51 protein-coding genes and 2 tRNA genes (1 of these 53 only partly in view) are annotated in these 56,961 nt (G+C 65.8%); 18 read left to right on the forward strand and 35 right to left on the reverse strand.

Annotated features, from left to right (window positions below; all coding sequences use genetic code 11):
* Positions 1 to 190: 190 nt before the first annotated feature.
* The 3 genes from IHE57_RS14465 to IHE57_RS14475 all read left to right on the forward strand — a co-directional run bounded on the left by IHE57_RS14465 (position 191) and on the right by IHE57_RS14475 (position 2,515).
* Positions 191 to 511, forward strand: a complete 321-nt coding sequence (locus IHE57_RS14465; protein WP_209374225.1) for a 4a-hydroxytetrahydrobiopterin dehydratase — start codon at positions 191 to 193, stop codon at positions 509 to 511.
* A 53-nt stretch (positions 512 to 564) separates the two neighbouring features.
* A complete protein-coding gene (gene mgrA / locus IHE57_RS14470; RefSeq protein WP_209374227.1) occupies positions 565 to 1,605 on the forward strand; it encodes an L-glyceraldehyde 3-phosphate reductase in 1,041 nt (346 codons plus the stop codon).
* A 103-nt stretch (positions 1,606 to 1,708) separates the two neighbouring features.
* The gene (locus IHE57_RS14475; RefSeq protein ID WP_209374229.1) at positions 1,709 to 2,515 is read left to right on the forward strand and encodes a DedA family protein; all 807 of its coding nucleotides are present in this window, start codon (positions 1,709 to 1,711) and stop codon (positions 2,513 to 2,515) included.
* Positions 2,516 to 2,612: 97 nt separating this feature from the next.
* Here IHE57_RS14475 and IHE57_RS14480 read toward each other — a convergent pair whose 3' ends face one another.
* From IHE57_RS14480 to IHE57_RS14490, 3 genes are read right to left on the reverse strand one after another with little or no spacing between them, the layout of a single operon-like run.
* Positions 2,613 to 3,473: a shikimate dehydrogenase gene (locus IHE57_RS14480; RefSeq protein WP_209323946.1), complete on the reverse strand. Its 861-nt coding sequence runs from the start codon at positions 3,471 to 3,473 to the stop codon at positions 2,613 to 2,615.
* Positions 3,470 to 3,916 (reverse strand): type II 3-dehydroquinate dehydratase, encoded by a 447-nt coding sequence (aroQ, locus tag IHE57_RS14485; RefSeq protein ID WP_209323947.1) that lies wholly within the window; start codon positions 3,914 to 3,916, stop codon positions 3,470 to 3,472. The genes IHE57_RS14480 and aroQ overlap by 4 nt, the downstream gene beginning before the upstream one ends.
* 2 nt (positions 3,917 to 3,918) lie before the next feature.
* Positions 3,919 to 4,668 carry an IclR family transcriptional regulator gene (locus tag IHE57_RS14490; RefSeq protein ID WP_209323948.1) on the reverse strand — a complete coding sequence of 250 codons (750 nt, stop codon included), beginning with the start codon at positions 4,666 to 4,668 and terminating at the stop codon, positions 3,919 to 3,921.
* 214 nt (positions 4,669 to 4,882) lie between these two features.
* Between IHE57_RS14490 and IHE57_RS14495 the strand changes: the two genes are divergently transcribed.
* Both IHE57_RS14495 and IHE57_RS14500 read left to right on the forward strand, forming a co-directional pair.
* Positions 4,883 to 6,205, forward strand: a complete 1,323-nt coding sequence (locus tag IHE57_RS14495) for an MFS transporter (protein ID WP_209323949.1) — start codon at positions 4,883 to 4,885, stop codon at positions 6,203 to 6,205.
* On the forward strand, positions 6,202 to 8,142 hold the full coding sequence (locus IHE57_RS14500) for a bifunctional sugar phosphate isomerase/epimerase/4-hydroxyphenylpyruvate dioxygenase family protein (RefSeq protein ID WP_209374231.1): 1,941 nt from the start codon (positions 6,202 to 6,204) through the stop codon (positions 8,140 to 8,142). Before IHE57_RS14495 ends, IHE57_RS14500 begins: the two co-directional genes overlap by 4 nt.
* Before the next feature lie 50 nt (positions 8,143 to 8,192).
* On the opposite strand, the gene IHE57_RS14505 is transcribed toward IHE57_RS14500, so the two are convergent.
* Positions 8,193 to 9,086 (reverse strand): DUF8548 family protein, encoded by an 894-nt coding sequence (locus tag IHE57_RS14505; RefSeq protein ID WP_209374233.1) that lies wholly within the window; start codon positions 9,084 to 9,086, stop codon positions 8,193 to 8,195.
* A 323-nt stretch (positions 9,087 to 9,409) separates the two neighbouring features.
* Here IHE57_RS14505 and IHE57_RS14510 point away from each other — a divergent pair, with 323 nt between their 5' ends.
* A complete protein-coding gene (locus IHE57_RS14510) occupies positions 9,410 to 9,727 on the forward strand; it encodes an XRE family transcriptional regulator (RefSeq protein WP_209374235.1) in 318 nt (105 codons plus the stop codon).
* Positions 9,728 to 9,834: 107 nt separating this feature from the next.
* Here the strand turns inward: IHE57_RS14510 and gap are convergent, their stop codons facing one another.
* From gap to IHE57_RS16615, 13 genes are all read right to left on the reverse strand, one after another.
* Complete coding sequence (gene gap, locus IHE57_RS14515) at positions 9,835 to 10,830, reverse strand: type I glyceraldehyde-3-phosphate dehydrogenase (RefSeq protein WP_209374237.1); 996 nt, start codon at positions 10,828 to 10,830, stop codon at positions 9,835 to 9,837.
* 202 nt (positions 10,831 to 11,032) lie between these two features.
* Complete coding sequence (locus IHE57_RS14520; RefSeq protein WP_253720347.1) at positions 11,033 to 12,196, reverse strand: GlxA family transcriptional regulator; 1,164 nt, start codon at positions 12,194 to 12,196, stop codon at positions 11,033 to 11,035.
* 42 nt (positions 12,197 to 12,238) lie between these two features.
* Positions 12,239 to 12,580, reverse strand: coding sequence for a carboxymuconolactone decarboxylase family protein (locus IHE57_RS14525; RefSeq protein ID WP_209323954.1), 342 nt, complete (start codon positions 12,578 to 12,580; stop codon positions 12,239 to 12,241).
* Positions 12,581 to 12,846: 266 nt separating this feature from the next.
* Complete coding sequence (locus IHE57_RS14530) at positions 12,847 to 14,520, reverse strand: serine hydrolase domain-containing protein (RefSeq protein WP_253720349.1); 1,674 nt, start codon at positions 14,518 to 14,520, stop codon at positions 12,847 to 12,849.
* A gap of 403 nt (positions 14,521 to 14,923) precedes the next feature.
* Positions 14,924 to 16,402 (reverse strand): outer membrane protein assembly factor BamB family protein, encoded by a 1,479-nt coding sequence (locus tag IHE57_RS14535; RefSeq protein WP_209374318.1) that lies wholly within the window; start codon positions 16,400 to 16,402, stop codon positions 14,924 to 14,926.
* 451 nt (positions 16,403 to 16,853) lie between these two features.
* Positions 16,854 to 17,474, reverse strand: a complete 621-nt coding sequence (locus tag IHE57_RS14540; protein ID WP_209323955.1) for a response regulator — start codon at positions 17,472 to 17,474, stop codon at positions 16,854 to 16,856.
* A complete protein-coding gene (locus tag IHE57_RS14545) occupies positions 17,471 to 18,796 on the reverse strand; it encodes a sensor histidine kinase (RefSeq protein WP_366933980.1) in 1,326 nt (441 codons plus the stop codon). Before IHE57_RS14545 ends, IHE57_RS14540 begins: the two co-directional genes overlap by 4 nt.
* Before the next feature lie 76 nt (positions 18,797 to 18,872).
* On the reverse strand, positions 18,873 to 21,002 hold the full coding sequence (locus tag IHE57_RS14550; RefSeq protein WP_209374239.1) for an MMPL family transporter: 2,130 nt from the start codon (positions 21,000 to 21,002) through the stop codon (positions 18,873 to 18,875).
* A gap of 137 nt (positions 21,003 to 21,139) precedes the next feature.
* Positions 21,140 to 21,706: an isochorismatase family protein gene (locus IHE57_RS14555; protein WP_209323957.1), complete on the reverse strand. Its 567-nt coding sequence runs from the start codon at positions 21,704 to 21,706 to the stop codon at positions 21,140 to 21,142.
* A 120-nt stretch (positions 21,707 to 21,826) separates the two neighbouring features.
* Positions 21,827 to 22,627, reverse strand: coding sequence for a siderophore-interacting protein (locus tag IHE57_RS14560; protein ID WP_209374241.1), 801 nt, complete (start codon positions 22,625 to 22,627; stop codon positions 21,827 to 21,829).
* Positions 22,628 to 22,764: 137 nt separating this feature from the next.
* On the reverse strand, positions 22,765 to 23,241 hold the full coding sequence (locus tag IHE57_RS14565; RefSeq protein WP_209374243.1) for a DoxX family protein: 477 nt from the start codon (positions 23,239 to 23,241) through the stop codon (positions 22,765 to 22,767).
* Between the two features lie 62 nt (positions 23,242 to 23,303).
* Entirely contained in the window at positions 23,304 to 24,332 is a 1,029-nt protein-coding gene (locus IHE57_RS16800; RefSeq protein WP_366933981.1) for a CPBP family intramembrane glutamic endopeptidase, read from the reverse strand.
* Positions 24,333 to 24,436: 104 nt separating this feature from the next.
* Entirely contained in the window at positions 24,437 to 24,565 is a 129-nt protein-coding gene (locus tag IHE57_RS16615) for a hypothetical protein (protein WP_281389049.1), read from the reverse strand.
* Between IHE57_RS16615 and IHE57_RS14575 the strand changes: the two genes are divergently transcribed.
* Both IHE57_RS14575 and IHE57_RS16470 read left to right on the forward strand, forming a co-directional pair.
* The gene (locus tag IHE57_RS14575) at positions 24,564 to 26,081 is read left to right on the forward strand and encodes an APC family permease (protein ID WP_209374247.1); all 1,518 of its coding nucleotides are present in this window, start codon (positions 24,564 to 24,566) and stop codon (positions 26,079 to 26,081) included. The two genes, IHE57_RS16615 and IHE57_RS14575, sit on opposite strands and share 2 nt — an antisense overlap.
* A gap of 488 nt (positions 26,082 to 26,569) precedes the next feature.
* Complete coding sequence (locus tag IHE57_RS16470) at positions 26,570 to 27,493, forward strand: putative endonuclease domain-containing protein (protein WP_253720351.1); 924 nt, start codon at positions 26,570 to 26,572, stop codon at positions 27,491 to 27,493.
* 162 nt (positions 27,494 to 27,655) lie between these two features.
* On the opposite strand, the gene IHE57_RS14585 is transcribed toward IHE57_RS16470, so the two are convergent.
* Entirely contained in the window at positions 27,656 to 28,168 is a 513-nt protein-coding gene (locus IHE57_RS14585) for a GNAT family N-acetyltransferase (protein WP_209374249.1), read from the reverse strand.
* 176 nt (positions 28,169 to 28,344) lie between these two features.
* Between IHE57_RS14585 and argG the strand changes: the two genes are divergently transcribed.
* Complete coding sequence (gene argG / locus IHE57_RS14590) at positions 28,345 to 29,766, forward strand: argininosuccinate synthase (protein WP_209374251.1); 1,422 nt, start codon at positions 28,345 to 28,347, stop codon at positions 29,764 to 29,766.
* A 302-nt stretch (positions 29,767 to 30,068) separates the two neighbouring features.
* Positions 30,069 to 30,869, forward strand: a complete 801-nt coding sequence (locus tag IHE57_RS14595) for a DNA alkylation repair protein (RefSeq protein ID WP_209374259.1) — start codon at positions 30,069 to 30,071, stop codon at positions 30,867 to 30,869.
* Between the two features lie 26 nt (positions 30,870 to 30,895).
* On the opposite strand, the gene IHE57_RS14600 is transcribed toward IHE57_RS14595, so the two are convergent.
* Both IHE57_RS14600 and IHE57_RS14605 read right to left on the reverse strand, forming a co-directional pair.
* Positions 30,896 to 31,591, reverse strand: a complete 696-nt coding sequence (locus tag IHE57_RS14600) for a hypothetical protein (RefSeq protein WP_209374261.1) — start codon at positions 31,589 to 31,591, stop codon at positions 30,896 to 30,898.
* A gap of 97 nt (positions 31,592 to 31,688) precedes the next feature.
* A tRNA-Arg gene (locus tag IHE57_RS14605) sits at positions 31,689 to 31,761 on the reverse strand.
* A gap of 378 nt (positions 31,762 to 32,139) precedes the next feature.
* Here IHE57_RS14605 and IHE57_RS14610 point away from each other — a divergent pair.
* The gene (locus IHE57_RS14610) at positions 32,140 to 33,972 is read left to right on the forward strand and encodes a phosphoenolpyruvate carboxykinase (GTP) (protein ID WP_209374263.1); all 1,833 of its coding nucleotides are present in this window, start codon (positions 32,140 to 32,142) and stop codon (positions 33,970 to 33,972) included.
* A gap of 431 nt (positions 33,973 to 34,403) precedes the next feature.
* Here IHE57_RS14610 and IHE57_RS14615 read toward each other — a convergent pair whose 3' ends face one another.
* From IHE57_RS14615 to IHE57_RS14630, 4 genes are all read right to left on the reverse strand, one after another.
* Positions 34,404 to 34,637 carry a hypothetical protein gene (locus IHE57_RS14615; protein WP_209323967.1) on the reverse strand — a complete coding sequence of 78 codons (234 nt, stop codon included), beginning with the start codon at positions 34,635 to 34,637 and terminating at the stop codon, positions 34,404 to 34,406.
* Positions 34,634 to 36,121, reverse strand: a complete 1,488-nt coding sequence (locus IHE57_RS14620; protein WP_209374265.1) for an inorganic phosphate transporter — start codon at positions 36,119 to 36,121, stop codon at positions 34,634 to 34,636. The genes IHE57_RS14615 and IHE57_RS14620 overlap by 4 nt, the downstream gene beginning before the upstream one ends.
* Before the next feature lie 257 nt (positions 36,122 to 36,378).
* Entirely contained in the window at positions 36,379 to 37,752 is a 1,374-nt protein-coding gene (locus tag IHE57_RS14625; RefSeq protein ID WP_436627491.1) for an aspartate aminotransferase family protein, read from the reverse strand.
* Positions 37,753 to 37,816: 64 nt separating this feature from the next.
* Positions 37,817 to 39,301: a CoA-acylating methylmalonate-semialdehyde dehydrogenase gene (locus IHE57_RS14630; protein ID WP_209374269.1), complete on the reverse strand. Its 1,485-nt coding sequence runs from the start codon at positions 39,299 to 39,301 to the stop codon at positions 37,817 to 37,819.
* 115 nt (positions 39,302 to 39,416) lie between these two features.
* On the opposite strand from IHE57_RS14630, the gene IHE57_RS14635 reads away from it, so the two are divergent.
* Positions 39,417 to 41,192: a PucR family transcriptional regulator gene (locus tag IHE57_RS14635; RefSeq protein ID WP_209374272.1), complete on the forward strand. Its 1,776-nt coding sequence runs from the start codon at positions 39,417 to 39,419 to the stop codon at positions 41,190 to 41,192.
* Between the two features lie 34 nt (positions 41,193 to 41,226).
* On the opposite strand, the gene IHE57_RS14640 is transcribed toward IHE57_RS14635, so the two are convergent.
* Positions 41,227 to 42,264 (reverse strand): Ldh family oxidoreductase, encoded by a 1,038-nt coding sequence (locus tag IHE57_RS14640; RefSeq protein ID WP_209374274.1) that lies wholly within the window; start codon positions 42,262 to 42,264, stop codon positions 41,227 to 41,229.
* A gap of 248 nt (positions 42,265 to 42,512) precedes the next feature.
* Between IHE57_RS14640 and IHE57_RS14645 the strand changes: the two genes are divergently transcribed.
* The 3 genes from IHE57_RS14645 to IHE57_RS14655 are packed head-to-tail and all read left to right on the forward strand — an operon-like array spanning position 42,513 to position 44,957.
* The gene (locus tag IHE57_RS14645; RefSeq protein ID WP_209374276.1) at positions 42,513 to 43,355 is read left to right on the forward strand and encodes a substrate-binding periplasmic protein; all 843 of its coding nucleotides are present in this window, start codon (positions 42,513 to 42,515) and stop codon (positions 43,353 to 43,355) included.
* A 25-nt stretch (positions 43,356 to 43,380) separates the two neighbouring features.
* The gene (locus tag IHE57_RS14650; protein ID WP_209323973.1) at positions 43,381 to 44,112 is read left to right on the forward strand and encodes an amino acid ABC transporter permease; all 732 of its coding nucleotides are present in this window, start codon (positions 43,381 to 43,383) and stop codon (positions 44,110 to 44,112) included.
* Positions 44,109 to 44,957: an amino acid ABC transporter ATP-binding protein gene (locus tag IHE57_RS14655; RefSeq protein ID WP_209374278.1), complete on the forward strand. Its 849-nt coding sequence runs from the start codon at positions 44,109 to 44,111 to the stop codon at positions 44,955 to 44,957. Before IHE57_RS14650 ends, IHE57_RS14655 begins: the two co-directional genes overlap by 4 nt.
* Before the next feature lie 57 nt (positions 44,958 to 45,014).
* On the opposite strand, the gene IHE57_RS14660 is transcribed toward IHE57_RS14655, so the two are convergent.
* The 7 genes from IHE57_RS14660 to IHE57_RS14690 form a co-directional block, all read right to left on the reverse strand.
* Complete coding sequence (locus IHE57_RS14660; RefSeq protein WP_209374280.1) at positions 45,015 to 45,770, reverse strand: SDR family NAD(P)-dependent oxidoreductase; 756 nt, start codon at positions 45,768 to 45,770, stop codon at positions 45,015 to 45,017.
* Between the two features lie 76 nt (positions 45,771 to 45,846).
* Entirely contained in the window at positions 45,847 to 46,590 is a 744-nt protein-coding gene (locus tag IHE57_RS14665; RefSeq protein WP_209374283.1) for an SDR family NAD(P)-dependent oxidoreductase, read from the reverse strand.
* 6 nt (positions 46,591 to 46,596) lie between these two features.
* On the reverse strand, positions 46,597 to 47,688 hold the full coding sequence (locus IHE57_RS14670; protein ID WP_209374285.1) for a proline racemase family protein: 1,092 nt from the start codon (positions 47,686 to 47,688) through the stop codon (positions 46,597 to 46,599).
* A gap of 23 nt (positions 47,689 to 47,711) precedes the next feature.
* Entirely contained in the window at positions 47,712 to 48,611 is a 900-nt protein-coding gene (locus IHE57_RS14675; protein ID WP_209374287.1) for a dihydrodipicolinate synthase family protein, read from the reverse strand.
* Positions 48,612 to 48,734: 123 nt separating this feature from the next.
* On the reverse strand, positions 48,735 to 49,982 hold the full coding sequence (locus tag IHE57_RS14680; protein ID WP_209374289.1) for an NAD(P)/FAD-dependent oxidoreductase: 1,248 nt from the start codon (positions 49,980 to 49,982) through the stop codon (positions 48,735 to 48,737).
* Between the two features lie 265 nt (positions 49,983 to 50,247).
* A complete protein-coding gene (locus tag IHE57_RS14685; protein ID WP_343071789.1) occupies positions 50,248 to 50,952 on the reverse strand; it encodes a GntR family transcriptional regulator in 705 nt (234 codons plus the stop codon).
* A gap of 166 nt (positions 50,953 to 51,118) precedes the next feature.
* Positions 51,119 to 51,712 carry a short chain dehydrogenase gene (locus tag IHE57_RS14690; RefSeq protein ID WP_209374291.1) on the reverse strand — a complete coding sequence of 198 codons (594 nt, stop codon included), beginning with the start codon at positions 51,710 to 51,712 and terminating at the stop codon, positions 51,119 to 51,121.
* Positions 51,713 to 52,449: 737 nt separating this feature from the next.
* On the opposite strand from IHE57_RS14690, the gene IHE57_RS14695 reads away from it, so the two are divergent.
* Positions 52,450 to 53,169, forward strand: coding sequence for a hypothetical protein (locus IHE57_RS14695; RefSeq protein ID WP_209374293.1), 720 nt, complete (start codon positions 52,450 to 52,452; stop codon positions 53,167 to 53,169).
* Between the two features lie 211 nt (positions 53,170 to 53,380).
* On the opposite strand, the gene IHE57_RS14700 is transcribed toward IHE57_RS14695, so the two are convergent.
* Positions 53,381 to 54,121 carry a hypothetical protein gene (locus tag IHE57_RS14700; protein ID WP_209374295.1) on the reverse strand — a complete coding sequence of 247 codons (741 nt, stop codon included), beginning with the start codon at positions 54,119 to 54,121 and terminating at the stop codon, positions 53,381 to 53,383.
* On the reverse strand, positions 54,111 to 54,311 hold the full coding sequence (locus tag IHE57_RS14705; RefSeq protein WP_209374297.1) for a hypothetical protein: 201 nt from the start codon (positions 54,309 to 54,311) through the stop codon (positions 54,111 to 54,113). The genes IHE57_RS14700 and IHE57_RS14705 overlap by 11 nt, the downstream gene beginning before the upstream one ends.
* A 410-nt stretch (positions 54,312 to 54,721) precedes the next feature.
* Between IHE57_RS14705 and IHE57_RS14710 the strand changes: the two genes are divergently transcribed.
* Positions 54,722 to 54,871 carry a hypothetical protein gene (locus tag IHE57_RS14710; RefSeq protein WP_209374299.1) on the forward strand — a complete coding sequence of 50 codons (150 nt, stop codon included), beginning with the start codon at positions 54,722 to 54,724 and terminating at the stop codon, positions 54,869 to 54,871.
* Positions 54,872 to 54,927: 56 nt separating this feature from the next.
* Here IHE57_RS14710 and IHE57_RS14715 read toward each other — a convergent pair.
* Positions 54,928 to 55,016 (reverse strand) — tRNA-Ser (locus IHE57_RS14715).
* An 842-nt stretch (positions 55,017 to 55,858) separates the two neighbouring features.
* Between IHE57_RS14715 and IHE57_RS14720 the strand changes: the two genes are divergently transcribed.
* Positions 55,859 to 56,961 carry the 5' portion of an LCP family glycopolymer transferase gene (locus tag IHE57_RS14720; protein ID WP_209374301.1) on the forward strand. The gene runs 889 nt beyond the window's last position, so the window shows 1,103 of its 1,992 coding nt (coding positions 1-1,103); it begins with the start codon at positions 55,859 to 55,861; its stop codon lies beyond the right edge, outside the window.

The following is a 56,961-nucleotide window of genomic DNA, read 5'->3' on the forward strand; positions in this document are numbered from 1 at the left end:
TGTAGATCTTTGGCATGACTTCTATCCTTCCTGGAATTTATCCAGTCGTGAAGTCAACCAAACCTTCAGCAGTCCCGGTCCACCATTTCGCGGGCAAAAGTATATGAGGCAGCGAGGGTGGCTCGCGGGCTGTTTATCTGAGTCTGGTCGAGGGGTTCACGCCGGACTTCCGAGTCCCTAGCATGAAGTCATGACTGCATACACCGGACAGGAACTGCTCGACGCCCTCACGGAGAAGGGGCTGAAGGACTGGCAGGGTCGGACGGACTCGATCGGCACCCGACTGCTCACCGGCGACTTCGCCACCGGCCTCGAGCTCGTCAACCGGATCGGCGCCGCCGCCGAGGAGGCCGGCCATCACCCCGACATCACCCTGACGTTCCCTCACGTCGACGTCCAGCTGACCAGTCACGACACAGGAGCCGTGACCGAACGCGATTTCGACCTCGCGGGAAGGATCAGCGAACTGGCCGCCTCGGCGGGGGTGAAGGCGGACTCCGCGGCCGACTGAACGGCTCGTACTAGGCTGTGACCACAGCCGTCCGCGAGCACCCAGGAGAACGTGTGTACCACGCCGCCGAGAACCGCTATGATTCGATGACCTACCGCCCGGTCGGCCGTTCCGGGCTCGTCCTGCCGGCCCTGTCGCTGGGGCTGTGGCACAATTTCGGCGACGACGTCGCCTTCCAGAACCAGCGCGCCATCGTCCGTCGGGCTTTCGACCTCGGCATCACGCACTTCGATCTCGCGAACAACTACGGGCCGCCGCCCGGTTCGGCCGAAACCAACTTCGGCAGGCTGCTGCGCGAGGATCTGCATCCCTACCGCGATGAGCTCATCATCTCCACGAAGGCCGGCTGGGTCATGCACCCCGGCCCCTACGGCGGGCCCGGCGGCAGCCGCAAATACCTTTTGGCCAGCCTCGACGCCTCACTGCGCCGGCTCGGCCTCGACTACGTCGACATCTTCTACTCGCACCGTCCCGATGCCACGACTCCGCTCGAGGAGACCATCGGGGCACTCGACACCGCGGTGCGATCCGGTCGGGCCCTCTATGCGGGCATCTCGTCCTACTCTGCGGCCGACACGGCCAGGGCTGCACAGATCGCGCGCGATCTCGGCACCCCGCTGCTCATCCACCAGCCCTCCTATTCGATGGTCAACCGGTGGATCGAGGACGACGGCCTGCTCGAAACCACCGACGTCGAGGGCCTCGGCGTCATCGGCTTCTCCCCGTTGGCGCAGGGCCTGCTCACCGACAAGTACCTCGGCGGGGTTCCTGCGGATTCCCGAGCAGGCAAGTCCACGCCATCGTTCAAGGACGGATTCCTCAATGAGGACAATCTCGTCCGCATCCGCTCGCTCAACGACATCGCCGCCGCCCGGGGTCAGTCCCTGGCGCAGATGGCGCTGGCATGGGCCCTGCGCGACGAGCGCGTGTCCTCATTGGTCATCGGTGCCAGCCGGGTCGAGCAGCTCGAGCACAATGTCGCCGCTCTCGAGGCGGCCCCGCTGAGCGAGGAGGAGCTGAGCGAGATCGACCGCTTCGCCGTCGACTCCGGCGTCGATATCTGGGGAGACGCTCGCCGCAGCACCGCCGAGTGAGCCGCGCGGAGGGTGCCGCGCATTGTGAACGGCTCGGGCCGAAGCGATCATTCTGCTGTGATACCGTAAGCGCCGACCTCCCAGACGAGCGGCAGGAGCCCCGATGAGCGATGACCGTGCGGACCGCGACGAAGCCGAGCCCGGTCCGGTCGACGATGGTCACGCCGAATACGAACCCGGTCACGCGGACGCCGAGCCCGGTCACACGGACGCCAAGGAGAACCCCTGGTCCGCGATCAAACCCTGGCGGGGCAAGGCGGCCGGGCTCGACAAGCTGCTGCTGTTCATCATCATCGGCGTACCGCTCGTCTACCTCGCGCTCATGCCGCTGCGGCCCTGGATGCTCGTCCACGCCCCGGTCGTCCAGGAGTTCATCAACGGCGCGAAGACCTCGATCGTCGCGGCCGCAGCCTATGCCCGCGTCGGTGAGATCCCGCTCTGGCTCGTCATCGTGGCCGGATTCGTCGGCATGGCGAAGCTCGATTGGGCGTTCTGGCTGGCCGGACGCCGGTGGGGTGACGGAGTGCTGCGGCTCTTCGCTCAGAACGAGCGGCAGCTCAAGCGCATCAATCAGCTCAAGAGGATCCCGAACTGGGCCCTGTTCCTCATGACTCTGGTCTCCCGCTGTCCCGGCATCCCCGGCACTCTCGTCTACCTCGTGGCCGGGTGGACGAGGATGCGGCTCTCGCTCTTCCTCATCGCCGACCTCCTCGGCTGTCTGATCTTCACTCTCATCTGGACCGTCCTCGGCTTCCAGCTCGGCGAGACAGCCGTCGACGTGCTCAAGGTCATCGACAAGTACGCCATGTGGCTGACCCTGGCGCTCATCGCCGGCATCTTCGTCCTCAGCTTCGGCAAGGAGTATCGGAAGCAGAGGCAGGCCGAGGCGAAGAAGACGTCGGAGGACTGACCAGCCCGGGCGCCGTCTCAGCCCCTGAAAGTCGGTTGCGTCCCGACGGGCCCGGTTCAGTCCCGAAAGGCCGGACTCAGACCCCGAAGATTTGGGCTCAGGCCCCGAAAGAGAGGAAGGTCTCGCGCATCCGGGCCGGGTCCGCCTTCTGCCCGCTGAAGAGCTCGAAGGCGTCGATGGCCTGGTTGACGGCCATCCCCGAGCCGTCGAGCGTGCGGCAGCCCTTGGCTCTGGCCTCGGCGAGCAGCTGGGTCTCGAGCGGGAAGTACACGACATCGGCCACCCAGGTATCCGCACCGAAGACCGCGGTGTCGACGGGAGTGCCCGGATAGGCCTTCATCCCGACGGGGGTGGCGTTGACGATCCCGTTCGCCGAGGCGGCCGCCGCCTCGAGTTCGTCCAGTCCGATCGCCCGCGCTCGCGTCCCGACCGCCGCGACCGCGCCGATGTCCGCGGCCAGGCCCCGTGCACGATCGACATCGGTGTCGGCGATGACGAGTTCGGCCACGCCGAGTTCGGCCAGGGCGAACCCGACCGCACGGCCGGCCCCGCCCGCGCCGATCTGCACGACCGCCTCGGTGGCGGCGCCTCGCAGTCCGGCGCGGAACCCGGCTGCGAATCCTGTGACGTCGGTGTTGTGGCCGGTGGTGTGCCCCTGGCCGTCGATGACGACGGTGTTGACCGAGCCGATGCGCTGGGCGACCGGGTCGACGGCGTCGAGGAATCCGATGACCTGCTGTTTGAACGGGTGGGTGATGTTGAGTCCGTCGAAGCCGAGGCGGATCGCAGCATTCAGCAGCTCTTCCAGACGCGCCCCTGCAAGCCGCGGTTCGGCGATGTCCACGGTGCGGTAGATCGTGGGGATGGAATGGGCCGCGCCTTCGTTCTCGTGCATGCGCGGGGTCCGGGAGGCGGAGATGCCGTCGCCGATGAGTCCGAGGAGGAGGGATGGGGTCATGGTCTCGCTTTCGGTAGCAGGTCGATGAGGATCTCCATCGCGTGGACGTAGCCTTTCGCGCCGGCTCCGGCGATGACGGCCGCGGCCACGGGCGAGAGGTAGGAGTGGTGTCTCACGGCCTCCCGCGCATGGGGATTGCTCAGGTGCACCTCGATGATCGGATGGTCATAGGACTTCAGCGCATCGTGCAGGGCCAGCGAGGTGTGCGTATAGGCCCCGGCATTGATGATCGCCCCGACTGTGGTGTTCCTGGCCTCGTGGACGGCGTCGATGAGTCCGCCCTCGTGGTTGCTCTGGATGCACCGGGCGGTCAGGCCCGCTTCGGCGGCGGCCTCGGCGCACATCGCTTCGATGTCGGCCAGGGTCGTGCGGCCGTAGATCTCGGGCTCACGCTCGCCGAGGAGGTTGAGGTTGGGGCCGTTGAGGACGAGGACGTGCGGCATGATCACCTCGGGAATCGTGCGGCGATGGCCGCGGCGGTCTCGGTCAGTTGGGGGACGAGCGCGATGAGTTCGTCGAGGCTGCGTCGGAAGACGGGAGCGGCGAGAGCCAGTGAGGCCAGCAGCCTCCCGTCGAGGTCGAAGACCGGCACGGCGAGGGCATTCATTCCGATGTCGTTCTCCTCGGACTGGCCGGCCCACCCGCATTCGCGGATCTCTTCGAGCCGGCGGCGCATCCGGTCGGGTTCGGTGATCGAGTTCGGGGTCCGCGCTTCGAGTTCGAGGGCGTCGACTGTGGCTTCGGCATCCGGGTCATGCGCGAGCAGGGCCTGCCCGATCGCCGAGGTGTGCAGCGGAGATTCGTCACCGGGATCGGTCGTCGTCCGAAACTGGGGACCGTCGACCGTGAGCACGGTCAGCGCGGAGTTGCCGCGCCGCACGGCGAGGATGCTCGACTCCCCGGTGGTCGCCGTGAGGTCCTCGAGGAGGTCCCTCGTCGCCCCGGTGAGACCTCGGCGGTGGGCGACCTTCTGCGCCAGGCGGAAGACCTCCATGCCGAGGGTGTAGATCTTCGTGCGCGGGTCGAAGCTCGCGTAGCCGGACTCCACGAGTCCGCCGAGGAGGCGGTAGGACGTCGAGAACGGGTAGCCGGTCGCCTCGGCGGCTTCGCCTGCACTGATGCCCTCCGGGGATGCACCGAGCAGATCGAGCATCTCGAAGGTCTTCGTCACCGAGTTCGACCCCTTGGGCGGCATCTCCGGCCTCCTTGCGCTAGTGCGGCTGTGCGGTGGGCTGTCATCTGTCCGCGGACGCAGATCCTCTGCGGGCGGCGTTGACAGACTATGTCATCTCAATCACACTGTAAACCACAATGTAACAATCATTGCCACACTATGGCAATGCGGAGTCCAGTTCAGTCCGGTTCCATGGGCCGCCGACGGACCGTGAGAGTGAGAGATGCGAGGAAGCATGAGCAACGCGATCGAGGAAGCTCGCCCGACGAAGACGCCGCTGCGTGCGGCCCTGTCGAGCTGGACCGGCTCGGCTCTCGAGTACTACGACTTCGCCGTCTATGGAACTGCGGCGGCGCTGGTGCTCAACACCCTGTTCTTCCCCGAGACCACGGCCCCGGGGATCTCGATCCTCCTGGCCATGGGCACAGTCGGAGTCGCGTACGTCGTCCGGCCCCTGGGCGCACTCATCATGGGTCCGCTCGGCGACCGCTTCGGGCGGAAGTTCGTCCTCATGCTCACCCTGTTCATGATGGGCATCTCGACCTTCCTCGTCGGCTGCCTGCCGACCTATGATCAGGTCGGCATGCTCGCGCCGGTCCTCCTCGTGCTCTGCCGCGTCATCCAGGGGCTCTCGGCCTCCGGTGAGCAGGCGAGCGCGATCTCGGTCTCGCTCGAGCACTCGGGCGAGAACAAACGCGCCTGGACGACGAGCTGGACCCTGCACGGCACCCAGGCGGGCACTCTGCTGGCCACCGCGGTCTTCATCCCCTTCACCGCCTTCCTGCCCGACGAGGCCCTGTTCAGCTGGGGCTGGCGAGTGCCGTTCTGGCTCTCCGCGCTCGTCGTGCTCACAGCGTGGCTCATCCGCCGCGGCCTCGAGGAGCCGCCGGCGTTCAAGGAAGCACGCGTGGACAACCCTCCCCTCATGCAGGTCTTCCGGTGGCACAAGGCCGCGGTGCTGCGGGTGGCCGCCTGCGCCATGGTCAACACCGTGAACATGGTCTTCACCGTCTGGTCGCTGTCGTTCGCCACCTCGATCGTCGGACTCGAACGATCGACCATGCTGCTGGTCTCGGTCATCGCCAATGCCGTGGCCCTGCTCGCGATTCCGGCCGCCGCGCTGCTGTCCGACCGGCTCGGACGCAAACCCGTCTTTGTCACCGGTGCCGTGGGCGCCGGACTGATGATGTTCCCGTACCTGGCCGCGGTCTCGGCCGGGAGCTGGCCGCTCATCTTCGTCTTCGGCGCCCTCATGTCGGGCTGCGCCTATTCGCTGGCGAACTCGATCTGGCCGTCGTTCTACGCCGAGATGTTCCCCACCACGGCGCGGGTGACAGGATTGGCCCTGGGCACCCAGATCGGCTTCGCCGTCTCCGGCGGTCTGGCCCCGGTGCTCGCCTCCGCCGTGGCCGGAGCCGGCGGAGAGAATTGGGTCTCCGTCGCAGGCTTCACCGCGGGAGTCTGCATCGCCGTCGGGCTGGTCGCGATGACGGCTCGCGAGACGAAGGGGCTGAGCTTGGAAGAGATCGACACCGTCCATGAGGAAAGGGCACGATGAGAACCTCGATTGCCACGGTGTGCCTGTCCGGCACACTCGAAGAGAAGCTGCACGCGGCCGCCCGGGCCGGTTTCGACGGAGTGGAGATCTTCGAACAGGATCTCCTCGTCTCCCCCGACTCCCCGGAGACCATCGCCGGACTGGCCCGCGATCTGGGTCTCAGCCTCGACCTGTATCAGCCCTTCCGCGATTTCGAAGGCGTCGAGGAGGACCGGTTCCAGCAGAACCTCGTCCGTGCGCAGAAGAAATTCGAGCTCATGACCCGGCTCGGCATGAACACCATGCTGCTGTGCTCCAATGTCGGCACGGCGACGATCTCCGACGACGGCATCGTCGTCGAGCAGCTGCGACGCCTCGGCGATCTGGCTCAGGGCTACGGCATCGACGTCGCCTATGAGGCACTTGCCTGGGGCCGGTTCGTCTCCGAATACGATCATGCCTGGGACCTCGTGCGCTCCGCAGACCATCCGCGCATCGGCACCTGTCTCGACAGCTTCCACATCCTCTCGCGCGAAACGGACCTGTCTCGCATCTCCGAGATCCCGGGTGAGAAGATCTTCTTCCTCCAGCTTGCCGACGCCCCTGCGCTGTCGATGGATGTCCTCAGCTGGTCCCGTCACCACCGGGTCTTCCCCGGCGAGGGCGCATGGGACCTCACCGACTTCCTCACCCGCGCAGCTCTGACCGGGTACGCCGGTCCGGTATCGCTCGAGGTCTTCAACGACTCCTTCCGACAGGCCGACACTCAGCGCACCGCCGTCGACGGCCTGCGCTCACTGCGCTGGCTGGAGGCGAGCGTGGCCGCCGATGTCGACATCCGCGACGTCGCTGCACGCGGCGATGACGCGGGTGGCGGGGCACGTGCAGGCGGAGGCGATGCTGCACGCGACGATGACGCGGGTGCTGCCGGTGCCGGCTCCGGCATCGCTCTCGATCTGCAGCCGTTGCCCCGAGTCGCCGCCCCCTCGGGCATCGACTATGTGGAACTGAGCACCGACGACCTCGGCACGCTGACCCGACAGCTGCACCAGCTCGGATTCCGGTTCATCGGCTTCCACCGCTCGAAGCAGCACGTGCAGCTGTGGCGGCGCGGCAGCGCGCGCATCATCATCACCGAGGTGGAACCGGACTCCGCACGTGGGACCTTCCTCCGCGGGATCGGCTTCGAGGTCGCGGACGCCTCGGCGAGCATGGACCGGGCCTCTCTGCTCCATGCGATCGAGGTTCCGCGCGAGCAGACCCACAACGACGAGGTGCTGCGCGGCGTCTTCGCCCCCGACGGCTCGGAGGTCTTCTTCCACCAGACGACCGGCGACGACCCCGTCTGGATCGCGGAGTTCGGCGCCGGCGGCGTCGAACGGTCCTCGCACATCGATCACATCAACCTCGCGCAGCCCGCGCATCATTACGACGAGGCAGTGCTGTTCTACACCTCCCTGCTGGCCCTTGAAGCCCAGCCGTCACAGGACGTACCGAGCCCTGCCGGTCTCGTCCGGTCCCAGGTGATGTCGAGCCCCGACGGTGCGGTGCGGATCCCGCTCAACGTCTCCCCCACGCGGACCGCCGAGGTCACCGACCGCGGCACGGGCGCGGTTGGTGAGTCCTATCCCGAGCATGTGGCCGTCGCCTGCGAAGACATCTTCGCCGCCGCTGCGACGGCCCTGGCCCGTGGTCTCGATTTCCTCGAGGTGCCGCAGAACTACTACGAGGACCTCGAAGCCCGTTTCGCTCTCGACCCGCAGCTGCTTGAGCGGCTGCGCGAGCACAACATCCTCTACGACCGCGACGAGGGCGGAGAGTTCCTGCATTTCTACACGGCCACGATCGGTTCGGTGTTCTTCGAGATGGTCGAGCGACGGGACGGCTACCGCGGCTACGGTGCTCCCGATGCGCCGGTGCGGCTAGCCGCCCAGCATCGGCGCAACGCGGGCCGCTGAGTCGACAGGAACCAGCGACTCGGCCCAGCCCACTGGATCCCAGCGGGCACTCAGAACGGTGCCGCGCCGGTCGTCCCCGGTCTCGAGTAGGGCGTCATCCAGTCGGATCCGAGATCTTCCTCAGGCCCCAAGGTCGAATTCCGATCCACGGCTTCGGCACAGGGCTCACGATCGAATACCGAATCCCACCCTTCGGCTTCAGGCTCGAGTTCGTCTTCCAGACCATACGGGAAGACGAAACTCTCACGCTTCGGATCCGGCCGGAGCCGCCGGTGCGAGACCTGCCAGATGATCTGCTTGACCACCCGGCCCTCGACGCCGAGGAAATCAGCAGTCGCGTCGATCAGTTCGAGCACGTAGTCGTCAGTGGTGACGACGAAGAAGCCTGCCACCTCGCCGATGTAGCCCTGCACCCTGTGGTCGATCTCGAAGTGGTCGGACCCGGCCAGCATGAGCAGGTTCCGCCAGGAGATCCCCGACTTCTGACTGGGCAGAGCCCGCCACCCGCGAGCCACCTCATTGGCATGCCGGCCGGTCGACGGTTCGTCACCGACTGCGGCGAGGAGGTCGTCGACGGTGTCGATGTCGTGGTCGGCCATCAACCGGGTCGCACGGTCGACGACCTCGGCCCTGAGCATCGCCCCGGGCTGCACGTTTGCGGGCTTGAGATTGCGGATCACCTTCCGGGCCCACACTTCCGCCCCACCTGACGCGGCGATCGAGTAGCGCAGCGATTTCGCGCCGTCGGCACGGCCATGCCGAGCGATGTACCTGTCGGCGACATTGTCGACCGCGGTCGGATGAGATCCCGTCGAATAGATCGCGTCGAGGATGCACAGTGCGAGGCTCCCGGAGTAGCCGATCGACAACGGCTCCCCGCGGTCGCCGAGGAATTCTTCGCAGCGATACGCCAAACTGCGGATGCTTCTGGTCGTGATCTCCATTGTTCTGACCTTCCGTCATGCGCCGCACCCTGCGACGCGCTGCCGCCGACTCCGATGTCGGAAGCATGACTGAAACATTAGACGTCGGCACTGACACGGCATGCTCGCCCGACAATAGAACACATCTTTCACATGGGTTCATCTGCAGAGACGTCGAACGCGTCGGCATGACCGGCTCCTCGACTGCACCGATTGCCATACAGACGCATCCAACCCGCACGTCAACCGGGGCTGACAGCAGATCACAGAGGGCATTCCGCGACTAAAAGCACAGGAACACCCCCAGCCTTGGCAGGCATGGTGGGCTCTGGCATGGTTAAGGCATGAGTACAGACGAGATCATCATCGACGGGCCGCTGGCCCGCGCAGCCCGCGCCCTCTGCCGAGTCTCGGCGAAGGAAGTCGCGTCCAAGGCCCGCCTCGACAAGTCCGAGCTCAAACGGTTCGAAAAGGGTCTCGAGGACCTCACCGAACAGCAGGAGAACCGGCTTCACGAGGCGCTGCAGGAGTTCGGCGCCCAGATCATTCCCGACGACAAGGTCGCAGGCTATGGAGTGCGCCTCAAGTTCAATCGGGCCAAGGTCCGTGCCATCGAACGCTGGGAAGGCGAAGGCGGCACCGCGGCCGACGACGACGTCTGAGTTGGCACGACTGTGGCCCCGGACCTGCCATGGGCAGTTCCGGGGCCACAGGTGCATTCACAGGCGTCGGCGGACCATTCGGCGAGCCGCCTCGGCGCCGGTGATCGTCAGCTCCGTCCGATGAACTCGAGATTGTCGACGACGCGGTTGGAGAAGCCCCATTCGTTGTCGTACCACGCGACGACCTTCACATGCTTGCCCTGCACGCGGGTGAGCGCCGAGTCGAAGATCGACGAGGCAGACTGACCGGTGATGTCGCTGGAGACGACCGGTTCGGTCTCGTACTCGAGGATGCCCTTGAGCTCGCCGTCGGCTGCGGTCCGGTAGGCGTCGAGCACCTCGTCGCGGGTGACCTCACGGGACACCGTCGTGTTGATTTCGACGATCGAGCCGACCGGCACCGGCACACGGATGGCGTCGCCGCTGAGCTTGCCGTCGAGCTGCGGGAGGACGAGGCCGATGGCCTTGGCCGCGCCCGTCGAGGTGGGAATGATGTTCTCGGCCGCTGCGCGGGCACGACGGGGATCCTTGTGCGGGCCGTCCTGGACCATCTGGTCACCGGTGTAGGCGTGGACCGTGGTCATGAAGCCCTGCTCGATGCCGGCGAGGTCGTCGAGCACCTTCGCCAGCGGAGCCAGCGCATTCGTCGTGCACGAGGCGTTGGAGATGACGGTGTGCTCGGGCTTGTAGGCCTCGCTGTTGACACCGTAGGCGAGAGTGACATCGGCACCCTTCGAGGGAGCGCTGACGAGCACCTTCTTGGCCCCGGCGGTGAGATGAGCGCGTGCCTTCTCGGCCTTTGTGAAGCGGCCGGTCGATTCGAGGGCGATGTCGATGTCGAGCTCGCCCCAGGGCAGCTTCGCGGGGTCCTTCTCGGCGAAGACCTTGATCGACGTGCCGTCGATGACGATCTCATCGTCCTTCGCTTCGACGGTGTGGTTGAAGCGGCCGAGGGTCGTGTCGAACTTCAGCAGCCGGGCGAGATCCTCGATCGGGCCGAGGTCATTGATGGCCACGACCTCGAGCTCGCTGCGGCGCTCGATGAGGGCGCGCAGGGTGCTGCGTCCGATGCGACCGAAACCATTGATGGCGATACGAGTCAATGTCACTCCTTGAACACGGGATTCGTCTTGATATCTCCATCATGGGCGCTTGAACGTCTCGGCAACAGTGGCCAGTCAGACAATCTACGCAAGCTTTTCGCCAGTCCTATTGCCAGATGCCGAAAGTTTCCGGCCAATGTGATCGTGGCCTCGAATACGGCTCTGAAATCCGCTGTCGAGACCGTTCCGACAGCGCGCCGGCTCACCCCTGAAAGGAGTGCCGGTAGTCGTTCGGTGACGTCGAGAGGATGCGCTGGAAGTGCATCCGCAGGTTCGCACCAGTGCCCAGACCGACCTGGTCAGCGATCTGCTCGATGCCGAGATCGCTGTTCTCCAGCAGTTCCCTGGCGAGATCGACTCGGGCCCGGAGCACCCACTGCATGGGGGTGTAGCCCGTGTCTTCGACGAAGCGGCGGGAGAAGGTGCGCACGGAGACTCCGGCATTGGCGGCGAGGTCCCGCAGTGTCAGTTTCTCGCCGATGTGCTGCAGCGCCCATTCGCGAGTGTCGGCGAAGTCGTCGCCGAGCGGATCGGGCACGCTGCGGGGCACGTACTGCGCCTGGCCGGCACTGCGATAGGCGGCGGCCACGAGCCGTCGCGCAACCTGGTTCGACAGGCCGACACCGTGGTCGTTGCGGATGAGATGGAGGCAGAGATCGATCGCCGAGGCGGCTCCTGCAGAAGTGAGCAGCCGTCCTTCATCGATGAAGAGGACGTTCTCGTCGACTCTGATGGACGGATAACGTCGCACCAGCTCTTTCGCGGTCGACCAGTGCGTCGTGGCGCGGCGTCCGGCCAGGAGGCCGGTGCGGGCGAGGGCGAAGGTGCCGGTCGAGATCGCCGCGATCCTCGCCCCGCGCTCGAAAGCCGAGAGCAGTGCGCCGACGACGGCCGCCGACGGTTCGTCATCGACCACCGAGGTGGCTCCGGGAATGATGATCGTCTCCGCCGCTTCGAGGGCTTCGAGTCCGGAGCCGACGGTATAGGAGAGGCCGTCGGCCCCGGAGATCGTGCCGGGTCGGACTCCGCAGACCTCGACCGTATAGGGCCAGGTTCCGCTGGGCAGCACTCCCCCGCTGGTGGCTGCGGCATACACCGTGTCCGGTGCCGCTGTGGGCGCAGGGGTCAGCGCAGCGGAATCGTGGGCGACGGAGGGGTTCGGGACGGGCGGGCCCTGGACAGTGGGATGGGGGCCCGGCTGGTTCGCAGCGGTGAGGTGCGTGCCGGACGGGTTCGATGCAGCCGTGGTGCGCACCGGTGTGGCATTGGATTCGGCACCGAAGACCTGCACCGGAACCCCGAGATCCATCGCAGACACCCCGTCGAGGGCCAGCACCAGGATGCGGTGCGGGCTCGAACGGGGCATTCTGCGATGGGAGGTTCGAGACTCGTCACTCATGGTCGGGGCTCAGTGGTCGTGGGCTCCGCTGAGCTTGAAACCGAGACGACCATGGGTGAAGGCGCCGCCGGCCCGGATCGCCGCGGCGGTCCATGCGGTCTCGGCCAGCTCTCCCTCGGTGGCGCCGGCCTTGACTGCGGCGTTCGAGTGAGCGTCGATGCAGTACGCGCACTGAGTGGTCAGTCCCACGGCGTAGGCCATGAGCTCTCGGTACTTCAGGGGGATCTCACGGCCTTCGGGTGCGAAGACAGCGTTGTTGAACTCGCCGAATGCCTTGAGGATGTCCGGCGTCGTCTCCTTGTAGGCCCGGTCGTACTCGGCGTCGCCTTCGCGATCCTGGAAATCACTCATTGCTGCTCCTTCTGAGGTCGGTGTCCTTCCGCTCGTCACGCTACCGCCTCACAGCAGGGCATGTCGCCCATTCGGGTGGTGGTTCTGAGCGGTTCACCTGCTGGGTGGTCGTTTTGGGCGGAATTTTCCCAAGGGCAGTCCGCCCACAATGACCACTCAAGCGGTCTACACCGTCGTCGTGGACAGACCGGTTCGGCGCCACTGAGCGGCGCTCGGCCGCCGCTAGACCGGTTCGGCGCCACTGGGCGGCGCTCGTCCGCAGGCTGTCAGCAGAGGGTGTTCTGCGCCGCGAGCGGAGCTCCGGCGACGCCTGGGACGGCGAGGTTCGGTGCAGCGAGTCTCGGGAGCTTCGCCGGGTCCTCGTTCTCCTGTGCCTGCGCTTGCGTCCCCTCGCCTGGCGCGCGCTCGGTCTGGGAGGTCGGCACTGCCTCGGCGATGGCTTCGAACATGGCCAGGGTGCCGTGCTGGGCGGCCAGACTCACCGGCTCGGGGTCGCTCGAGAGCTTGACGCCGACAGTCTGCGTGGCGCGGTCGATGTAGAGCATCTGGCCATGGATGCCGATGCCGATGACGACATCGCGGTTGGCCGAGGGCACCCAGAACTGGCTGCGGTACATACCTCCCGGGTACGAGCAGCCGGAGGGCGAGGCGGCGAAGACCTCCGCCGAGTCCACGGCTCCGGTGAAGATGTCATCGACCCAAGCCGCGGAGAGGACTCGTTCGCCGTTCGCGGTCGTGCCGCCGCGGGCGATCATCTCGCCGAACCGGGTCAGGTCGCGCAGGGTCGTGCTGATGGCCCCATCGGCGATCGCTCCTCCCCATCGGTCCTGGCAGACCTGGGCCGCGTGGGCGGCGCCGATCTTCGACCAGACGAATTCGCTGGCGACGTTGGAGAACGGCTGGCCGGTGGCCGCCTCGGCGATCCATGCGAGCACGTCGGTCTCGCAGCTGCGGTAGACGAAGGCCGAACCGTGTTCGCGTTCGCTGCTCAGCCCGGTGAGGAAGTCCTTGATCCCATTCGCCGAGGCGGCCGTCCGGGGCGCGAAATCGACGGCTTCGAACAGGGCCCGGATCTCGGAGCCCTCCTCGAGGTACTCTTCGGAGAACCTGATGCCCGATCGCATGTCGAGCAGGTCGCGGATGGTGGCTCCGGCGTAACCGGACTCGGCCAGGGTCGGCACGTGTGTGGTCACCAAGTCGGTCGGTGCAAGTCTCCCGGCGTCGGCGAGTGCGCCGATGACCGTGGAGACGATGGACTTGCTGACGGAGAAGAGCATGTGCTGGCGGGCGGGCTTCATCGGCCACGCATATTCTTCGGCCAGCGCCACGCCGTCGCGGGCGACCAACCAGGCGTCGGTGAAGGTGTTCGTCAGGACATCGCCGACGGTGGACCAGCTCTCGTCGGCGGCGGACCACTTCTCACGGTCGATGCGCAGAGGCCGGAAGTCGTGCTCCTCGGTGACCAGCTCACGGACGGGTCCGATTCCGCGTGGAATGCCGCCGACGGGGAAGATCTCCTCCATCCGGGTCAGCGAGAAGGCGAAGTACTCCGGCCATTTCCAGGAGTCGAGGTCGATGCGTTCGAGGACCGCCTCGGAGGGGTCGACGATGGAGTCCTCGCTTGCCGAGGTCAGTTCCCCTGCACGAGGGAGAGTGATATCCGGCGCCGAGGCGGGAAAGTCGGATCCGTCGGGCGTGCCGGGCTCGTCGAGCGCAGCTGCTGCAGTGACGTCCGGCATACGAGAGCCCGTTGTGTCGCTCGTGTCGGGGGCAGTCTCTGCCGCGGCGGACCCGGCGTTGCCCCGAGTGGACTTCCCAGGTCGCTTAGCACCGACATCCGGGCCTGTGTCGATGCCCCTCGTGTTGCCGGACAGCGCACCGATGCGACGGTTCGACGAGGTCACAGGGCCGGGCAGAAACGTTTCGTCTTCGCTTGCCATGTCACCTCCACTGTCTCGATCCGAACGGCTCCGCGAACGCGCGGGACTGTCCCGTTGCGCAGGGAACAGACTACCCGGAGGAGGTGAAACTCCGTAGTCGAAACGGGCTTCCCGGGAGTCACGTGGGCATACTGAAACGCTCACCAGGTGCGACGCAACGATTCATTACCAATCAGTTATTCACCTGAAGACTGGGCAGATCGACTGGTCAGATCCGGGCCGTCGAGGTGGCAGGGCCCCAGCCGGCCCACCTTCTACCCGCGACTATAGGTCACTATCGGATACTTTCTGCGCTCAGAAGTATCCGATAGTGACCTATGTTTGCCGCTGGCCCGGGGCCAACTCCGCTTCAGCACAGTTCAGCCTGCCTTCAGCTCCGCTGACGTCAGGTGCCTGACGACTCTCAGGTGTCGACGACGGCCCACATCGTGCTCGTGTCCTCATTCGTTGCGATCACGAAACGCCCGCTCGAGCTCTGGTCGGAATAGTCCCCGGCCGGATGGTCGCTGACCGGTTTGCCCGTCTTCGCGTCGAAGAACGTCGTCTTCTTGTTGTCGGTGACGACGATCAGCCCGAGGTCCGGTAGAACTCTCTGCCCGCCCCAGCTTCCCGTTTCGCCTTCTTCTTTCAGCCTGGGCCCGTCGGTCGTCCACACTGTTTTGCCGCTGGCCGCGTCGAGTGCGACGATTCCGTCCCGTGGGGCCGGCACGATGAGGAGTGTCTGATCGCCGTGATCGACCGGTTCCCACTGCGGACCGCCGAGACCGCCGATCCGTGCGACCGCGGCCTCGGGAGCGTCGGCATACCACCCGTCGATGGCGCCGTCCGATCCTTGGTACTTCACCGCTGACGCAAACAGCTGGGTCTGCAGGCACGCCGGCTTCCCTTCGGCCGTGAAGCGCAGTTCGGTGCTGCACACGGCGTCGAAGGTGTCTTCCATGCTCACGTCGGCAGACTGTTCGGTGGCTGCCAGTGTGGCCGAGTCGGATGCCTGCAGATCTGCGGGGACGCTCAGTTTCGCCGCCCGCGTCACTGCTGAGCTCATCGGTTCGTCGGGTTCCGTGGACCCGTAGACGTAGGTCAGGCTGCTGGGATCGGCCGTCGGGTACACGATGAAGTAGTCGGCTCCGGTGTCGTCGGTCTCGCGCGCCTCGGTGATGGGGAGCGACACGTGCGTGCCGTCGTCGAAGGAGATCCGCGTGACCATCGACTCGTCCCCGTCCATCCAGGACATGATCCCGGACTTCCGGTCGGGCGCCAGTTCGAGGAGGCGACCGCCGAAGGTCTGTCCGTCCTCACCGACCGACAGCGCCGGCCAGGCTTCCTTCCCCGTCTCCGGGTCGAGCGCATAGAGGACGGTGTCCCCTTCCGCTGAGGGTTCGCAGTTCTCCTCGGAGTCCATCCAGATATTCTCGAGAAGGATGAGGTCACCCTCGCCGAGGCGGCTGCCCCCGCTCGTCGACTGTGTTCCGAAGGATTGGGCCGGGCGACAGGAACCAGCGGTGTCGGGGAGGCCGAAGGACCAAACTTCCTGCCCATCGGCCCACGAGTAGGCCGTGGTCGTACCCGAGTAGTCGTGGACGATGACGTTCTCGCCTGCCGAGTAGGCTTCAGTGCCGCCGTCGTCTTCGTTGGTGTTGGAGTCGATGTTCCACTTCTCGTCGCCCTCGGCGTCGACGACTCGCAGCTTCTGGCTCATCCAGTCTCCGACGAGCGCCAGATCCGCTCCGTTGTCGGTGATCACCGAGGCATAGTAATCGAGCTCGACCGGTTCGGCCAGGGTAGGGCTCGGCGTCGGCGACGGTGTCCCCTCCGGCTGGCCGGCTCCGTCACTGCAGCCGCTCAATGCCACCAAAGCCGCCAATGCGACCGCTGCCCACATCCGCTTCACGATGCGTTTCTCCTGCTCATACCCCGATTCATAGCTCGATCATATGCGTCGGCCCATCCGTCATACTCCACGGGTAGTCCGATCAGGCACCGCCCGCTCATCTGACAGCGGGCTTCTCCTGCAAACATAGGTCACTATCGGATACTTTCTGCGCTCAGAAGTATCCGATAGTGACCTATGTTTGCCGGCCGAGGTCCGAACGCGACCAATATTCGGCGCCGAAGTGCTCGCCGGTCGCCCCGACCTGCTCCATGCTCGGCTTGCGTCTCGGCGCAGGCCAAGAGACAGGCGCAGCCCCGGGGACAGGCGCAGGCCAAGAGTCAATTCCGTTCTCTCAACCGGCCGTCGTCCCTGAGCCAGACCCGCGTGCAGCCGTCGGCCCCTGGGCCAGCTCCTCGCGCAGCCGCGGCCGTCCGGGGCATCAAGGCCCCAGACCGGCCCCCTACACCAGTCCCTTGTCCTCGGCGACGCGGATGGCACGGGCTCGCGAGTCCACGCCGAGCTTCGTGAAGACGTTGACGAGGTGGCTCTTCACGGTCGCCTCGGTGACGAAGAGCTCCTGAGCGATCTGCGCGTTCGAGGCTCCTGTGGCCAGGAGCTTGACGACCTCACGCTCCCTCCGGGTCAGCTTCGGACCGGGATTGCGCATGGCGGCGATGACCTTCGACGAGATCTCCGGAGGCAGATACGTCTCCCCACGTGAGGCCTTCTCGATGGCCGTCGAGATGTCGCTGGGGTCGATGTCCTTGAGCAGATACCCTGCGGCACCCGCGTTGAGCGCGCCCACGATCTCGGAATCGTTGTCGAAGGTGGTGAGGATGAGCACCGCCGGCGGCTTCGGTCGCGCTCGCAGTCGTCTGGTCACTTCTATGCCGTCGATGCCCTCCCCCAGTCGCAGGTCGCACAGGACGACATCAGGGTCGAGTTCGTCGACGCGCACCAGCGCCTCCTCGCCGCTGCCGACCTCGCCGACGACAGCGATGTGCTCGGGCGCATCGATGACTGACTTCAGACCGGCCCTGACCACCGGGTGATCGTCGACAAGAACCACTCGGATCGTCATATGCCCGCTCCTTCGTCTTCCGCGCCGCTCGTGCGCTCATCCCTCACGTCACCGCCGGCATCCTTCTCGCCGAGGTGGCCCGTCGTCACGCTCCCACCCGACCGAGTCACGCTCCCACCCGAGCGAGGCGACAGGCCCGATGGCGTCGGCAGGATCGCTGAGATCGCGAAGCCCGAACCCTGTGCCGACTCGATCACGAGCTCCCCGCCCAGTTCCCGCATGCGTGCAGCGATGAAGTCGAGACCGAAGCCGGACTCCGAACTCCGCGACCGCTCCTGCGGCTCTGCCATGCCCACCCCGTCATCGACGATGTCCATGCGGATGGAGCCTTCGGCATCCATGAGGCTGACCATCACTCGACTCGCCTGCGAATGCTGGCGGACGTTGGCCAAAGCCGACTGAGCGGTCCGCAGCAGCGCCACTTCCGCCTCGGCGGGCAGAGGAGGGAAGGTCTCATCGACCTCGACACGGCCGCGGATCGAACTGTCCTCCTCGAGGCGGGTGAGCAGTCTGCGGATCGCGGCGGTCAGCGCCCCGTCCTCGAGCTCGGCCGGGGCCAGGGCCGCGATGATGCGGCGGACGTCACGAGAGCTCTGGGCGGCGAGGTCCTCGACTTGGACGAGCACCTGGCCGGCGTGGTCATCGGCGGTCCGCTCCGCCTCGGCGTGGGCGATGAGCCTGATCGACGAGATCGACTGCGCGATCGTGTCGTGGATGTCGCGGGAGACGCGGGTCCGCTCCTGGATCTCACCGGCATGGCGCTGGGTCAGAGCGAGCTCGTCCTGGAGGTCGAGCAGATTCCGATGGGCCAGTTCGAGGGAGCGCAGCAGCTCCTCGCGGCGGCGTCCTTCACGGAGCAGTTCGATGTAGCCCCGGGAGAGGCCGAGGGCGAAGACGGCGCCGATGAGGGATCCGATGATGCTCGGTGCGAGCACCTGCCCGTAGTGCGCCAATGGGGCGGCAACGGTCGCGATGTAGGTCAGCGCGGTGAAGACGACGGCGATCCGGAGTGAGAACAGGTGCCCGGCCAGCAGCCAGAGGAGAAACGCGATCCAGATGAATTCGGCGGAGACGAGCAGGGTGCACAGCCAGGCAAGTGCGAGGACGATCAGCCACCATTTCGCGAGCACGAGCGCGCCTGTACGGGCGGCACGGACGGCGCCGAGGGCGTACCAGACGAGGAAGACCACGCTGACCGCGATGGCGGCGAGAAGCGGCGCTCCGCTGGAGACGGCGCGGATGCAGGCGATGACGGTCAGGGCGAGCGCGATCGCGTGCTGGCCGATCTCCATCGTCCGCTCTGTCCATCTGCGTGCGCTCACGTCGCCGCCTTCCCAGCCTCGGCGGTGATGGCGCCGGGACGATCCTCTTTCTGCTCTCTCGGTTCTTCCTGTCCACTCAACCACAACTGCCGCCGGTCGTGCGCGGATGGCGGGTGAACGACCGGTTCGGCCACCACATCCGGTTGCCCACGAGACCGAAGATCGAGGGCACGATGACGGTGCGCACGATGATCGTGTCGACGAGCACGCCGACTCCGACGATGAGGCCGAGCTGGCCGAGCACCATGAGCGGCAGCATGCCGAGTGCCGCGAACACTCCGGCCAGGACGATGCCGGCGCTGGTGATGACCCCACCGGTGTGGGCGACGGCCTCGATCATGCCCTGGCGGCCGCCGTGGAGGGCCGATTCCTTCTTCGCGCGGTGAGCGAGGAAGATCGAGTAGTCGATGCCCAGCGCCACGAGGAAGAGGAACGCGAGGATCGGCACCTGCGCATCGAGTGCGGCCTGACCGAAGATCGTCCGCGACAGGAACGCGCCGAGCCCGATCGCCGCTGCCGAGGACACCACGTTGACGAGCAGCAGGGTGAACGCCGCGATGGGGGCCCGGAGGATGCCGAGCAGAATGATGAAGCTGATCGCCAGGACCATCGGGACGATGGTGAGGAAATCGGCCCGGTTGCCGTCTCGGGCGTCGAGCTCCGTGGCTGCGGCACCGCCGACCTGAGCATCGGCCCCGTCGATGGCGTGGACCTCGTCGCGAATCTCCCCGACGAGGTCGAGCCCCTTCGCGCTGTCGGGTTCATATTCGCCGGTGACCATGATCTTCGTGACCGAAGCGCCGTCGATGTCCGTGTCCTCGATCGCGGAGGCGCGCACGACGCCGTCCATGTCGGACACCGAATCGACGACATGGTCGGCGTGGTCGGTGTCGGCGACGACCCAGATCGGCTGCGATTCCCCGGGCGGGAAGTGGTCGGCGAGGATGTCGAGGCCCTGGGCCGATTCGGACTGGACCCGGAATTTCTCGGTCTGGTCGAGCCCGATCGAGGACCCGATGAAACCGGTGGCCATGACGCCGAGGATGACGATTCCCGCACCGAGGTGCAGCCACGGTTTCCGTACTACGCGAGTGGCGATTCTCCGCCAGATCGAGGGCTTCGCCGAGGCGGCCCCGCCCGCCGCGCGGTCGCTGACAGCGTCTTCGACCTGGGGTACGAACGGCCAGAACATCTTCTTTCCGCAGATCGCGAGCACGGGCGGCAGGGCGATCAGCACCGCGGCAGCAGAGATGATGAGGCCGACGGCGGCGGTGATGCCGAGGCCACGGGTGCCGGGGATGACGGCGAAGACGAGGCTGAGCAGGGACAGGACGACTGTGAGGTTCGAAGCGAGGATCGTCGTCGCCGTGTGGGTCCACGCTTCGGCGAGCGCCGCGCGGTGGTCGGCTTCGCGGCGCAGCTCCTCGCGGTAGCGGGAGATGAGCAGGAGGGCATAGTTCGCGCCCGCGCCGAAGACGAGGACGCTGATGATGCCCGCATCGAACTGCAGGTCGAGAGCGTCGCCGACGGCGGCAGTCACGGTCGAGGCCAGTCCGTCGGCCGTGCCGATGACGATGAGCGGCAGCAGCCACAGGACGGGCGAGCGGTAGGTGATGATGAGCAGCAGCGCCACGATGACTATGGTGACGATGAGCAGGGTGAAGTCGGCTCCGTCGAACGCCGAGGCGATATCGGCGCCGATCGCAGGACCGCCGGTGACCAGCAGGGACATGCCCGAATCGGCCAGTCCGGCCGCGGTCGGGTCGGCAGCGATCGTGGCGCGCAGCTCGTCGACGGTCTCGGCCGTGTCGGAGTTCGTCAGACCCACCTCGATGGGCACCATGAGCAGAGCCGCCTGCTCGTCATCGCTGAGGATGGGGCCGGTCACCTTCTCCGATGACGCCTTGGTCAGGGAGCCGGCGAGGCTCTCGAGCTCGGACCGGTCACCGGCGCTCAGCGTGCTGCCGTCGGTGTTCGAGGCCACGATCATGACGGACTGCTTGTCCGCCTCGGGGAACTTGTCGAGGATCCGCTGGGCCTGAGCGGATTCGGAATCCGCCGGAGCGGTCTCGTTGGGCCGGTCCTCGCCCGCGCCGGACAGCAGTCCGAAGATCAGGGCGACGAGGACGACCACCCCGCCGAGGACGAACCACGAACCGCGCTTCGATGTCAGCGTGTGGGCGGTTTTGATCAATGATGAGGTCATGCCTCAAGTCCATCAATCGCCGGGCGCGGGCACATCGCCTATGAGTTCGGATTCGCCCTGCGACTTTCGATGGAGAAAACGCCCTGACCTGGGATGATGATCGCGCTGCCGGTTGAGGACCGGACAGCGCCGCCGCCTCACATGATCGAAGCGCCCGCCGCTTCCACCTCGGACAGCGCAGCCGCGCTCGATTCGGCCCCGACTCCGGCGACGAGGTCGGTGAGCACCCGGACCTCCACGCCCATGCTCAGCGCGTCGAGGGTGGAGGCGCGTACGCAGTGATCGGTGGCGATTCCGACGATGTCCAGTTCGTTAACGGACAGGTGCTGCAGGAGCTCGCCGAGGCTGCTCCCCGTGTCCGTGGCCCCCTGGAAGGCCGAATAGTCAGGGCGGCCCTGTCCCTTGCGCACCTCGTGCGTGATCGCCTCAGTGGACAGCAGCGGGTCGTATTCGGCGCCTTCGGTCTCGGCGACGCAGTGGACGGGCCAGCTGTCGACGAAGTCCGGAGTCGCGCTGAAGTGCCCGCCGTTGTCGCTGTCGCGATCGTGCCAGTCGCGGGAGGCGATGACAGCGGAGTAGTCACCTGCATGGGTCTCGAGGTGGCGAGTGATGCCCTCGGCCACGCTGTCGCCGCCGGTCACGCCGAGCGCGCCGCCTTCGGTGAAATCGTTCTGGACGTCGACGATGAGGAGTGCCTTGACCATGCTTCGAGCATAGGCGCTTCTGCGCCGTTTTCCAGGGCTGCGGGCAATCACTGACCTGACTTCCCAAGCCGATCCTGCAGCTGACGCCTCAGTTTGCGTTCCTGCAGCTGACGCTTCAGCTCATCCGGTGGGTTTGTCGGCGAACCAGTAGAACTGGGTGAACTGCTGCGAACGGCCCAGACCCAGCTCGCTCTTCACGACGTGGCGCACGTCTTTGACCAGCCCCCGCTCCCCTGCGGCCCAGACGTAGAGACCTTGCACGTCGAGATCGAGTCCGCGCAGGTGTGCGGCCAGGGAACGACCCGGATGATGCTTCGACTCCACCTCGGCGTTGGATTCCGGCGTCACCCATCTCCACGTCGAATTCGAGTGCGCGGAGACCGGCAGGCCGGGGACTTCCTCGGGCTCGGCGGCGATCGCCACGGTGACGGCAACCTCGGCGGGGACGGCTTCACACCAGGAGTTGATGGCGGGCAGCGCGGTGAGGTCGCCGGCGAGGAGGAGGTGAGAGGTATCGTCGGGCAGGTCGAGGCGAGCCGGGGTGAGGGCGGCCTCGATGGTCGTGCCGGGACGGGCCCGGCTCGCCCACCGCGCGCCGGGTCCGATGTCAGCGCCACTGGCGGCCGAGTCGTCGGTGATGTCACCGTGGAGGACGAAGTCGAGGCTGAAGGTTCCGGCTTCGAGGTCGATGGCGGCGAAGGTGTAGCCGCGTTGGCTCAGATGGCCTTCGCCTTTCTCGGGGTGAGGGAACCACAGCCGGGTCCACAGTGTCGGAAAGACCTCGTCGAGCTGAGCGAGCAGCTCTGGGCCGGAGAAGTGGATCCGACGGTAGGTCGCGGTGAAGTCCTCGACTCCGGTGACGACCACCTCGTGGTTGCTCACCCGGAAGAGCCGCATCACGCCGCGCTGCCAATTGACCATTCGCCCCACCCTCTCGCTTTTACCTTTGCTTAGCCTACCCTAAGCAAAAATCTCGCGAGCGTTGGTGGACGGTCGGCCGCCTCGGCGAACATCGGCTCCGAGGACTCGTCGACGGGCGGCCGTGGTATGCCGGGATATCAGGCCTGTTTGAGAGCGCGCTTCTCGGCCTTCTTCGCAGCCTTGGCGGCGGCCTTCTCGACGGCCTTTCTGCTGTCTCCGGAGCCGGCGATCAGCAGCAGTCCGCCGAGCGCGGCGAGGTTCTTCGAGAACTGGGTCTGATGGGCCTTCGCCTCTCCGCCTTCCATCTCCCAGAAGGAGTGCCCGGCCACGGTGGTCGGGACGAGGGAGCCGGCGAGAGCAAGGGCGGACAGGCGCGGCTTGATGCCCAGCAGCAGGGTGGTGCCGGCGAGGATCTGAACCCCGCCGTTGATGCGCACGAGCAGTTCGTTGTCATCGGGCAGCGCGGGGACGTAATCGCGGAGCGCATCGAGTGTCGACTCGGCCATCGCCGCCTTGCCGGCCGGATCCTTCACGGCCGAGTACCCGCCGCTGATGAAGATCGGGGCGGTGAGCATGCGTCCTGCCGCCTGCAGCAGCGATGGTCCAAAAGTCATAGAGCACTCCTTCAGTCGATGGGGTTTTGAGCCTAACCGACGCCGGGGGCGAGCCTCAAAAATCAGGCACGGGCGACGGGCTTCGTCCGATCCCCCAGTTCCGGCCGCTTGCGGAACTGGCCGGTGACCACGAGCACCGCGATGACGACGGCGGAGACTATCCATCCCGAGGCCCCGAGGAAGGTGACGAGGGCGGTGTCCGGAGTCGGCGCATCGGCGTCGATGAGCAGAACGAGCAGCATGGTGGTGGATCCGTTGAGTGCTGCGTGGGCGAAGACCGCCGGCCAGACCGAGCCGGTGCGCAGACGCAGCCAGCCGAAGAGGATGCCGAGCATGACACAGCCGGCAACCATGAGCCCCAGTCCCGAGATGCCGGGACGATCGAAGTTGTAGCCGAGCAGGATGAGCGGCGCATGCCACAGGCCCCAGAGGACGCCGACGGTGAGCAGCGCCGGCCAGGTGCCCAAGGGCCGGAGGCTGGTGAGCAGCCAGCCTCGCCACCCGAACTCCTCACCGATGGTGACGAAGACGTTGCTCAGCGAGCCGACGAACATGAGGAGCAGGTAAATGGCGACGGCGGCTGCTGTCGGCAGCGCGCTCGCACCCGGAATCGTCTCCAACTGCGTCCTGAATCCCGACAGCCCGGTCAGATCGAGGTCGAGCCAGCCGAACGCGGCGCTGAGGAGGTAGCCGAGGACGACGAGCACGCAGACGCCGAAGAAGGCGACCACGGTCGTCCAGATGATCCGCCCGGCTGGTCGCAGCGGCCAGAATCCGAAGTAGCGAGGGGCGCTGGACAGCGGCTCTCCCCTGCGGCGCGCCTGTCTGCGCTGCACGAGGAAGGCAATTATGCCGGCGATCAGCGGCGTGAACATCATCGCTCCGCCGTAGAGCTGGACGGACAGGGGATCACTGATGCCCTTGCCTGTGATCCACAGGGGCAGGCATACGAGCCAGGCGAGGCCGAAGGCGGTGACGACGAATACGCCGAGCTCGAGCCAGGGGACCCGAGCCGGCACGACCGCGAGCGGACGTCCCTTCACATCGACCGCCTCGGCGAATCCGGAGTGCCCTTCCGTCTGCGTATTCACGTCTCCTCCTCGGTCCTGTGTACCTCCGCCGGTCGATCGGCGGCGGTTCCCATGTCTGTGCCTGTGGCTGTGGCTGTGGCTGTGCCTGTGGCTGTGATTCCACACTACGGCTCGAGGCGGTCGGGCACTTCCGCCGCGAGGAGGAAACCGGCATCGTCCGCGCGGACGAGAATCGGCGCTACGATGACGAACAGCAACAGAATCAACGTCGATTCGAATGAAGGTCCAACCATGTCCGATCATCTCTCAGACGCCCGCCGCCCCGCGGGCGATCACCTCTCCGACAGCGACCACCTGGCCGTCCTCGGCTACGGCGACTCCTTCGAGCGGTCGATGAGCCCCTGGGCCAACTTCGCCCTCGGCTTCACCTACCTGTCCCCGCTCGTCGGCGTCTATTCGCTGCTCGCCGTGGCCCTGTCGACCGGCGGGCCGCCGTCGATCTGGTGGATCGTCATCGTCGCCTGCGGCCAGCTCCTCGTCGCACTCGTCTTCGGCGAAGTCGTCTCCCAGTTCCCGATCGCCGGAGGGATCTACCCCTGGGCCCGACGCCTGTGGAGCAAGCGGTATGCCTGGATGGCGGCCTGGGTCTACATCTGCGCGCTCATCGTCACCATCACCTCGGTGGCGGAGTTCGGAGCAGGATTCCTCGCCAGCCTCTTCGGTCTCGAGCTCAACCGAAACACCACCCTCGTCCTCGCGCTGGCACTGCTCGTGCTGGCGTTGGCGATCAACTTCTCCGGAACGAAATGGCTGGCCCGCATCGCCCGCATCGGCCTCTTCGCCGAACTCATCGGCGTCATCGGACTCGGCCTGTTCCTGCTCATCTTCGAACGCAAACACAGCTTCTCGATCTTCTTCGACACCATGGGCACTGCCGGGGACGGAAGCTACCTGCCGGTGTTCCTGGGCGCGGCAGTCGCCGGCCTGTTCCTGTTCTACGGCTTCGAGGCCTGCGGCGACGTCGCCGAGGAGGTCTCGAACCCTGCCCGAGGCATCCCCAAGGCCATGCTCATGACGATCTTCGTCGGCGCGGTCTCGGCCCTGTTCTCCTTCGGCGGCTATGTGCTGGCAGCGCCGAACCTCGAGCAGATCGTCGCGGGAGAGGTCGAGGACCCGATCCCCGCGATCCTGGCAGGCAGCCTCGGCGACGTCGGGGCGAAGATCTTCCTGCTCGTGGCGATCACGGCCTTCATCTCCTGTGTGCTCAGCCTGCAGGCCGCCGCGTCCCGCCTGATCTTCAGCTTCGCTCGGGACGGGATGATGCCCGGACATCGCTGGCTGTCGAAGGTCACTGACGGGACGAAGATCCCGCACAACGCCCTCATCGTCGCATGCACGGCACCTGCTCTCATCTGCGTGCTCATCTGGTTCAACGACGGAATCCTCGTGGCCGTGACATCGTTCGCGATCCTCGGCATCTACCTGGCCTTCCAGATGGTCGTCCTCGGCGCGCTCCGGCAGCGGTTCAAAGGCTGGAAGCCCGCAGGGCCCTGGTCGCTGCGGGGCTGGGGCGTCATCGTCAACGCCGCCGCACTGGCCTACGGAATCTTCGCGATGATCCTGCTGTCGCTGCCCGGTGATTCCGGGTCGTTCTTCGCCGACTGGATCGTGCTCATCGGCCTCGTGGTGGTGCTGGCCGTCGGGTTCGTCTACCTCTTCACAGCGCGCCCGGACCGCAAGTCCGACGCCCCGGAGGACGATGCCATCGCCGTCGCCGAGGCGATCCGCACCCACCGCGCCCGGGAGTAGGGGCGTCGGCACTTCCCCGAATAGTGGTCGCAATCGGACACAGCCCCCCGAATGTAGGTCGTAATCGGACATTTTCTGACCTCAGAAGTGTCCGATTGCGACCTATGTTTTGGCCCGAATATCCAATTGCGACCACTGTTTCGCCAACAGCATCCGAGGGTGGACGCTTTTCAGATCGCCTCGCATTGCCGTGATGACCTCCATCGCTGAATCCACTTGCACACTCACACCTGTGCAGAAATTCGCCACTGTTCTCACAGCCACACTCGAAAGTCCTACTTCATTGTTCGGTGGGGGCAGCCGCGAATCACCCGCATACTGCTCGCGAATCATCCATGGTCTGGTCGAAGCAGCCACCCGACTCGCCCCCGGTCAGCTGTGGACAACGATCTGACTGGGGCGTGCACAGCCTGTGGATGCGCAATCGCTGACCACAGCCGCATCGGGCAGCTCTTCCCTCACCCCGAATCCAAGTGAATCATCTGGGCATGAAGCATCCTCTGAGCTATGCACACTACCCAGCAGTCCTCTCGGTCTCGGAAGCACGAGCACGGGGTGCCTCCGACTACGACATACGTTCCGGGCGCGGCTTTCCTCCAGCCACTTGGGGAATCCGCTTCGACAACTCTGTCTCCACCGAATTTCCGGTGCCTATCTGGGCAGATGAGGCGTGGATCGCTGAAGCGAAGCTGTTGATGGCCATAGCCCACAGGCACCCGGGAGTCGTCGCGTGCAGAGAAACCGCTGCACGACTGTACGGATGGCCGTTGCCTCACTCTGTCGGAAGGGACATTCTTCATCTGGGAACTTCGGATACCAACAAGCGCATTCGCAGAAGAGGCATCACGCTGCATCGAATGAGAATGCTCAGATCAATCGAGTGGTTGAAGCTGCCGGTCCTGAGCCCGCTGCAGGTCTTCAGCCAGCTCGCCTCTGTCTGTTCGGTGGAGTCGCTGGTGAAGATCGGAGACGCGGCGATCGGTGACTGGAAGAGCCCACCTCAGTTCGCGTTGGCGACTTTGGCCGCGCACATCTCTGAAACGAAACACCTCAGGGCCAAGCCGAAGCTCGAGGCCGCTGTCGACCTCATTCGGGAAGGCGTCGACTCGCCGATGGAGACCGACCTCCGCCTTTGGGCCGTCTCCCGAAACCTCCCTGAACCAGCAGTCCACCCCGCTGTGTACTGTCCGACGATCGATCGGACTCTGCATCCCGACCTCGGCTACCCGAGGGAAAAGCTCGCTCTGGAATACGAGGGAGATCACCACCGGACTTCCGAATACCAATGGGCAGCCGACATCGATCGAGTCAACGCGCTGAGAGCAGCCGGCTGGACAGTCATCCGAGTGACGAAGTCGACCAACCGCCACCAACTCGAGCGCGACATCCGCCAACATCTCGGGCTGCAGTGAAAAACATAGGTCACCATCGGACATTTCTGACGCCGAAAAGTATCCGATAGCGACCTATGCTTCGGCCCGAATATCCGAAAGTGACCAATATTCGCGCGAAGCCACCGGGCGGCCGCGGGAGGTAGGGCGTGAAGCCAGGGGCGGCCGCAAGGCAGTTCCGGTTCAGACCCCGAATTCGGGAGCGAAGGCCAGGGCGCCCGCCGGCACCTCGCCGGCCAGCGGCATCGCCATGAGCGCTTCGTCGGGAACGTCGACGTGCAAGGTGATCCCGAATCCGGAAGCCGGACTGAACCCGAAGCGCGGATAGTACTCGGGATGCCCGAGGACGACGGCGAAGACCTCACCGCTGCGGGCCGCCTCGGCGAGGAGCGCTTCGATGACGGCGGTGCCGACACCGGTACGCTGATGCTCGGGCCGTACGGAACAGGGGGCAAGGCAGACTCCGGGAGCTTCGCCGACGAAGCACCGGGAGAGCAAGGCATGGGCGACGATCTCACCGTCGAGGACTCCGACGAACGACAGCCCTTTGATCCCATTACCGGATGCGCGGAGGGCGTCGACGAGCTCTGCCTCGTCAACCTGGCCGAACGCGGCGGCTGTCAGGGCGCGGATGGCGTCGATGTCGCCGGAAGTCTCGTGGCGAACAGTGAACTCAGGCGCGGAAGGATTCGTCACCTCTTCACGGTAGCAATCGGCAACGCCGCCTCGGCGAGGTCGTACGGCACGGGGGTCGCGGCACTCTCCTCGTTCAGCAGCACCGCCGGCTGTCGCCAACGGCTTCCATCACATAAAAATACAATCCTATGCATAACAATTCGACAGACGGAGGGGAATGACGTTACGCTGGTGCCATGTCGAAAGTTCTCTCTTCGCTCCCAGTCGGTGAGCACGTTGGAATCGCCTTCTCCGGCGGCCTGGACACCTCCTGCGCAGTCGCATGGATGCGCCACAAGGGCGCCGTCCCCTGCACGTACACGGCCGACATCGGCCAGTACGACGAGCCCGACCTCGACGGCGTCACGGCCCGCGCGAAAGAGTACGGCGCGGAGATCGCGCGCTTCGTCGACGCCAAGCGCCTGCTCGTCGAGGAGGGCTTCGTCGCCCTGCAGTGCGGTGCATTCAACGTCCGTTCCGGCGGCAAGACCTACTTCAACACCACTCCCCTCGGCCGCGCGGTCACCGGCACCATGCTCGTGCGGGCCATGAAGGAAGACGGCGTCGACATCTGGGGCGACGGCTCGACGTACAAGGGCAACGACATCGAGCGCTTCTACCGCTACGGTCTCATGGCCAACCCGAAGCTGCGCATCTACAAGCCCTGGCTCGACTCGGAGTTCGTCGATGAGCTCGGCGGCCGGCAGGAGATGAGCGAATGGCTCGTCGAGCACGGCTACCCCTACCGCGACTCGGCCGAGAAAGCCTACTCGACAGACGCGAACATCTGGGGCGCCACCCACGAGGCGAAGACCCTGGAGTTCCTCGACGCCGGACTCGACATCGTCGAACCGATCATGGGTGTGGCCGCCTGGCGCGATGACGTCGAGGTCGTCACCGAAGAGGTCTCCGTCCGCTTCGAGGCCGGACGGCCGGTCGCGATCAACGGCGAAGAGTTCGACGACCCCGTAGCGTTGGTCTACAAGGCCAACGAGATCGGCGGCCGCCACGGACTCGGTGTGTCCGACCAGATCGAGAACCGCATCATTGAGGCGAAGTCCCGTGGAATCTACGAGGCTCCGGGCATGGCGCTGCTGCACGTGACCTACGAACGCCTGCTCAACGCCATCCACAACGAGGACACCATCGCCCTCTACCACGAAGAGGGCCGCCGCCTCGGCCGCCGGATGTACGAGGGACGCTGGCTCGACCCGCAGTCGCTCATGCTGCGGGAATCCATGCAGCGGTGGGTCGCCTCGGCGATCACCGGCGAGGTCACCCTGCGCCTGCGCCGCGGCGACGACTACACGATCGTCAACACCGAGGGCCCGAACCTGTCCTACCACCCGGAGAAGCTGTCGATGGAGCGCGTGGGCGACTCCGCTTTCGGCCCCGAGGACCGCATCGGCCAGATGACCATGCGCAACCTCGACATCGCCGATTCACGTGCCCGCCTCGAGCAGTACGCGGCCATGGGCATCGTTTCGGGTCCGACCTCAGAGCTCGTCGGCTCGCTCGAGGCCGGCGGCGCCGAGGAGATCGCGAACTCCGGCGCCGAGGTGGACGAAGCCGGCGACCTCGCCGGCCTGTCCGCCGCATTCGACGCCGGCACGGACTGAGGTCCTGACCCGGCGCATGTCCGAGTCTGGCTGAGGTCCGTCCTCGCCCGAGGTCCCCAGAGCTTCCGGAGACACCGCGCAGCATGAGACTCGCGGCCTCCGGTTGAGAACAGAGAACGGCCGGCAGGTACGCTCCACGATCTGTTTGATCGCAGGGCTCATCTGCCGGCCGTTTCTTCTATTCATTGGCTGGACCCGGGGACCACTGAAGCTGGTCTGCTGCGAAGGCTTGCCGGCACTGCGAATAGCGGCCGACGCGGTCCGAACGGTTCACGACGCTTCCACGTGAAATGATGATCGCCATGAAGCCCGATTCCGCGACCACCGCAGCCACCCTCGCCGAGGTGGTCGACCGGCAGCTGCGTGAGCGCGGCAGTGCCGCACGCGCCGAGAAGGAGAAGGCCTACCTCAAGAGCGGACTCATCCACTACGGGGTGAGCGTGCCCGAGACCCGGGCCGTCGTCCGGTCAGCCCTGCGCGGGAAGGACCTGAGCCACGACGAGGTCCTCGAACTCGCGCGGCTCCTCTGGGCCGCACCGACGCCCTCAGTCAGCTCGGCCCGCAGCACCGAACCGACAGACGGAGGGTCGGCCGGGCACCTCCCACCGGTCCACGAACGTCGCGCCGCGGCCACGATGGTGCTCATCCAATCGAAGGACCGCCTCGGTGCCTCTGATGCGGACTTCGTCGAGGGCCTGCTTCGCGAGGCGAAGACCTGGGCCCTGGTCGATCCTCTCGCCGGGGATCTGGTCGGTCCGCTGAGCGAGAAGGATGCCGGCTTCGACCCGGTGCTCGAGCGCTGGGCGATCGACGAAGACTTCTGGATCCGTCGCTCGGCTCTGCTCGCGCATCTCGTTCCGCTGCGAAAGGGCCGCGGTGACTTCGAGCGGTTCTCCCGCTTCGCCGACACGATGCTCGAGGAGAAGGAGTTCTTCATCCGCAAGGCCATCGGCTGGGTCCTGCGTGACACCTCACGCAAACGCCCGGATATCGTCTTCGAATGGATCCTGCCGCGCGCTCACCGCGCCTCCGGTGTGACGATCCGCGAGGCGGTCAAGCGCCTGTCATCCGAACAGCGGGAGGCTGTGCTCGACGCCAGGTGAGCGGAACGCCCTACCTGACCCCGCGACTATCCGGCGGATGGCCGGGCAGCTGACGGTGCGCATCCGCGGGGTTGCCCGTCAGCTCGACTATTCCGCGGTCGAGTGCGGCCCGGGCCAACTGAGGAAATCCCGCCGCCGAGGCGGCCCGGGCGATGGCCTCGACCGCGCCGCCTCGGGGACTGCCTCCCCGTGCCCGCGAACCAGATCCACCGGCCGTCGACCGACCGCGGAAGCGGATCGAGCGCAAGCGTGAGGCGCATGCGCCCGCGCCTGGCGTCCTCGGCCGAACAGGCGACGAAATGGACGCCGTTCTTCGTCCACCACGACGCCCGCAGGGTCGACTGCGACATCTGCCCCTTCAGCCCTGCCTCTTTGAGGTACCTGTTCGCGCCGGTGATCCCGGCGATGCTTCCAAGTGTGATCTGCGAATACGGGATCACGTAGGAGTGCAGTCCCGGCGCAATGGAACCGACGAGGATTCCGCGCTCACAGACGACGAGACGCTCCCCCGAAAGACAGAGCAGAATCAGACCGAACAGCACTGCGAACATGGCACCCGGAGCGGTCGCCAGCAGCGGCGCCTCCCCCGGCTTGATGAATGTCAGACCGGTGAAGAGCGCCCAGCCGAGGACGAACGCCGTCACGGTCTTCAACCCCGGACGATCAGCGAAGACTTCGATGACCTCGCCGAGCTCCTCACGATGACGACGAGCTTTTCTCATCACAGAACCCAACCTTCTGATCGTTAGCTCGGCGTTTCGTTCGCACACGAAAAAGTTCCTCACCAGCTATCCTGCCTGGTGAGGGACTTACTCTCGGTGCGCCACGAGGGATTCGAACCCCCAACCTTCTGATCCGTAGTCAGATGCTCTATCCGTTGAGCTAGTGGCGCATGTTACCCGGGCTGACGCCCTGCAACTCGAACAACTATACACACCGGATTCACTCAAGCTCAAATCGCCCAGATGTGCGCTTCACCACATCCGCGCGAAAGGCGTGAGCCGTCTGGGCGAACGAGAGGTGAAACGGCCACGCGCGAAGAGGCTGCCTTGGTGCAATAACAGGTCATTAATCTGAAACGACACGTCATTTGATTGACTTCTTCACGTCATTGACGCTCTTCTTGTGACCCAATGCACATCTTCAAGTGACCCATTCGCGAGTTTCTCACGACTGTCCCCATCCTACGGTGGAGGTGTACCAACCGCTCGACGGAACTCGCAGCCGCCTGAGACGAAACCCCGCACTCGAACCCAACAGGAGACCACTCATGACTGTCCTCGACCATGATGTCGTCGCTGACCAGCTGAAGAACGCACCGACCGACAACGAGTCGGTCCTCTCATTCGTCGGCCGGATCGCCTCCCTCACCACCCCGGATGACATCGTCTGGGTCGATGGCTCCGACGAGCAGAAGAACGAGATCGCTGAGAAGCTCGTCGAGGCCGGCACCATCGTACGCCTGACCGGCACCAAGGACTCCTACTACGCGGCATCCGACCCCGAGGACGTCGCCCGCGTCGAGGGCCGGACCTACATCTGCTCCGTCGACGAGAAGGACGCCGGCCCGCTCAACAACTGGGTCGCCCCGGACGAAATGAAGCAGACGCTGAACGGCCTGTTCGACGGCGCGATGCGCGGACGCACCATGTACGTCATCCCCTTCGTCATGGGACACGCCGAGGCCGACCAGCCGATGTTCGGCATCGAGGTCACGGATTCGCCCTACGTCGTGCTCTCCATGCTCGTCATGGCTCGCTCGGGCAAGTACGCCCTCGACGCGATCGACGCTCAGAACGCGAAGTTCGTCGAATGCGTGCATTCTGTCGGCGCTCCGCTGGACGAGGGACAGGAAGACGTCGCCTGGCCCTGCAACACCACGAAGTACATCACCCACTTCCCCGAAGAGCGATCGATCTGGTCCTTCGGCTCCGGCTACGGCGGCAACGCGCTGCTGGGCAAGAAGTGCTACGCCCTGCGCATCGCCTCCGCGGTCGCCCGCGACGAGGGCTGGCTGGCCGAGCACATGCTCATCCTCAAGCTGACCAGCCCGGAAGGCGAGGTCAAGTACATCGCCGCCGCATTCCCCTCGGCCTGCGGCAAGACCAACCTCGCCATGATCGAGCCCACCATCCCGGGATGGAAGGCCGAGACCCTCGGTGACGACATCGCCTGGATGCGCTTCGGCGACGACGGCCAGCTCTACGCCGTCAACCCCGAGTTCGGGCTCTTCGGCGTCGCTCCGGGCACCGGATACACCACGAACCCGACCGCGATGCGTGCCATCGAGGCCGGCGGGAACATCTTCACCAACGTCGCCCTGACCGACGACGGCGATGTGTGGTGGGAGGGCAAGACCGACGAGAAGCCCGCTCACCTCACCGACTGGAGGGGCAACGACTGGACCCCGGAGTCCGAGACCCCGGCCGCTCATCCGAACTCGCGCTTCTGCACCCCGATCGCCAACGTTCCCACCCTGGCACCAGAGTGGACGAACCCGAACGGCGTGCCGATCTCGGCGATCCTCTTCGGCGGGCGCCGCAAGACCACGATGCCGCTCGTGACCGAGACCAAGGACTGGAACCACGGCGTGTTCATGGGTTCGGTGCTGTCCTCGGAGACCACCGCTGCCGCCACCGGAGCCGTCGGCGTCGTCCGCCGCGATCCCATGGCCATGCGTCCGTTCATCGGCTACAACGTCGGGGACTACCTGCAGCACTGGCTCGACATCGGCAACACCGAGGGTGCCCAGCTGCCGAAGATCTTCTACGTCAACTGGTTCCGCCGCGATGACGACAATTCGTTCCTGTGGCCCGGATTCTCCGAGAACTCCCGCGTTCTCAAGTGGGTCTTCGAGCGTGTGGCCGGCACCGCCGAGGCCGTTGAGTCCCCGCTGGGCCTCACCCCGGTCGAAGGCGGCCTGGACACCGAGGGCCTCGACTTCACCGATGAGCAGCTGCGCAAGGCCCTGGCCATCAAGCCCGAGGAGTGGGAGACCGAACTCGGACTCATCGAGGAATGGTACGCCGAGCTCGGCGATTCGGTTCCGGCCGAGCTGCGCGCCGAGGTCGACAAGCTTCGCGAACGCCTCGGCCTCGTCTGAGTCGCTTGCCTGAGTCTCTGAAGGACTGAGACGTCCGACCATTGAAGATCCCCCAACCGCCGCCGAGGTGGCTGGGGGATCTTCGTGTCCCGTTGAGACTGGGCGGACTCAATTCTGCTCCTGGGAGGCCCCTCCCCTGACACGACCAGCTGCGGTCGCACTATGGGAACGATAACTGTCCACACCACTGCGCCCCGAGTGATCGGACCCGGCGATTTCCTTGAGCAGATCGGCAGACAGCCCAGCACTGTTCTGTGGATGGTCACGGGTCGCGTCTTGACGCCGAGCCCTCGACGAGTTCGGGCTTGCAGCCCGCACCGCTGGCGGCACCTCAGTCTATGAGCCGCAGAACACCTCCGCAGCGGCATTATGCACCGGTGCGACGGGAGGAATTGCAGCTGACGGTGGGTGATGTGCCCCTGCCCGAAGCGTCAGGCTCCGTGCAGCGCGGGAACGATGAGGTAGACGCCGAGGAGGACGACGACTCCGCAGACGCCGAAGACCGACCAGTAGGCGAATCGGAGCGCAGAACCGCCCCGTCCCTCCTCGACGCGGTCGAGATGAGAGGCGCGCATCCGCACCGCCGCGGAGAAGAGCGTGATGACGATGACAGCCGAGATCCAGGTCGCGGCCGCGACGATGAGGAACGAACTCCATTCGATCATTTCGCGTCTCCCTTATCCCTCGCATCGGCCCCGGTCGATGACGTGCCCGCGGCAGTCGACCGTGCCTTCGTGCCCTCAGCGGCCTCCGACTCGGCGTTCGACTCAGCCTTCGGCTCGGCGTTCACGCCTGTCGCCCCTTCGGCGGCGTTCGTGCGCTCGGCGTTGCCGGTGCCGGTCGCACCCTCAACGGGTGCGGCGGGGGCGGCGGCTCCGTGCTTCTTCGCCCTCCGGGCGGCGCGACGCTTCTCCTTGGCCGCCTGCTTCTCCTCCCATGCCTCACGGCGGGCTTTCCGCTTCGCGATGGCACGCTTGCGGTTGCGGTCCTTGCGCAGCTTGCGCTTGCGGCCGCGGATGTTGACGGCTTCGCCGACGGTGTCGAAGTTCGAGATGTCGGTCTCTTCGATCCGACGAGAGCTCACGAAGATCCACAGCACCACGATGACGGCGACGACTGTGTCGACGAGGACGCCGATCGTTCCCAGGTGAGCGATGCCCGCGGCGATCGCACCGACGATCGCGGCGGCGGGAATCGTCAGCAGCCAGCCCGAAGCGATCCGCCCGGCCGTCGACCACTGCACGTCGGCACCCTTGCGGCCCAGGCCCGAACCGAGCACCGAACCGGAGGCCACCTGCGTCGTCGACAGCGCGAATCCGAGATGAGACGAAGCGAGGATCGCCGCGGCGGTCGAGGTCTCGGCCGACAGCCCCTGAGCGGCCTTCACCGTCGTCAGCTTCGTTCCGAGAGTGTCGATGATGCGCCAGCCGCCGACGTAGGTGCCGAGCGCGATCGCCAGAGCACACGCGGTGATCACCCAGATGTGCGGGCCGGTCCCATGCTCCTGCAGGTTCGCCGAGACGAGCACCAGGGTGATGACGCCCATCGTCTTCTGCGCGTCGTTCGTGCCGTGCGCCAGCGCCACCAGCGAGGAGGAGAAGATCTGTCCGTACTTGAAGGGCGCCCGCCGGGCGGTCTTGCCCTCCGCGTTGCGGCGGGTGATGGCGTAGGCGATGCGGGTGCAAATATAGGCGCTGACGCCCGCGATGATCGGGGCGGCCAGCGCCGGGATGACGACCTTGGACAGGAACACTCCGTAGTCGACGGAGTTGAGTCCCGCACCGACGATGGCCGCGCCGATGAGTCCGCCGAAGAGCGCATGGGAGGACGAGGATGGAAGGCCGAACCGCCAGGTCGCCATGTTCCAGATGATCGCGCCGATGAGTCCGGCGAGGATGAAGTCCGGGGTGATCTGGACTCCCCCGTTGCCTTCTTTGATGATGCCGCCGGAGATGGTCTTGGCCACCTCGGTGGAGAGGAAGGCGCCGACAAGGTTGAGGATCGCGGCGAGAGTCACCGCCGTCTTCGGCTTGATCGCCCCGGTCGCGATCGGGGTGGCCATGGCATTGGCCGTATCGTGAAAGCCGTTGGTGAAGTCGAAGAACAGTGCCAGTGCTATGACGAGCACGACGACGAAGATGATTTCCACTAATCGACCTTGGGTGTAGACACTATTCGGACCGTGGATGATGCAGCTGGCGGCCAGCGATCACTATCCCGCAGAAGTCTACCCCCCAGTTCTGCTGATCTTCATCCGCAGTTCGACCATACTCCACCTCGTTCACCGGATGTTCACCTCCGACATGCGCAAACGGGCCCCATCGGGCAGACAAGTGCAAGAACTGTCACATCCGAATGGGGCCCGTAGGCGCGAATGTCCCGCCGCGAAGCAGGTTCGAAGCTGGCTTACTCCGTGACGAAGCGATCGGCGACGTCGAGCGCTCGGTCGAGCGCTGCGAGTCCGAACCGGAGGTCGTCGTCAGGCGTATTCAGCGGCGGGACGACGTGGATTCGGTTGAAGTTCGCGAACGGCAGCACTCCATCGGCTTTGAGAGCGGCGATGACTTCGTTCATCTCCGGTGAGCTGCCGCCGTAAGCGGCCAGCGGTTCCTTCGTCGTCCGGTCCTTGACGAGTTCGACGGCCCAGAAGCAGCCCATGCCCCGCACATCGCCGACCGAGGGGTGACACCCAGCGATCTCCCGCAGCGCCGGCCCGATGATCTCCGCGCCGAGGCGGTCGGAGTTCTCGACCATCCCTTCGGACTCCATCGCGGAAATCGTCGCCACCGCTGCCGCACAGGCCAGCGGGTGTCCCGAATACGTCAGCCCGCCCGGGTAGGCGCGATCGCGGAAGGTCTCGAAGATCGCATCGGAGATCGCGACGCCGCCGAGCGGGACATACCCGGAGTTCACGCCCTTGGCGAAGGTGATGAGATCGGGCGTCACATCCCAGTGGTCGACGGCGAACCAGCGTCCGGTGCGGCCGAAGCCGGCCATCACCTCGTCGGCGATGAAGACGATCCCGTACCGGGCCGTCAGCTCGCGCACGCCTTCGAGGTAGCCGGCAGGCGGAGCGTAGATCCCCGCGGTGCCCGGGACGGTCTCGAGGATGAGCGCGGCGATGCTGTCGGGACCTTCGAGAGTGATCATGTCCTCGAGGTGGGCCAGCGCCCGCTGCGTCTCCTCCGCCTCCGAGGTCGAATTGAAGTAGGAGCGGTACTGGTAGGAGGGCATGAAGTGGACGATGCCCTCGGCCGAGTAGTCGTTGGCGAACCGGCGGGGGTCACCCGTGACATTGACCGCCAGCTGCGTGCCGCCGTGGTAGCTGCGGTAGGCCGACAGCACCTTCGTCCGCCCCGTGTGCAGACGGGCCATGCGAATCGCGTGTTCGTTCGCATCGGCTCCGCCGTTGGTGAAGAACACGTGGTCGAGGTCGCCCGGGGTGCGTTCGGCGATGAGCCTGGCCGCCTCGGAGCGGGCGTCGTTGACGTGCTGCGGAGCGATCGTGCACAGCTTGCCCGCTTGGGCCTGGATGGCCGCGACGACGGCCGGGTGCTGGTGTCCGATATTCGTGTTGACCAGCTGCGAGGACATGTCGAGCAGCTTCCGGCCCTCACCGTCCCAGACGTAGGGCCCTTCGGCGTCGACGATCGTCATCGGCTGGAACGGCCCCTGGGCCTGCCAGGAGTGGAAGACATGGGCGCGGTCGAGCTCATGGGCCCGCCGCCCGGCCGCGAGGAGGTCCTCACCGATTCCCGGGGCGTCGTTCGCTGACTGCATGTGTTCTGTGGTGATCGTTGTCATGGCTGCTCCTTCGCCGAGGTGGGGCCGATTTCGGTCGGCATCAGTCGTTGGTGGGGAATCCGAGGTTGAGACCTCCGTGGCTGGGATCGAGCCAGCGTGAGGTCACGACCTTGCCGCGGGTGAAGAAGTGGACCCCTTCCTCGCCGTAGGCGTGTGTGTCGCCGAACAGGGAGTTCTTCCATCCTCCGAAGGAGTAGTGGCCCACGGGGACGGGGATCGGCACGTTGATGCCGACCATCCCGACCTCGACTTCGTTCTCGTAGCGCCGGGCCGCTCCACCGTCGTTGGTGAAGATCGCGGTGCCGTTGCCGTAGGGGTTCGCGTTGATGAGGTCGAGGCCTTCGTCGTAGCCGGCGACCCGGACGACGCAGAGCACGGGCCCGAAGATCTCGTCGGTGTAGATCGACATATCGGTCGTGACCTCGTGGAACAGGGTCGGGTTGAGGAAGAAGCCGTCCGCGTGATCGTGCTCGCGTCCGTCGAGGACGAGTTCGGCGCCGGACTCGACTCCCGCGTCGATGTAGCCGGCGACCTTGTCGCGGTGAGCGGCGGTGACGAGCGGTCCCATGTCCGGCTCCTCCGTCCCGTCGCCGACGCGCAGGGTGCGGGTGCGCTCGGCGATCTTGCTCACGAGCTCATCGGCGATCGATTCGACGGCGACGACCACGGAGATCGCCATGCACCGCTCCCCTGCCGCACCGTAGCCGGCGTTGACCGCGGCGTCGGCGGCGAGATCGAGGTCGGCATCGGGCAGGACGAGCATGTGGTTCTTCGCCCCGCCGAGGGCCTGGACCCGCTTGCCGGCCGCCGTGCCGTTCTCATAGACGTACTTCGCGATCGGGGTCGATCCGACGAAGGACACCGAGGCCACCTCGGGGCTTTCGAGGATCGTATCGACGGCTTCCTTGTCACCGTGGACGACGTTGAAGACGCCGTCGGGCAGACCCGCTTCCTTCCACAGTTCGGCGATCCAGTTCGCGGCCGAGGGATCCTTCTCCGAGGGCTTGAGCACGACGGTGTTGCCGGCTGCGATGGCGACGGGGAAGAACCACATCGGCACCATGGCCGGGAAGTTGAAGGGCGAGATGATCGCGGCGACGCCGAGGGGCTGGCGCAGCGAGTGGACATCGACGTTCGTCGAGGCGTTCTCGGTGTGGCCGCCCTTGAGGTGGCCGGCGATGCCGCAGGCGAATTCGACAACCTCCTGGCCGCGGGCGACCTCGCCGAGGGCGTCGGAGACGACCTTGCCGTGTTCGGCGGTGATGATCTCCGCCAGCTCCTGCTTGCGCGCATTGAGCAGCTCGCGGAAGGAGAAGAGGACGGAGGTCCGCTTCGCCAGCGAGGTGTCTCGCCATGCGGGGAACGCCTCGGCGGCCGCGGAGATCGCCGACTCCACGGTCTCCTTCGAACCGAGCGCCACCTGGCCGCGCACGACTCCGGTGGCGGGGTTCGTGATATCGCCGAGGCGGGTGTCGGTGCTCGCAGCGACGGTCTGTCCGTTGATCCAATGGGAGAGGGTGGGCATAGGGCGTCCTTCTTCGTCGTCGATGATGGTCGGTTGAGTCCATCCTCCGCCCGCGCGCCCGCCCAGAACAGCGCCAGACTGTCAGGATCGGAGCCACCGGTTTTACACTGTGTCAATGGAGACTTCGAGGCAATCGTTCACTCGGCGAGCCGGCGCACCCACGGACGACGCAAATCCGCCCGGTGCGGCCGAACAGGAGGCCGGCGGAGGATCACTGAGCATCGCCGATCTGCTCGGGTTCGCAGAGGTCAGCAGCGCCGATCCCGAGGTCCTCGCGGACGCACAGGAGCTGCGCCGAACGATCCGCTGGGTGCACATCGCCGACTCCGAGCACGTCGAACGCTTCCTCGAGGGCGGGGAGCTCGTCCTCACCACGGCCACCACTTTCCGTCGTTCGCCCGCGGCCGTCTCGGAATTCCTCGATCAGCTCGAACGTGCGGGCGCCGCCGGAACGATCGTCGAACTCGTCGATGCGGATTCGGCCCCCGACGAGGAGGCGAGCGCGATAGTGCGCGCGGCCGCCTCGGGACGCGAGCTGCCGGTCATCCTGCTGCCGCATCGGGTCAAGTTCGTCAGGATCACCGAGCTCGCTCATCGGCGGATCCTCGCCCAGCAGATCTCCCGGCTCGAGCACGCGCGCGAAATCCACGAGACCTACACACGGCTGAGTTTGGATCAGGCCGACGCGCAGACGATCGTCGACCGCACCGCCGAGCTGCTCGGCACACCGGTGGTCCTCGAGGACGTCGCCCATCGGGTGCTCGCCCACGCCGGACACGGTTCGCGGTCCCTGACCCAGAAATGGGCGGATCTCGTCACCGGGGCCGCCACCTCGCCCGGGGCGGGTGAGACAGGGAGCTGGAGGCAGACCCCGGTCGGTCTGCGCACCCGGCGGTGGGGGCGTCTGGTCGTGCCCGGCCCTGATCGGACGGCCGCGGCTGTCGACCAGATCATCGAGCGTGCCGGCGAGGCCCTGACGCTGACCCGCATGGCCGACCGCGACGAACAGGATCTGCTGCTGCAGGCGCAGAGCGGTCTGATCAGGGAGATCTCTGACTCCGAGGGGCTCGACGAACGCTCGGCACTGGACCGCGCCCGATCCCTGGGCTTCACTCCCGTTGAAGGGGCCGAACTCACCCCGGTCGTCATCCGGCTCGACCAGGACCCCGAGACCGATCCGACCCGTGTCCAGCTGCAGGAGCGCGGGCTGACGCAGGAGGTCGTCTCCGCCGTCTCGCGGCTGGGTCTGTGCTGCCTGATGATCAGTCTGCAGTCGGGCGTCTTCGGTTTCGTCCTCGCCCCGGCCCGTCGCGCGAGATCACGGAGGTCGACGACGATCACTGCGGTCTCCGATGACCTCCTCGCCCGCCTCCTCGCGCAGCTCGAGGGACATACGGCGAGCTGGGTCGTCGGGGCCGGGCGGCCCAGCACCTCCCTGCTCGGCGCCGTCTCCCGGCTCGAGGCGGCGTCGCAGGTCGCCGAGGTCGCCTCCACCCTCGATGTCCGTGAACGGTCCTTCTACCGCTCCTCGGACGTCCGCCTCCGGGGGCTGCTGGCGCTTCTGGCGGAGGACTCGCGCCTGCGGGCCTTCGCCGAAGGCGAGCTCGGGCCGCTGCTCGGCGACGCCACCGGCGACGGCGTCCGCCGCAGCCGTGAACGCCTCGAAGGAGCGCCCCGGACCGCCTCCGACGACGAGCTCCTCGACTTCCTCGAGCTCTACCTCGCCCACGGCGGGAACAAGTCGGCGATGGCGCGGGCCGGGTACCTGTCCCGGCCCGCGCTCTACGCGCGGATCACGAAGCTGCAGGACCGCCTCGGCGTCTCACTCGACGATCCGGAATCGCGCACGGCACTCCACGTCGCTCTGCTGTGGTGGCGGCTGCACGGCTGACGACGTCGGGCCAGGCGTCCTCCGCGTCGTCGGGTCAGTCGAACAGCGCGCGGATGGTGTCGGTGACGGGGATTCCGCGCTCGGCCGCCTCGGCGCGATTGGCATAGCGACGATCGCCTGGCAGACGCTCCATCCCCGCGCCACGGAGCATGTCGACGAACCCCTGGACTCGGGCAGGATAGGCCTCGTTCCCGCCCCGCTCGGGGTCGATGACGATGTAGAGCTGGCCTGTGCGGAAGGTGTGGGCCCCCTCGGGCGCCTCGGCATCGATCTCGAAGGTGAAGGCGCCGCCGGTGAGTCCGGCCGCGAGAGTCTCGATCATGAACGACAGCATCGCGCCCTTGTGCCCGCCGAAGGGCCGGATGCCGCCTCCGTCGAGGATGTCGTTCGGATCCGTGCTGGCGACACCGGCCGAGTCGACGCCGGTGCCGACCGGAGCCTCTTCGCCTTCGGTACGCAGCAGCTGGAGGTCGCCATGGGACATCGAGGAGGTGGAGAAGTCGAAGACGACGGGGTCTGCCTCGGCGACGGGAGTCGCGAAGCCGAAGGGGTTCGTGCTGAAGACGGGGCACGTTGCGCCCTCGGGGACGACGGCGAGCTTGCCGCTGGCGATCATCCCCATCGCGACCCGACCGTCGCGGGCGAAGGACTCGAGCTCGGGCCACAGGGCGCTGAAGTGGTGGGTGTTGCGCAGGGCGACGACCGCGACGCCGGTGTCTGCCAGCGCCTGCTCGATCTGCGGTCCTGCGGCGGCCAATGCCGGCTGCGCGAAGCCGTTGCGTCCGTCGATGCGGACGAAGGAGGCGCCGGCGACCTCGACGCTCGCCTCGGCGGTTCCGTCCGCCCACCCGCGCTCGAGCGAATCCAGATAGCCGGCCACCCGGAAGACTCCGTGGCTGAGCGTGCCGTCGCGCTCGCAGGAGGCGCAGTTGGTCGCCAGCACTCGGGCAGTCGCCGGGGCGGCACCGGCGGCGGTGAGCTTCGATTCGATCGCCGCGACGAGATCCTCGAAGGTGATGCGCTCCGCTCCCCGAGGCTCCTCGGCTCCTTTTGCCGCCCCATTGCCGCTCATCTGACTCGCCTCTCAAAAATAGACATCTTTGTCATACAACATCAAGCCGTCTTGAATCGTCTCCGTCCAATGTAACTGTTGCATGTCAATCTTGCCTACATGTGTCGCAAATCACGAACGTTCACTATAAGGTCGATTGTATGACACTTGACGGTTCGTTGTGTCGCTTCGCCTCCAGGCGAAGTTCCGTCGATGTTCCCAGCCCCCGGTCCGACGACCGTGCCGGGGCATGACGAAGAGAGACAAAGATGTCCAAGACAAGTCAGATCATCATTGCCATCGTCGGGGTCATAGTCCTCGCCCTCGCCGGAGGCTACTTCGGGGCCGGTCTGCGATCAGGTTCCGGCGCCGGAGGCACCGAGAACGGCGCGTGGATCGAGAAGATCAAGGACCAGGGCGAACTGCGCGTGGGCATCGCCTCGGCGCCGCCCATGACCGGCGAGCAGGAGAACGGCAAGATGGGAGGCCCGAACGTCCTCCCCCTGCAGAATCTCGCCAAGGAGATGGGCGTGAAGTTCACCCCGGTCGCCGCCGAATGGTCGAAGATGGTCTCCGGCCTCCAAGCCGACCGATTCGACGTCGGCGCCTACCTCGATGCGACGTCGGAGCGATCCCTGGCGATCCAGTTCACCGACCCCGTCTACACCTACGAGGGCGTGTGGATCGTCAAGGCCGACTCCGGCCTCAAATCAACCGAGGACATCGTCGACTCCGGCAAGGGCATCGCCGTGGCTTCCGGCACCTCCTATGAACGACGAGTCCAGGAGTTCGACGTCGACATCGTCAACGCCGAGGCCATCCCCCAGTCGATCACGGCCATGGAGGCCGGACGCGCGATCGCAGCCTTCGGTGACCTGCCGACTCTGGCCGACGCCGCCCAGAAGAACAAGTCGCTGAAGATCGTCCGTCCCGATCCGGTGATCTTCAAGAGCGACTCGAACTATGGGGTGAGCCCCGATATCGACGCCCGCTCCCTGCAGATCATCAACATCGCGATCCAGAATGCGAAGAACGACGGCTCCTTCCAGGCTGCCCTCGACAAAGCCGGTGTCGTCGACCCCTCGGACCTCGGCGATCTCGAAATGAAGTGACGACGATGATCGACGAGGAGACATCATGAACTATCAATTCGACTGGAGCGTCGTCACGAGCAACTTCCCCCGGCTGCTCGATGGCCTGCTGATGACGCTTGAGATCGCGGTGGTCGTCATCGTACTGAGCATGATCCTGGCGATCCCCGTGGCGTTCCTGCGCATGTCGAACATCGAGGTCGTCCGCTGGCTTGCGCAGATCTACATCGAGATCTTCCGGTGCACGCCGCTGCTCGTGCAGCTCTTCTGGGTCTACTACGCCCTGCCGACCCTGACGGGCATCACGATCCCCGGCACGATCTCGGCTGTCATCGCGCTGACGCTCAACCTCACCGCCTTCATGGCAGAGGCCTATCGCAGCGGATTCCAAGCGGTACCTCCCGAACAGGTCGAGGCGGGCAAGATGCTCAGGCTCTCCCGGGTCCAGCAGATGCGGTACATCATCGTGCCGCAGGCACTCAAACAGCAGCTGCCCGTGATCCTCTCGCTCAACATCTCGCTGTTCAAGGACACGGCGCTGGTGTCGACGATCGCGGTGGCCGACCTCATGTTCACAGCGAACAAGATCTCGACCGAGTCCTATCGAGCGCTCGAGATCCTCACCGTAGCCGCGCTGATGTATTTCGTCATCGCATTCCCTGCCTCGCTCATCCTCAGCAAGATCGAACGCAACCTCATGATGGGCAGCAGTGTGCGCAAGAAGAAGGGACTGGCCGTACAGATGATGCCGAGCGGAAAAGTGAAGGTGAAGCCATGAGCGAAACGAATGCCGCCGGGCCGAGCACCACTCATCCGGGGCCCGCTCGAGCAAGTGCGACTCGCACGAATACGGGGCGTGCGATCACCGCGAACATCGGCGACGTGCTCGTCTCCTGCCGGGGCCTGCGCAAGAGCTTCGGCGACCGGGAGGTGATGAAGAGCATCGACTTCGACATGCGCGCCGGAGACATCACCGTGATCATCGGCCGCTCCGGCTCGGGAAAGAGCACCCTGCTGAGGGCCATCGCCGGGCTGACCGACCCGGATGACGGGGAGATGGTCTTCGACGGCGAAGTCGTCTTCGCGGATGCCAAGCGGACCCCCGCATGGAAGCAGGTCGACTCACATGTCGGCATGATCTTCCAGAGCTACACGCTCTGGCCGCACATGGATGTTCTCAAGAACCTCACCTTGGCCCCGCGCAAACGCTTGGGAATGTCCGAACGCGAGGCTCTCGGAAGAGCTGAGAAGGCTCTCGCCGAGGTGGGGATGTCCGATCACATCCGGTCGAAGCCCGTCCAGCTCTCGGGAGGTGAGCGCCAACGCGTCGCGATCGCTCGGGCGCTGATGATGCAGCCGAAGCTGCTGCTCTGCGACGAGATCACCTCGGCGCTCGATCCGCCGGTCGCCGCCGAGGTGCTCGATGTGCTCCGCCGGCTCAAGGAAGAGGAAGGCATCGCCGTAGCCCTGGTCACGCACGATATGGCCTTCGCCTCGAAAGCCGCGGACCGCGTCGTCTTCTTCCACGAGGGAGAGATCGCGGTGAATGCGACTCCGGACGAGGCTTTCAACCACACGAACGACCCCGAGCTGAAGAAGTTCATCGAGGCCGTGCGCTTCTGAGCACCCGGCGGCCTCCGGGAAGCGATTCTCGGGGGCCGCCGTCTGCGCTTCGGTCCGCTAGCGCACGTAGTCCGCGCCGGTGACGTCGATCGTCGAGCCGGTGAGATGCCGGGCGCGGCCCGAGGCGAGGAAGGAGACGAGCTCGGCGATGTCCTGCGGGGGCGTGATCTCGCGCAGGGGAAGACCTGCGAGCACTCCGTCGGAGACCGCGCCCGCCGCCAGACCCGTGTCGACCCAGCCCGGTGCGATGGCATAGGCGCACACGCCGAGGTGGCCGTACCCTCGTGCGATCCCCTTCGTGAGGCTGAGCAGTCCGGCCTTGGCCGCACCGTAGGCGAGATGCTCGGCGTCGTCGCCGCGGTGGGCCGAACGACTGGTGATGTTGATGATCGCTCCCCCGCCCTGCTCGGGAAAGGACAGCAGAGCCTGCCGACACAGATCCGCCGCCGATAGGAGATTGAGCTGCATGTTCGCGGCCCATCCCCCGGCCCAGTCCGACTCGCCCATGAGCGGTGAAGCGATCCAGGCGCCGGCGTTGTTGACCACCGTGTCGATGCCGCCCATGGCCTCGACCGCCTCGGTCCACACCCGCGCAGCCGTCGCGGGAGCGGACAGATCCCCGTGGACGAGGTGGGCCCGGGGACCGAGTTCGTCGGTGAGGGCCTGAGCGGCAACCTCGTCGGAGTTGAAGTGGATCGCCACGCTGCCGCCGTCACGGTGGACGGCACGGGTGATCGCGGCACCGATCCCCTTCGACGCTCCGGTGACGAGCACTCGCCGGCCCTGCAGTGCTCCCGCAGCCCCTTCGGTCATGGTCTCTCCTGTCCTCAGGCGGGTCCGGCCCCGCCTCTTCTCGGTGTCCGGCCCCGCCTCTTCCGGGTGCCCGGTCTCAGCCGACCTGCTGGGCTCCGGCGATCTCGATCGCGGCTCCCGAGATGAATGAGGCTCGGTCACTGAGCAGGAAGGTCGTGAGCTCGGCGACCTCGGCGGGCCGGCCGAGGCGACCGAGCGGAACCGATGCGGCCAGCTCGGATTCGGCGATGCCGTTGTCGTCGAGCTTCTGCTGCAGCATGGGCGTGAGGATCTCACCGGGGCAGATCGAGTTCGCCCGCACCCCGTGAGCACCGAAGTCCCTGGCCAGGCTCCTCGTCAGCGAGACCACTGCGGCCTTCGAACTGTTGTAAGCGATGTGCCCGCCCGCCGGCTGCAGTCCCCATTGCGAGGCGATGTTGACGATCGCGGCGGAATCGGCGTCCTTGAGGGAAGGCAGCGCTGCCCGGCAGAGCCGCATGACGGCGTCGACGTTGACGGCATAGGTCGCCGCCCAGTCGTCCTCGTCGATCTCGAGCAGGTCGCCTCGACGCATCACTCCGGCGCAGTTGACGAGCCCGTCGACGGCGCCGAGGCGGTCGGTCACCTCGACGAGCAGATCCGCGCAGCCGGCGGATGTGGACAGATCCGCGAGGAAGGGCGTGACCGCCTCGGCGGGGATGTCCTCACCTGTCGGTCTCGTCGCTTCGACGCGGTCGACCGCCGCCACCCGCGCCCCCTGTCTCGCGCAGGCCGCGGTGATAGCCGATCCGATGCCGCCGGCTGCTCCGGTGACGATGATCGTGCGTGACTGCAGTTCCATATCCGTTCAGTCCTCGTCTCCGGCCGTCATCCGGCCGGCTCCGCGACCCCAGATGTCTCCGACGGTGTAACCGACGGGGAACGGATCGTCGGCTTCGACGACGAGCTGCTGGAACCCGGTGATCCATCCGCGGCCGCTGATCGAGGGGATCACGGCCGGCATTCCAGCCAGCGTCGTCGTCTCCTTCACCTCGGCGGTGAAGGTCGTGCCCATCATCGACTCGTGGACGAACCGCTCGCCGACCGCGAGTTCCCCACGTGCGTGTTTGGCCGCCACGCGAGCACTGGTGCCGGTTCCGCAGGGTGACCGGTCGAGCGTGCCCGACCAGGTGCTCGGGTCGGCGAGGTCGACGATTCCGTTGGGCAGCACGACCGCGTTGCGCCCGTCGGTGCCCGGGGTGCGTGCGGGTCCGTGGATCATCGGCAGGCCGATCGAGTCGATCTCGGGGATGAGCGGGTGCCTGACCGTGAAGGTCTCGTTCGCCGCCTGCAGCATGACGCTCGCTGCGCGGATGATCTCCTTGGCATTGTCAGGCTCGAGATCCACGCCGAGGCTGTTCGCTGTGGTCTGCACGTAGAACTGTCCGCCGAAGACGATGTCGACCGGGATCGTTCCGTAGCCGGGCACATCGAGGGGCAGGTCGAGTCCGTGGACGAACGACGGCACGTTGTCAAAGGTCACGTTCTTCGCGCGGCCGTCGACCACCTCGGCGCGGGCGGTGACGGGGCCGGCGGCCGTGTCGATGCGCAGCTCTGTGACGGGTTCGCTGACGTCGACGGATCCGGTCTCCACCAGAGCTGTGACGGTGCAGATGAGGTTCGACCCGGACATCGGTTTGAATCCGCCCTGCTCCATGACGATCATCCCGAAGTCGCAGCTGGGGTCAGTCGCGGACACGACGATCGGCGAACACAGTCCCGGATAGCCGCGCGGCTCCTGGAGGATGAGCGTGCGGAAGTCGTCGAGATGCTCCTGGCAGTAGCGCAGCTTCTCGGCCATGGTCGAGCCCTTGACCTTGAGATTCGATCCGAGAAGCACTCGGCCCGGCTCTCCGGCGGCATGGACGTCGACCGCCTGGATGATCTGCCTGTTCTTCACACTTCCTCGTTTCCGGGGGTTCGTCAGCCGACTGAGACACCGGCGTTCCGCAGCAGTCCGCGCAGCTCTGCGATATGCTCCTCGGCCAGCGGCTGGATCGGCAGGCGGGTCGGCCCGGCGTCGACTCCGACGAGTGCCGTCCCGGCCTTGATGGCGCCAGCATAGTTGTGCGACTCGAGGAAGACACAGATCGGATTGATCTTCGCCCACAGTTCGCGGCCGCGATCGAGGTCCCCGTCGACGGCGACAGCTTGGAAGAGCTCGGCGCAGAGACCGGGGATGATGCTGGCCGCGCCCCAGACGCCGGCGCCGGCACCGAGAGCGAAGGCGGCGAAGGTCAGGGTGTCCCAGCCGTTGAGCGCCTGGATGTGCTCGGCCTCGTCGAAGTGGACCTCGGTGAACTTCGGGAAGTCCCCGCCGGTGTCCTTGAAACTGGTCACCCCGGTGCGGCGGCCGAGCTCACCGAGCTGCTGCGATGTCAGCTCCACTCCGGTGGCCGCGGGGATGTTGTAGTACATGATCGGGATGTCGACCGCCTCGGTCACCGCCGAGTAATGGGCCACGAGCGCTTCGAAGTCCGGGGCGTCGTAGAAGGGCGGGACGATCATCACCGCATCGGCTCCGGCGTCCTTCGCGTCCCGAGTCAGTTCGATGGTCTCAGCGGTGCTCAGGGCTCCGGTGCCCGCGACGACAGGGACGCGACCGGCCGCCGCCTCGATGTACGCGCGGTTCGAGGCCTTGCGCTCCTCGACGGTCAGAGAGGTGAACTCGCCGGTCGATCCGCCGGGCACGAGTCCGTGGACACCGCCGTCGATGATGTGGTCGACCTGGCGGCCGATGCCTGCGACGTCGACGGCGGAGGCGTCTGTGGTGAACGGGGTGACGACGGCGGCGAGAACGCCGGTGAACTGCTGAGTGGACATGGTGTGCTCCTTAACGGGGTCGGTTGCGTCTGGAAGGTTGGTCGGTGTCGGGTGTCCTTGGAGGACGGGTGTACGAAGCGGTCGGGGCGGATAGTTCCGTTGCGGTTCGTCAGATGCGGTTCGTCAGAACCGGCTCGGCGAGACCTTCGCCAGCTGCTCGGCCGGCAGAGACGGACGGCCGTCGGTCATCAGCTCTGCCAGCAGTCGTGCGGATGCGGGTGCCAGGGTCAGTCCGAGCATCGAGTGGCCCGAATTGACGTAGGCATTTCGCACCGAGTCGAGACGGCCGATGACCGGCAGCCCATCGGGAGTCATGGGGCGCGATCCCGCCCACGGGGTCCGTTCTCCGGCACCGTCTCCCCAGGCGTGGAAGGCTTCGCGGGCAGCGCGACGGATGGCTTCGACCCTGACCTCGCTGACTCGGTCGTCCGTGCTGCCGAACTCCATGGTTCCGGCCAGCCGGAGCATCCCGTCGAGCGGGGTGACGGCGACGCGGGCGTCTTCGAGGGTCAGCGAGGTGTGCAGCTCGATCGGCGCCGGAGAGTAGTCGATGCTGTAGCCCTTGCCGGAGTAGATCGGAACTTTCTGCCCGAGTCCGGCCAGCAGGGAGCCGGAGGGGACGCCGGCGGCGATGACCAGCGACTCGGTGCGGATCACCTCGGCATCGGTGGTGACGACCGCGGTGACGGTCTCACCCGAGCGGACGAACCGCTTCACGCGGGTGTTCTCGCGCACGGCGACACCGAGGTCCGCGAGCTTCGCGAGCAGCCCCGCGGTCAGGGAGTCGGGTTCGATCTGCCGATCGGCACCGAAGAAGAGCCCGTGCCGGATCCGGTCGCTGAGCGCCGGTTCGGCTTCCTGCACCTCGTCACCGTGCAGATGCTGCGGGTGGTGGCCGGCCGACTCGAAGGCGGGCAGGCTCTCGCAGTGCTCGTCGAACCGCTCGCGGGTCTCGAAGGCCAGCAGCACTCCGCGATCGTGCATCTCGAAGTCGATGCCCTGCCGCTGGTACTCGTCGAAGAGATCGTTCGCGTCCTCACCGAGACGCAGGTGGAGGTCGAGTCCGGATTCGAAGTCACGGGCGTTGCAGTGTGTGGCCATGCGCAGCAGGAACTTGAGATAGCCAGGAGCCAGCGACGGTCTGATCGACAGGGGGCTGTCGGGCCTGAGCATCCAGCGGATGCCCTGGAGGAGCACGCCTGGTGCAGGAACGGGAGTGCTCTCGGCGATCGCGATCTTCGCGGCATTTCCGTGGGAGGCACCGGCGCCGCAGCGTCCGGCCTCGATGACGATGACTTCGTGCCCGCGAACGGCCAGTTCGTAGGCCGTGGTGAGCCCCACCACGCCTCCGCCGATGACGACAGTCCTCATCCGGTTACCTCCATTGGTCCCCACGGCCGTCATGCGGCCGGTTTCGACGAAGCGATTATTGTATGACAATCACTTGAGGAATACGCTACGCAGAGTTTGCAGGTGCGTCAATCCCCTGGGCCTCTGCGATCGATGGGCGTTGTTCGGGTGCCGCCCGTGCACTCAGGCCGCCACGGGAGAGCGCAGTGGCGCTGGGATCGGCGGAGCGGACAGCAGATCGCGAACGACTGCAGCGGCACTCGCAGCCTCGGCCGCCTCGGCGGGTTCAGCCCTGGTCCGCGGCCCCGGAGACGAGGAGCGCGAGCTCCTGGGCACTGTCCATCGTGTGGACGTTCAGCGCTGTGCGGATGCGGGCACGGTCGCCGTTGCGGATGGCGTGCATGAGCGCTGCGTGGATGGCGTGCGCGCGACCGGAGTCGCGCCTGGTGAACTGGTCGTATGCGAGGATGATGGTCATCTGCGCCTCGACGACGGGCCAGATGCGCATGAGCAGATAATTGTCCGCAGCTTCCCAGATGCCGCGGTGGAACCGGACGTGTGCCTCATGGACGGCGAGCTGGTCGGCCTCATGACTCTCGCTCTCGAAGCGGTCCCAGATCTCTTCGAGGCGGGCCATACGCTCGCCCGTGGCATCGTCGAGGATCTCGTCGATCGCCTCGGTGTCGAGGGCGACGCGGACGCGGGCGATCTCGAGCAGCGAGTCCACTTCGATATCGGCCACGCGCAGGCCCCGATAGGCTTCTTGGATGAGGAAGCCGTCCCGGGCCATCTGGTTGAGAGCCTCACGCGCGGTGGGGCGACTGACTTCGAGCGATGAGGTCAGATCTGCTTCGATGATCCGCTGCCCGGGGCGGAGCTCGCCGAGGACGATGCGTCGTTTGATCTCGTCGATGACGCGCTGTCTGCGCTCGGTGTTCGAGACGGGAGTCCGCGCAGAAGAACGCTCCGCTGCGGCTCGCTCATTCTCCACCGGCTCCACTGTCTGACTGCTTTCTCGATACGACTGCTCTGTCATCGACTCGATTTCATTTGGAGGCGACCGCTGCCGGCTCCATGACCGCGGACAGCCTCTTCCCTCGTCGAACCGACTGGCTTTCACTGACCTTCATTCTACTGACCTGCTCCTGGGGAGCGGCTCAGACCGTGAGGATACGTCCGGTGACGTTGCCCTCGATCGAGCGCACGAAGGCATTCGCCACTGCCTGGTCGCTCACCGGGGTCATGCCGGCGAAAGCGTCATGGAAGTGCGGTGAATTCGCGAGCACGTTCGGGCTCACGGCGTTGATGCGGACGCCGCGTGGCAGCTCGGGCGCGGCGGAGACGACGAAGGATTCGACGGCGCCGTTGGCCATGGCCGCGGCCGCGGCAGTGGGCACGGGTTCACGACTGAGCACGCCGGTGACGAAGGTGATCGAGCCGCCGTCGCTGAGGTGCTCGAGACCCTGGGTGACGAACTCGATCTGGCCGAGCGTCTTCGAGACGAAGGCCTCCGTGTAATCCTCGCGAGTGAGTTCCGTGACCGGCTTGAAGGCGGCCGCGCCGACGGCGACGACGATCGCGTCGACCTCACCGACCGCCTCGAGCAGCGAGGAGATCGAGTCGGCGTCAGAGGTGTCCACTCCCGGATTGGTCGAGCGGGTGGCGCCGATGACTTCGTGCCCGCGCTTCTCGAGTTCGGCTCGCGCCACACCGCCGACGTGTCCGCCTGATCCCACCAGCAGAATCTTCATCCTGACCTCCTCGCGCTGTGGTTCACTGCATCGAACAAGATGCTCGATATCGGTTTTGTCAGACATTCCTTCAACTGACACTGCCGAGTGTAGGGGATGACCTGATTCCCGACCACCCCTCATGCCTTGAATGTGGACGCAGATTGAGCCCGAAATGTGCCCGCTGCGCCATTCCACGTGCCACGGGAGCCGTTTCGGGGCAAGCGAAAACCCCGCGCTCCGCTTGTCACAGCGGCGCGCAGGGGTTTCCGATGTACTGAGACATCACAAATGCGGAGCCGGTGGGATTTGAACTCTCGGGCAGCTCCTGGTCCCTGGCCTATCACCCTATTTCAAGCCTCACGCAGTCACGGCCAGCCACTGCCGGCTACCCCCTTTCACGGAAAATGTGCCCAAAATGTGCTCACGGAATTCACGTCCGCCGGACAGCCGCGATAACAGCCGAGAACGACGCAGGAAGCCGATCTGGTGGGGACATCGCCGGTGTCGGTGTCGACGTTTGTCGGGGCTGAGGTAGGTGTCCACAGTTCTGGACACCTGAGCGTTCCTCGGCCACCTGAGATTTGCTCGCCAAGACGATCGGCGCGATTGCTCTCGTACTCATCCCCTCGTCGGAGAGCATCCGCACGAGGTCTTGCCGTTCACGTACTCGGCGATGTCGTCGCAGCACCGTCCAACTCAACACGCGAACCCCGGTGTTATCGTGGCTAGAAACACAGCTCCAGCGGAGGGCAGCCGTGCTAAATAGCAGAATCGAGTTCAAGTTCTACGGAACGACAGTCAACGTCGACGACGAGAATGTGACTCTCAATCATGGTCGGTTACGGCGAATGGGCGGCGTACCAAAGACTGTCGAAACCCCCCTCGGCGCAATCACAGCAGTCAACAACGAAAAACCAAAGGGCGGGAAAAACGGGTCAGTCGAGATCTACACCGCCTCCTACAACCCCACCGGACCAGGGCGACCGCAGCAGATTATCTACACCGCAGGCTCACAGGCGAGTCGAGCAACTGAGCTGTGCGCCATCCTCAACAGGCATCGTCAAGCAAGCGCACCCGCATCGACGCCTTCGACCGAGTCGACACCGGCGAGTCAGAGCCAACCAGCCACATACAGCTTCCAGCGCCATGACGCTACGCTCGAAGGATGGAAGCTCGACGGCGACACACTCTTCGGCAACGGACAAGCGTTTAGCCTCGCCGGAGCGAAAGCCGAGTTCGAAACCGGAGCCAACATCGGCGGACGTATGACGGCGACCCGTGTCATCGGCGGCGGGTTACTCTTCGGTCCAGCCGGAGCCATCGTCGGCGGCATGTGGAAGAAGAACCGTGCCAAGGTTTACATCGTCATCACCGACAACAACGGTCGCACCGGACTAATCGAAACCTCAGCCAAGAACGAGACTAAAGCTCGGGAATTCGCCAACGCCGTCAACAACGTCGCCCGACAACTCTAATCACGAAGCCGTCGCGACCGAGGGCGTCGAGAATGAGACCGCATTGAGCGAAAGGTTCTTTGCCCTTCGCCTTTAGGTCGGAATTCCGACCTAACGTGCCTCGTCTCCACTGCCCCTTAATCCGTTTCCCCGCACCCAGAATAGGCGCCGTCGATGCCGCGGCGATCTGCACGGTCATCGGCTCCCGGCGTCCGGTCGTCTGGCCGCTGTATCAGTGCTTGCGCAGACGGTCCCAATGTATCGGGGGCTCGGGCTCGTCTGATGTCCACTCGACGTCATAGCCGAGCTTCCGCAGCACGCCGATCGCAGATTCGGGATCATCCCGAACCACCGCTTTCGTCTGACCTCTGCGCCACGCTTCGCGTCCATCGGCGAGAGCTTCCATCGCTCCCAACTCATGATCGACCCCAAACTCATCGATGAGGGTCTCGAGAATGTCTTCGAGGCACGGTCGGAATCGGTGACCGCCGAGCGGGAAGTGAAGATCTTGAATCGGCGCCAAATCATCTCGCTTGCCCCGTTGCCGCGCTCGACGTGTCGCCGTTCCGGCATTGTCCATCAGATAGTCGAATGCAGCTCGAGGCGCATGAACGTGAGCGTGAGCGACCGGCGCATTCCTGTAATCGCGCACATACTCAAAACGCATGAGCTGCTCTGCGGATAAGTGCGGAATGATCTCGAACTTTGATTCCAGGATCGCGAGATAGTCGTCGTAGCGGTCCATGCAACACTGATAGCTCGCTTTGAGCTCGAACAGAGGCTTCTTATTGACAGTGAGCACGATGCCAGCACGCGGACCCTGGCGCACCGACAGAGACTCCCTGAGGATCATCGGCACAAACGCATCGCTATCAGGCACGACCGCCCTCACTGTTTCAGTGAGGGCGGTAGCAAAGATTTTCGCCTGCTCGAATAGCCGAGGGTCGACCGACTCCTCGGCCTCAGCGTCCAAGCAAGAACTCAATCTCGATCAGATCGTCATACAGCGCACGATCTTCGGTGTCGAGCTGATATGACTCGGCTCGAGCTTTAAAATCGTCTACATCACCGATGTTCGAGACTAGGTCTCGGCGAATTCGCTCGGCCTCTGCGGTCGACAGTACGATCGGCGTAATAATTGCCACCTCGACCACCCCTCTCACGTACCACTATGATATTCCAGTTTGCCCGATCTTAGGCAGAGGCACTGACATGAGATTGTCGCCGTGCTCAGAAGAGGGACGGGGGCTTCCCCTCCCCCTGGGGCCGGCCGCCACCCGCGGCTTAGGCGGGTCTCCCTCCCTCAAATCATGATGATGTCTATTACTAGACCGATGCACCGCTGAGACAGGAATGAGGAAGCCTGTTCGTCGATGACCTCAACACCGTCCTGGCAACGTTCCAGCACGTATACAACACCGAACGAATCCACTCCGCGAAGAAGACAACCCCCTGGGCTGCCTACATCAGTGCACCCAAAGACGCCCCCACACCACTGCCGGAGGACAAGACGCGATACCGCACCGACAGGATCGACAAACAAGGCAAGGTCTCATTGCGCTACGACTCGAGAATGTACTCAATCGGTGTCGGACGAACCCACGCCCGAACCCGCGTCGTCCTCATCATCAAAGACCGCCACATCATCATCGTGGACAAACGTACCGGCGAGATCCTCAAGGACTTCGTCCTTGACCCCACACGACGTTACCAGAAGCAATGAAAAACACCCCGAACCATGGGTTCGGGGTGTTTCCGATGTACTGAGACATCACAGCGCGGAGTCGGTGGGATTTGAACCCACGGTCCCCCGTTCGGAGGACTTCACCTTAGCAGGGTGACGCTTTCGGCCGCTCAGCCACGACTCCATTCGCAATGTTGGGGGAGCGTCTCCGGCACTCGGCTCGACGACACACCTTCCAGCACTACGGGTTACAGCCTAAGGGACAGGGGGCACCCAGGGCAAAGCCGCGCCACCGGAGTGGTCTCCGTCATAGTGCGCGAGTGGCCCTCGTCATAGCATCGGGAGGCGATGAGCGGCGAGAATCCGGGCCGGATGCCTCTTTTCCTGTGCTCGTCCACACCGGAATTCCAGCATTCATCAATCTCCGGGCGTAAAATCGGCGTGAAGTGCTTTGCGGTCTTCTCTCATTTCCCCTCGGGGCTGCCGGTCAGGAACACCAGTGTCCGCCGGTGTGTCCTGCGCCGGTGAAGAGAACGACGAGCGGGCCGCTGTGCACGAGAAGAGAGTTTTTGAGGAGTAGACAACTTGCCAGAGTTTCCCCCTGACAAGCACGGACCGAACGGGAACGACCCCGATTCTCCCGCTGCAGGTCGTCGGCTCCGCGCCTCCTCCCGCCCCCGATTCCGCGGCGACACCGCCGCCAGCGATGACAGCTCGACCGGGCAGTCGGACTCCGGACAGTCGCGCCCCGGCTCATTGGATTCGCATCGGTCTCGCACCGATTCGCCTCGGACTGCGCGGCCCGGAGACCAAGGCACTCCGGCCGACGCCCGTTTCGTCAACGGCGCCTACACAAGCGCCCGCCCCGCGACTCCGACTGGCGCCGGAGGCTCGGCCGGCGGTTCGACCGCCACCAGCGGTTCGTCCAGCAGCACTTCGAGAAGCTCATCGGCAGGTTCGCCGGCAGATCTTCCGAAGGCGCCCACTCCACGTCCGGTGGCCCCGCGCACTCGCCGCGAGGCCCGCATGCTGCGCGCAGCTGCCGCCAGCGGAGCATCAGCCGCCGGGGTGGCCGCAGCCGCCGGCTCGAACACACCTCGTGACGAACACTCCGAGTCTTCTCGAGCCGCCGCTGGCCAGACGGGCCACGAAGCTCCCCGCACATTCACGCAGCAGGTCTCGACCACCTCGGCGAGGGATGCCGGAACCGTCGACGACGTCGCCGCGACAGCCCTCGGCTCCGGCGCCGCAGCGAGCGGTGCGCGGCCCGAGCCGAACGCCGACGAGGCGCCGCCGACGACTCGACGCGACGCCCGCGAACGACGCTCGGCCGAGGAACGCGCCCGCGGTCGCTCTCGCGACCGGGGACAGAAGAGAACTCGCGACGAGAACGCGGCCGCCCACGAAACGGCGCGCGCCCGGCGTCATTCCTCCCGCCTCGGCGAGTCCTTCCCCAGCCTCGTCGGCTGGACCTCGCTGAGCACCCTGCTGCCGGGCGTCGGTCTGCTGCGCACACGGTTCCGTCCCGTGGGCCTCGTGGTGTTCGGGCTCTTCGTCCTCACCCTGCTCACCGGACTCGTCTACCTGCTCGTCAAGGGGCCGGTGCGTGCGGTCGCCACGATCGTCTCCAGTCCCTCCCTGCTCAACTTCCTCGCCATCGGCGCCGTGCTCGTGGCCGTGATCTGGATCCTCGTGATGATCGTGTCTCATCTGGGGCTGCGGCGCGGGCATCGGTACCGGCCCTGGCAGAACAAGATGGCGGGCGTCCTCGTCGTCTCCCTCGCTCTCATCATCGGCATCCCGCTGGGCGTCGGATCGGTCTTCGCCCGCGTCCAGTCCTCGACGGTGTCCAGCCTCTTCGGCGCCAGCACCGGCAAGGCCCAGAGCGCTGAGGACCTGTGGGCGGACAAGCCCTATATCAACGTCTTCCTCATGGGCCGCGACAACGGCGACGACCGTGAGGGCACCCGCCCGGACACGATGCTCGTGGCCTCGATCGACACGAAGACCGGCAACGCGGCGCTCATCTCCGTCCCCCGCAACCTCGCTTTCCCGATCTTCCCCGAAGGCAGCGAACTCGACGAAGCCTGGCCCGACGGCTTCCGTCCCTCAGGCGATCCCTCCCAGGA

This window comes from Brevibacterium renqingii, from assembly GCF_017808105.1.
GTDB classification, from domain to species: domain Bacteria; phylum Actinomycetota; class Actinomycetes; order Actinomycetales; family Brevibacteriaceae; genus Brevibacterium; species Brevibacterium renqingii.

Bases quoted from the DNA above. Each gene is read 5' to 3' on its own strand.
- IHE57_RS14465 (WP_209374225.1), top strand. From the start codon at position 191: ATGACTGCATACACCGGACAGGAACTGCTCGACGCCCTCACGGAGAAG.
- IHE57_RS14475 (WP_209374229.1), top strand. From the start codon at position 1,709: ATGAGCGATGACCGTGCGGACCGCGACGAAGCCGAGCCCGGTCCGGTC.
- IHE57_RS14480 (WP_209323946.1), bottom strand. From the start codon at position 3,473: ATGACCCCATCCCTCCTCCTCGGACTCATCGGCGACGGCATCTCCGCC.
- aroQ (WP_209323947.1), bottom strand. From the start codon at position 3,916: ATGCCGCACGTCCTCGTCCTCAACGGCCCCAACCTCAACCTCCTCGGC.
- IHE57_RS14490 (WP_209323948.1), bottom strand. From the start codon at position 4,668: ATGCCGCCCAAGGGGTCGAACTCGGTGACGAAGACCTTCGAGATGCTC.
- IHE57_RS14495 (WP_209323949.1), top strand. From the start codon at position 4,883: ATGAGCAACGCGATCGAGGAAGCTCGCCCGACGAAGACGCCGCTGCGT.
- IHE57_RS14500 (WP_209374231.1), top strand. From the start codon at position 6,202: ATGAGAACCTCGATTGCCACGGTGTGCCTGTCCGGCACACTCGAAGAG.
- IHE57_RS14505 (WP_209374233.1), bottom strand. From the start codon at position 9,086: ATGGAGATCACGACCAGAAGCATCCGCAGTTTGGCGTATCGCTGCGAA.
- IHE57_RS14510 (WP_209374235.1), top strand. From the start codon at position 9,410: ATGAGTACAGACGAGATCATCATCGACGGGCCGCTGGCCCGCGCAGCC.
- IHE57_RS14520 (WP_253720347.1), bottom strand. From the start codon at position 12,196: ATGCCCCGTTCGAGCCCGCACCGCATCCTGGTGCTGGCCCTCGACGGG.
- IHE57_RS14525 (WP_209323954.1), bottom strand. From the start codon at position 12,580: ATGAGTGATTTCCAGGATCGCGAAGGCGACGCCGAGTACGACCGGGCC.
- IHE57_RS14530 (WP_253720349.1), bottom strand. From the start codon at position 14,520: ATGGCAAGCGAAGACGAAACGTTTCTGCCCGGCCCTGTGACCTCGTCG.
- IHE57_RS14535 (WP_209374318.1), bottom strand. From the start codon at position 16,402: ATGTGGGCAGCGGTCGCATTGGCGGCTTTGGTGGCATTGAGCGGCTGC.
- IHE57_RS14540 (WP_209323955.1), bottom strand. From the start codon at position 17,474: ATGACGATCCGAGTGGTTCTTGTCGACGATCACCCGGTGGTCAGGGCC.
- IHE57_RS14550 (WP_209374239.1), bottom strand. From the start codon at position 21,002: ATGACCTCATCATTGATCAAAACCGCCCACACGCTGACATCGAAGCGC.
- IHE57_RS14555 (WP_209323957.1), bottom strand. From the start codon at position 21,706: ATGGTCAAGGCACTCCTCATCGTCGACGTCCAGAACGATTTCACCGAA.
- IHE57_RS14560 (WP_209374241.1), bottom strand. From the start codon at position 22,627: ATGGTCAATTGGCAGCGCGGCGTGATGCGGCTCTTCCGGGTGAGCAAC.
- IHE57_RS14565 (WP_209374243.1), bottom strand. From the start codon at position 23,241: ATGACTTTTGGACCATCGCTGCTGCAGGCGGCAGGACGCATGCTCACC.
- IHE57_RS14575 (WP_209374247.1), top strand. From the start codon at position 24,564: ATGTCCGATCATCTCTCAGACGCCCGCCGCCCCGCGGGCGATCACCTC.
- IHE57_RS16615 (WP_281389049.1), bottom strand. From the start codon at position 24,565: ATGGTTGGACCTTCATTCGAATCGACGTTGATTCTGTTGCTGTTCGTC.
- IHE57_RS16470 (WP_253720351.1), top strand. From the start codon at position 26,570: ATGAAGCATCCTCTGAGCTATGCACACTACCCAGCAGTCCTCTCGGTC.
- argG (WP_209374251.1), top strand. From the start codon at position 28,345: ATGTCGAAAGTTCTCTCTTCGCTCCCAGTCGGTGAGCACGTTGGAATC.
- IHE57_RS14595 (WP_209374259.1), top strand. From the start codon at position 30,069: ATGAAGCCCGATTCCGCGACCACCGCAGCCACCCTCGCCGAGGTGGTC.
- IHE57_RS14600 (WP_209374261.1), bottom strand. From the start codon at position 31,591: ATGAGAAAAGCTCGTCGTCATCGTGAGGAGCTCGGCGAGGTCATCGAA.
- IHE57_RS14610 (WP_209374263.1), top strand. From the start codon at position 32,140: ATGACTGTCCTCGACCATGATGTCGTCGCTGACCAGCTGAAGAACGCA.
- IHE57_RS14615 (WP_209323967.1), bottom strand. From the start codon at position 34,637: ATGATCGAATGGAGTTCGTTCCTCATCGTCGCGGCCGCGACCTGGATC.
- IHE57_RS14625 (WP_436627491.1), bottom strand. From the start codon at position 37,752: ATGCAGTCAGCGAACGACGCCCCGGGAATCGGTGAGGACCTCCTCGCG.
- IHE57_RS14630 (WP_209374269.1), bottom strand. From the start codon at position 39,301: ATGCCCACCCTCTCCCATTGGATCAACGGACAGACCGTCGCTGCGAGC.
- IHE57_RS14635 (WP_209374272.1), top strand. From the start codon at position 39,417: ATGGAGACTTCGAGGCAATCGTTCACTCGGCGAGCCGGCGCACCCACG.
- IHE57_RS14640 (WP_209374274.1), bottom strand. From the start codon at position 42,264: ATGAGCGGCAATGGGGCGGCAAAAGGAGCCGAGGAGCCTCGGGGAGCG.
- IHE57_RS14645 (WP_209374276.1), top strand. From the start codon at position 42,513: ATGTCCAAGACAAGTCAGATCATCATTGCCATCGTCGGGGTCATAGTC.
- IHE57_RS14650 (WP_209323973.1), top strand. From the start codon at position 43,381: ATGAACTATCAATTCGACTGGAGCGTCGTCACGAGCAACTTCCCCCGG.
- IHE57_RS14655 (WP_209374278.1), top strand. From the start codon at position 44,109: ATGAGCGAAACGAATGCCGCCGGGCCGAGCACCACTCATCCGGGGCCC.
- IHE57_RS14660 (WP_209374280.1), bottom strand. From the start codon at position 45,770: ATGACCGAAGGGGCTGCGGGAGCACTGCAGGGCCGGCGAGTGCTCGTC.
- IHE57_RS14665 (WP_209374283.1), bottom strand. From the start codon at position 46,590: ATGGAACTGCAGTCACGCACGATCATCGTCACCGGAGCAGCCGGCGGC.
- IHE57_RS14675 (WP_209374287.1), bottom strand. From the start codon at position 48,611: ATGTCCACTCAGCAGTTCACCGGCGTTCTCGCCGCCGTCGTCACCCCG.
- IHE57_RS14680 (WP_209374289.1), bottom strand. From the start codon at position 49,982: ATGAGGACTGTCGTCATCGGCGGAGGCGTGGTGGGGCTCACCACGGCC.
- IHE57_RS14690 (WP_209374291.1), bottom strand. From the start codon at position 51,712: ATGAAGATTCTGCTGGTGGGATCAGGCGGACACGTCGGCGGTGTGGCG.
- IHE57_RS14710 (WP_209374299.1), top strand. From the start codon at position 54,722: ATGTACTCAATCGGTGTCGGACGAACCCACGCCCGAACCCGCGTCGTC.